The following is a 55,980-nucleotide window of genomic DNA, read 5'->3' on the forward strand; positions in this document are numbered from 1 at the left end:
GTCCGCCGCCCCCGCTGTCGCAGCGGGACGGCCTGGACCCCGTGCACCACCGCCTCGGCCCCGCCGACCCCGGGGTCGGCGCCACTGCCCTGGCGGCGCTCGCGGCCCGCTTCCCGCCCCTGCTCGATCCCGCCGCCACCCCGCTCGCTCAGCGCTTCGCCGCCGGCGAGGTGGTCGACGCCCACGGGGTGCCCTGGACGGCCGGGCAGACCGTCCGCGCCGGCGACGAGCTCTGGTTCCACCGCGAGCCGGCCCCGGAGGACGTGCCCGACATCTCCCTGTCCGTGCTCCTGCACGATGAGCACCTGCTGGTGATCGACAAGCCGCCCGGGGTGGCCACCATGCCGCGCGGCGCCCACGTGTTCGGCAGCGCCCTGGTCCGTCTGCGGCGCGCCACCGGGATCACTGCCCTGAGCCCCGTCCACCGCCTGGACCTGCCCACCCGCGGGGTGCTCGCCTTCTCCGTGATGCCGACCGAGCGCGCCGCCTACCAGCAGCTCTTCGCCCGCGGCGAGGTCGCCAAGGAGTACCGCGCCCGGGTCGTGCCCGCGCCCGGTGCGGACCTGCCCGCGGCGGTGGGGGAGCGGACCGTCCTGGCGGACCGGCTGGAGAAGACGCGCGGGGTGCACCGCACCGACGTCGTGGCCGGGGCGCCCAACGCCGTCACCGAGGTCGAGCTGCTCGCGATCGGGTCCGACGGCACCCGGCTGCTGTCCCTGCGCCCCCGTACCGGCCGCACCCACCAGCTGCGGGCCCAGCTCGCCGCCCGCGGCGCCCCGATCCTCGGCGACGAGCTGTACAGGGACGAGCCGGGCGGGACGTCGAGGGCCCCGGGGCAGGTCCCGGACATCCCTGGACAGGGCCTGCAGCTGCTCGCCCGGCGCCTCGCCTTCCACGACCCCGTCACCGGCCAGGAGCGCAGCCTCACCAGCGCCCAGGACCTGGATCACGGGCCCACGGGCCGCTGACGGCCGGTTTGGGTACCTCTGTTATCCACCAGGGGGACAAAAGCGTCCTAAACGGGTGGTCCGGGCACGTACGCTGAACGGATGACGGTTCAACCTCCCGCTCCGGCCGAGGACGATCCCGCCGCACCCGTGCCGCGTCGCACGCGCCAAGGGGCGGTGGTGATCGGCCCGACCGTCGGTGCCCGCTGGGGGCCGGGCGCGGTGCTCGGCCTGCCGCTGGTCGCCCTGCTGCTGTCCCCCTTCGCGGGGGCGGGGCTGGACCAGTGGCGCCGGATGCGGCTCGTGGACGGGCACGAGGGCTGGATCGAGGCCGCCCTCGCTCCCGGGTGGGCGCAGATCCTCCTCGGGGCCGCGCTGCTGTGGCTGCTGTTCGCGGTCTGGGCGCTGATGCCCATGCTCGCCACACGCCAGGTGGTGTTCTACGACGACCGCTCCGGGGAGCTGCGGCTGCGCAAGGGGCTGCGCACCCTGGGCACCGCCCGGCTCGAGCACGTCGTGCACGCGGTAGGGGAGGCCGAGCGGGGCAGCCTCGGCCGCATCGGCCTGGTGGAGGAGCCCGGGGGCGAACTGCGCGAGTGGATGGTGCCGGAGATCGGCTGGGACTCCGCGGCCTTCGACGGTCTGCGGACCCTGCAGGAGGACGCCGGCCTGCGCCCCGCCCCCGAGCGCCAGGAGCTGGTGGCCGAGGCCCGCCGCGCCCGCCGCGAGGCGCTGCACCGCGAGCTGGCGGCACGCGCCGGGATGCCCTGGCGGCCCGAGTACGCTGAGGACGAGGCCGCCTTCCAGCACGAGTTCGACCGGGTGCGACGTGTGCTCGGCGGCAAGGAGCCCGCCCAGGACGGCGACCCCCGGCCCTGAGCCGGCCGCCGTCGGCGGCGGGGCGAGGCGCTCGACGGCCGGAGGAGCACGGTGACCCAGGACCCCACGGAGGAGACCCCGCATCCCCACGAGGATCCGGCCGACCCCGACCGGGCCCCGGGCGCGCCCTCCACCGCCACCAGCCCCCTCGGGATCCCCGACTCGCTCACGGTGCGCTCCGAGGCCGCCGCCGCGGTGGGGGAGACCCTGCTGGCCAGCGGCATGGCCTCCTACCGCGTGAAGGTCGCGATGGCCCGCACCGCCCGCGCCCTCGGTCTGGACTCCTTCACCGCCATCGTCACCTTCACCGACATCACCGCGACCGCCACGATGGACGGCCGCTACCGCACCCGCATCACCCGCCCCGACCACGTCGGCGTCAATGTCGACCACCTCCACCGCACCGTGCGGATGGTCGAGGAGCTGCCCGCGCGCGGCACCACCGCCGCCGAGATCTACGGATGGCTGGGCTCCATCCGCGCCCGCCGCCCACTGCACAGCGGCCCGGTGGCGGTGCTCGCCGCGGCCGTCGCCTGCGCCGCCTTCGCCTTCCTCAACCAGGCCGGCCCGCTGGAGATGCTGGCCGCCGGACTCGCCGCCGGCGTCGGCCAGGCCACCCGCCGCGCCGTGCAGCGCCGCCGCTGGAACCACTTGCTGGTCACGGTGCTCGCGGCCGTCGTCACCTCCGCCTGCTACCTGCTGCTCACCCAGGTGCCCGTCGCCCTCGGCCTGATCGGGCCCGGCCACCTGGGCGGTTTCCTCGCCTCCGTGCTGTTCCTGGTGCCCGGCTTCCCGCTGATCACCGGCCTGCTCGACCTGGTGCGCGGGGACTACTCCGCCGGTCTGGCCCGCCTCACCTATGCGGCCGTGATCATCGCCGGCGCCGCCTCCGCCGTGTGGTCCGTGGGGCTGGCCGCCGGCATCGACCCGGCCCCCTCCGCATCCCTGGTGCTGCCCTTCGCGGTGGAATGGCCTCTACGAGCCCTCGCGACCTTCGCGGGCGTGCTCGGCTTCGCGATCCTGTTCAACTCGCCCTGGCGGATCGCGCTCGCCGCGGCCTCGGTGTCCGTCCTCGCCAACTCCCTGCGCTTCCTGCTCACCGAGCTCGGCGCCCCCGTGCAGCTCGCCACCCTCGGCGCCACCGCGCTGGTGGGCGTGCTCGCCTACCTGCTGGCCCGCCGCTACCGGCTGCCGCGCACCGCGATCTCCGTGCCCGCCGTGGTGATCATGATCCCCGGCTTCGCGATGTACGGCGGGCTCGCCCTGCTGAACGCCGGGGACCTCACCGGCGGGGTGATGCTGCTCCAGGAGGCCCTGCTCACCGTGCTCGCTGCCGGCATGGGCCTGGCCCTGGCCCACTTGGCCACCTCCCCGGCCTGGCGTCTGGTCGACCACCCGCACTGAGACCGCGCCGCCGACGTCGCCATCCGCCTGCACGGAGCCCGCGCCGCGGACATCGCCGTCATCGCCGCCTCGGACCGGCCGTCAGACCCGCGGGACGTGGCCGGTCCCACGTCCCGCGGCGCGCCTGCCCCCGGGGCGCCCCGACTACCATCGGGGCATGACGAGCGCGGATCCCTTCGGTTTCATCGGACTCACCTACGACGACGTGCTGCTGCTGCCGGGGGAGACCGACGTGATCCCCTCCGAGGTGGACACCACCAGCCGTCTCACCCGGGAGATCTCCCTGCGGGTGCCGCTGGCCAGCGCCGCGATGGACACCGTCACCGAGTCGCGGATGGCGATCGCGATGGCCCGCCACGGCGGCATCGGCATCCTGCACCGCAACCTCTCCATCGAGGACCAGGCCCACCAGGTCGACCTCGTCAAGCGCACCCAGACCGGCCGCATCACCAACCCCGTCACCATCGGCCCGGATGCCACCCTCGAGGAGTTCGACGCCACCTGCGGCCAGTACCGCGTCTCCGGACTGCCCGTGGTCGACGCCGACCAGCGCCTGCTGGGCATCTGCACCAACCGCGACCTGCGCTTCATCCCCGTCGCCGAGTGGACCACCACCAAGGTCGGGGAGGTGATGACCACCGAGCTGTTCACCGCCCCCGAGGACGTCTCCCCCGAGGAGGCCACCGCCCTGCTCCGCCGCAACAAGCGCGAGCGGCTGCCGCTGGTCGACGCGCAGGGCCGCCTCACCGGGCTGATCACCGTCAAGGACTTCGTGAAGTCCGAGCAGTACCCCGACGCCTCCAAGGACGGCCAGGGCCGCCTGCTGGTCGGCGCCGGCGTCGGCTTCTTCGGCGACTCCCTCGAGCGCGCCGGGGCCCTGCGGGACGCGGGCGTGGACGTGCTGGTCGTCGACACCGCCAACGGCCATGCGCGGCTGGCCCGCGAGATGATCGCCCGCATCAAGAACGACCCCTACTTCGCGGACGTCCAGGTGATCGGCGGCAATGTCGCCACCCAGGCCGGCGCGCAGGCCCTCGTCGATGCCGGAGCGGACGCCGTGAAGGTCGGCGTGGGGCCGGGCTCCATCTGCACCACCCGCGTCGTGGCCGGCGTCGGCGTGCCCCAGGTGACCGCCATCCACGAGGCCTCCAAGGCCTGCCGCCCCGCGGGCGTGCCCCTGATCGGCGACGGCGGCCTGCAGTACTCCGGCGACATCGCCAAGGCCCTCGTGGCCGGCGCCGACTCCGTGATGGTGGGCTCCCTGCTGGCCGGCACCGAGGAGTCCCCCGGCGAGGTCGTGCTGGTGGGCGGCAAGCAGTTCAAGTCCTACCGCGGCATGGGCTCTCTCGGCGCGATGGCCTCCCGCGGCAAGAAGTCCTTCTCCAAGGACCGCTACTTCCAGGCCGACGTCTCCAGCGACGACAAGATCGTGCCCGAGGGCATCGAGGGTCGCGTGGCCTACCGCGGACCGCTGGGCAGCGTCATCCACCAGCTCACCGGCGGCCTGCACCAGTCCATGTTCTACGTGGGCGCGCACACCGTCCCGGAGCTGAAGGACAAGGGCAACTTCGTGCGCATCACCCCGGCCGGCCTCAAGGAGTCCCACCCCCACGACATGGCCGCGATCATGGAGGCGCCGAACTACTCGGCCCGCTGACCCCGGCACCGGGCGACGCGCCGTCCCCGCGTCCGACCCCCGGCAGGCGTCGGTCCCGCCGGGCCTTCCACCGAACGCACTCAGGTGGCAGGTGAGGTGCGCTATGCACGCCACCTGCCACCTGGGTGCATCGGATGGACAGCCCTTCTCGGTGACTAGGCCGGCGACGGGGCTCAGTCGGAGGTGGCGGCGCCGTCGGGATCGCTGCCGTGCTCGAAGCCGAGCAGCCAGGTCACCCCGAAACGGTCCGTGACCACGCCGTCCGAGGCGCCCCAGGGGCGACGGCTCAGCGGCTCGCGCACCTCCCCGGCTTCCGCGAGCGCCGCGAACCAGGTGCGCAGCGTCGCCGGCTCCGCATGGCCGAGCAGCGACATCATCAGGCCGGTGACGTGGAGGGAGGCGTCACCTTCCGCAGCATCCGCGGCGTACAGCTGCACGGGCCCGTGCAGCAACCCGTGCGCGACGGCCTCGGCGGGGCCGTCGGTGCGGGAGAACTCGGCGTAGGTGTTCACCGCCACCTCCCCGCCGAAGACGGCTGCGTAGGCCTCGAGAGCCTCCCGGGCGGTGCCGGGGAACATCAGGTACGGGGTGGGTGCGCTCATGGCGTGAGGGTATGCCGGGCCGCCAGCCCGGTCCACCGCCCGGGCCCTGGTGCCGCGCCGACCTCGCGGGTGGCGCCCCCACCCGTGTCGCGCCTCTTCCTGCCCCGGCGCTGTCCACCAGATGGAGCGTGAGCGACAGCGCCTGCCGTATACGGAGGCGCTGTCGCTCACAATCCATCTCAAGGACAGGCCCCCGTGGGCCGGGCCTGGGCGTGCGCCGTGGCCGTGGCCCGGAGGTCTGGTGGCGGGCTCGTTGGTCAGGGGCGCGGCCTAGGGTGGGGCCATGAGCACCGCCGCCGCCCCTGCCCCCGCCGACCGCGCCGCCGGGTCCTGGATCCAGCGCCCCCTGCTGGGCTTCGACACCGAGACCACCGGAACCGACGTCGCCTCCGACCGCATCGTCACCGTGGCGCTCGTGCACTCCGTGGGGGCGGGCCGCGAGCAGGAGACCGTCGCGACCTGGCTGATCGACCCCGGCGTTCCCATGCCCGAGGGGGCGCAGGCGGTGCACGGCATCAGCGCCGAGCACGCGGCCGCCCACGGCATGGCCCCCGCCGCGGCGCTGGAGGAGGTGGCCTCGATGCTCGCCGACTCCCTCGGCCAGGACGTCCCGGTGGTGGCCTTCAACGCCTCCTTCGACCTGCAGATCCTCGAGAACGAGCTGCGCCGTCACCAGCTCCCCACCCTCGCCGAGCGGCTGGGCCACGACATCGTCCCCGTGATCGACCCGCTGGTGATCGACCGCGGCGTGGACCGCTACCGCAAGGGCAAGCGCAAGCTGGTGGACCTGCTCGAGCACTACGGGATCCAGCAGGACGGGCGTCTGCACACCGCCGACGTCGACGTCTCCAGCACCCTGGACGTGCTGCGCGCCATCGTCGACGCGCACCCCAAGGTCGGTGCCTCCAGCCTGGAGGACCTGCACCGCGAGCAGATCGCCTGGCACCGCGCCTGGGCCGAGAACTTCAACCAGTTCCTCGAGCGCAAGGGCAAGACCCCGGACGTGCCGCTGAGCCGGCCCTTCTGAGCCGGCGCCCTGCGGTGGCGTGTCGGCCCAGGTGAGGGGCCGGCGGGCGCGGCGTCTGCCCCGCCGGTAGACTGCCTCGCGTGATGAGCGAGATCGAGATCGGCCGGAACAAGCGCGGACGCCGCAGCTACAGCTTCGACGACGTCGCGGTGGTGCCCTCCCGGCGCACCCGCGACCCCGAGGACGTCTCGACCGCCTGGCAGGTGGACGCCTACCACTTCGACATCCCCATCTTCGCCGCCCCGATGGACTCCTTCATGTCCCCGGAGATGGCGATCGAGCTGGGCCGTCACGGCGGCCTCGGCGTGCTGGACCTCGAGGGCCTGTGGACCCGCTACGAGGACCCCACCGCCGCCTACGAGCGCATCGCCACCGCCTCCGAGGAGGACACCGTCGCCGTGATGCGCGAGGTGTACGCCGAGGGCGTGAAGTCCGAGCTGATCCGCGACCGCCTCCAGCAGCTCCGCGACGCCGGGGTCACCGCCGCCGGCTCGCTGTCCCCGCAGCGCACCCAGGAGCACTGGAAGACCGTGGTCGACGCCGGGGTGGACCTGTTCTTCATCCGCGGCACCACCGTCTCCGCCGAGCACGTCTCCTCCGACCGGGAGCCGCTGAACCTCAAGCGCTTCATCTACGAGCTGGACGTGCCCGTGATCGTCGGCGGCTGCGCCACCTACACCGCGGCCCTGCACCTCATGCGCACCGGCGCCGCGGGCGTGCTGGTCGGCTTCGGCGGCGGCGCCTCCCAGACCACCCGCGAGACCCTCGGCATCCAGGTGCCGCTCGCGACCGCCGTGGCCGACGTCGCCGCCGCCCGCCGCGACTACATGGACGAGTCCGGCGGCCGCTACGTGCACGTCATCGCCGACGGCGGCCTCGGCCGCTCCGGCGACCTGGTCAAGGCCATCGCCTGCGGCGCCGACGGACTGATGGTCGGCGCCGCCCTCGCCCGCGCCGAGGAGGCCCCGGGCCGCGGCCACCACTGGGGCAATGAGGCGATCCACCAGACCCTCACCCGTGGCCACCGGGTCGAGGTCGGCACCGTCGCCCCGCTGGAGCAGATCCTCTTCGGCCCCTCCATCTCGGCCGACGGCACCACCAACCTGATCGGCGCCCTGCGCCACGCGATGGCCACCACCGGCTACACGGACCTCAAGGAGCTGCAGCGCATCGAGGTCGTCACGACCTCCTGACCCGCTTCGCACGCGACCCCGGGACGCCGCCGCACGGCGCCCGGGGTCGCCGTGTGTCCACGCAGATCCGAGGGTCCCGGCGGCGCTGATCCCGGTGTCCTCGGCCCCTGCCCAGTATTCGCGTGCTCCGTGTTGCATAATTGCTCGGGGCGGCCCGGCCGTGCCGAGCGGGGAATCCGGTCGGAGACGTGCCCGGCGGCCTCTGCGGGGAGATCATGGTTCTGACACTGCGTCAGAAAAGCGAGCCCTCGGATCCCGACGCCTCCGGATCACCCGGGAGGACCGCATCATGACCGACGCCCCCGCCTTCTCCGTCCTCCTCCGCGAGGCCACCCGCACCGACCACGGCGACGCCGAGAACCGCGGCTTCATCACCCGGCTGATGGGCGGGGAGCTCGCCGAGGCCGACGACTGACGCCTGCTCGAGCAGTACCTGCCGATCTACGCCACGCTGGAGGAGCGGATGCGACAGATCGCGGCCGTCGATCCCCTCGCCGCCTCCGTGCACGATCCCCGCCTCGAGCGCTCCGCCGCGATCCGCGCCGACCTCGCCGCCCGCTTCGGCGAGGGCCACACCCCGGCACCCCCGCTGCCCGCCACCGAGCGCTACACCGCCCGGCTCGCCATCGCGGACACCCCCGCCCTCGTCGCCCACCACTACCTGCGCTACCCCGGGGACCTCTCCGGGGGCCAGGCCATCGGCGCGCTCGTCGCCCGGCACTACGGGGTGCCCGCCGAGCAGCTGAGTATGTGGGACTTCTGGGCGGTCGGCGCCCCGAAACGGGTCGAGGACCGCTATCGCGACTCCCTCGACCGGATCACGGATCCCGCCGTGCAGCAGGCGGTCATCGCTGAGGCGGTGCATGGCTTCGCCCTGGCCGCGGATCTCTTCGAGGACCCTCTCCCGCTGACGCGTACCGGAGACGCGCCGAGGCCCCGCCTCCCGCGGTGCGGGACGGCCGGGGCCTCGGGGACGGGGCGAATGCGCGGCGCGCGGACCGGGATCAGGAGCGCACGCGGGCGATGACCCCCCAGACCAGCAGGATGAAGGACAGCGTGCCGAGCCCGATGGGGATCAGCAGCCCGGCCCCCATGCCGAGTGCCGTGCCCGCCATGCCGTAGTCCAGGACCGCGACCGAGGTGGTGCCGGTGCATTCCACGGTGATCTCCTGCGCTCCGTAGGCGGAGACGTCGTGGATCTCGACGTACTCGACACCGTCGATGTCGCCGAGGCTGATGTCGTCGTCGGCGGTGTCGTCCACCTGGATGTCCTGGCCGTCGATCTCACAGGACGCACCGGCGACCTCGTCGGCCGGGACGCCCACGCCGTGCAGGGAGAAGGACGACGCGCTGAAGGTGCCGCTGTCGGAGCCGATCACCTGCGGGGTGGTGGAGGCGACGGAGATTCCGGCGACAAGGATCCCGACGACCAGGGGCATCACGAACAGCCCGATGAAGTTCAGCACCATGCCGATCGACCCGACAATGATGCGCTTGATCCCGCGGCGCTTGCGCGGCGGAGCCGGGTGGCCGCCTCCCGGGCCGGGGTAGCCGCCGCCGGCGGCGGGGTAGCCCTGCGGGCTCGCGTAGCCGGGCTGCGAGGACGGGTAGCCCTGTTGCGGGGACTGGTACGGGCTGGGGTAGGACATGGTGTCTCCTTCGTCGGCCGGCCGTCGGAACGGTCCGGTCCGAGGGGTGGCCCGCGGGGGAGGGCCGAGGTGCGGATGGGCGGTGATCCCCCGATCGCCGCGTGCCGCCGAGACTACCCAGCCATGCCTGCCGCCACGAGCGCCGCGCATGGGGAAGACTCCCCTCATGCACCACGGGATCCACCTCCGCCGCGGCGACATCACCCTGCGTCCCCTGCGCCGCGAGGACGCCCCGGCGCTGCGCGCGATCGTCGACGAGGAGGGCTGGGCCGGCATGTCCCAGCCGCTGCCCGCCGACGACGAGGCGATGGCAGCCCACCTCGACACCCTCATCGACCACCCCGCCATGTTCGCCTTCGCCGTCGAGCAGGGCGGGGAGCTGATCGGCCGCAGCGTCTACTCCGAGCACGTGCCCGGGGTGCGCGTCGACATCGGGAACACCATCTACGCCCGCTCCGTGTGGGGCGGCGTCGTGAACCCCACCTGCAAGCTGCTGCTCATCGGCCATGCGTTCGAGGAGCTCGGCGTGCAGCGGGTCGCCCTGCGCTGCGACCACCGCAACACCCGCTCCCACCGCGCGATCGCCCGCCTCGGCGCGCGCTACGAGGGCACCCTGCGCTCCCTGCGCCCCGCCGCAGACGGCACCCTCGCCGACATCGACTACTTCTCGATCCTCGCCGAGGAGTGGCCCCGCGTGCGCGCCGGGCTCGAGGCGCGCCTGCCCTCCTGACCCCGGCAGACGAACGGCCGCCGCCCCCGGGTGGGGACAGCGGCCGTCGGGGACCGGCGGAGTCAGGCCTGGGCGCGGGCCAGCTCCAGGGACTGCTGGGCGATGGCCAGCTCCTCGTCGGTGGGCACGATGAGGATCCGTACGGCCGAGTCCGCGGCGGCGATGTCGCGCGGCTCCTTGGAGCGCTCGGTGTTCTTCGCCGGGTCCAGCACGATGCCGAAGCCCTCGAGGCCGGCCAGCACCCGCTCGCGCACCTCGGGCACGTTCTCCCCGATGCCCGCGGTGAAGGTGATGACGTCCAGGCCGCCGAGGGCGAAGGCGTAGGCGCCGACGTACTTGCGCAGCCGGTGCACGTACACCTGCATCGCCAGCTCCGCCTCCGAGTCGCCCTGCTCGATGGCCCGGGTGATGTCGCGGAAGTCGCTCATCCCGCACAGGCCCTGCATGCCGGACTGCTTGTTCAGCACGGTGTCGATCTCGTCGATGCTCCAGCCGGCGCTGCGCGACAGGTGCGCGTACACGCTGGGGTCGATGTCGCCGGTGCGGGTGCCCATCACCAGGCCCTCCAGTGGGGTCAGGCCCATCGAGGTGTCCACCGGCTCGCCGCCCTTGACGGCCGAGGCGGAGGCGCCGTTGCCCAGGTGCAGCACGATCTGCCTGAGGTCCGCGGTGTCCCGCCCCTCGGCGGCCTTCAGTGCGGTGACCTGCTCGGAGACGTAGCGGTGGCTGGTGCCGTGGGCGCCGTAGCGGCGGATGCGGTACTCGGAGGCGATCTGCTTGTTCAGCGCGTAGGTGCGGGACGCCTCCGGCAGGCGGGTGAAGAAGGCGGTGTCGAACACCGCCACATGCGGAATGTCCGGCAGCATCTCGCGGGCGGCGTCGATGCCGTCGACGGCGGCCGGGTTGTGCAGCGGCGCCAGCGAGCCCAGGTCGGAGATCTGGTCGCGCACCCAGGAGTCGATGAGCTGCGGCTCGGCGAAGCGGGCGCCGCCCTGCACCACGCGGTGCCCGACGGCCACCACGTTCGCGTCGGCCAGCGCGAGGCCGACCTCCTCGAACAGGTCGGTGACCACGCGCATCGCGGCGACGTGGTCCGGCACCGGGCCGCTGAAGGGGGCGTAGGCGTCGCCGGCGGAGATGCGGGCGGTGCCGGTCTCCTGGCCGATGCGCTCGACGATCCCGGAGGCGAAGACCTCCTCGGAGACCGGGTCCAGCAGCTGGAACTTCAGCGAGGAGGAGCCGGAGTTGACCACCAGCACGGTGGAGGCGTCCGCGGCGGGGGCGGGGGCGCCCAGCTCGGCGCCGTCGGCGGGTCCGGAGACGGGGGAGGTGCTCATGCCTGGTCCTTCGTGGTCGGGGCGGAGGCCTCGGCGTCGGCGGCCTGGGCCTGGATCGCGGTGATGACGACGGTGTTGATGATGTCCTCGACCAGCGCCCCGCGGGAGAGGTCGTTGACGGGCTTGTTCAGGCCCTGCAGCACCGGGCCGATGGCGATCGCCCCGGCGGAGCGCTGCACGGCCTTGTAGGTGTTGTTGCCGGTGTTCAGGTCGGGGAAGACGAACACGGTGGCGCGTCCGGCGACGGCGGAGTCGGGCAGCTTGGTCTTGGCGACCGACACGTCCACCGCGGCGTCGTACTGGATCGGGCCCTCGACGCTGAGCTCGGGGTTCTCGCTGCGCACCCGCTCGGTGGCCTCGCGGACCTTGTCCACGTCGGCGCCGGTGCCGGAGCTGCCGGTGGAGTAGGACAGCATCGCCACCCGCGGGTCGATGCCGAACTGCTCGGCGGTCTGCGCGGACTGGGCGGCGATGTCGGCGAGCTGGTCCGCGGTCGGGTCGGGGTTCACGGCACAGTCGCCGTAGACCAGCACCCGGTCCTGCAGCGCCATCAGGAACACGGAGGAGACGATCTGCGCGCCCGGCTTGGTCTTGATGATCTCGAAGCTGGGGCGGATGGTGTGGGCGGTGGAGTGCACGGCGCCCGAGACCATGCCGTCGGCCTCCCCGAGCTGCACCATCATGGTGCCGAAGTAGGAGACGTCCTGGATACTCTCCCGCGCCTGCTCGATCGTCACGCCCTTCTTGGCGCGCAGCCGGGCGTACTCCTCGGCGAAGCGCTCGACCAGCTCCGGGTCGTGCGGGGAGACGATGCGGGCCTCGGAGATGTCGTGGCCGAGCTGGGAGGCCTTCGACCGGATCGCGTTCTCCTCGCCCAGCAGGATCAGGTCGGCGACGCCGCGGGCCAGGATCGCCTCGGCGGCGGCGATGATCCGCGGCTCGTCGCCCTCGGGCAGCACGATGCGCTTCTTCTCGCCGCGGGCGCGGGCCAGCAGCTCGAACTCGAACATCATCGGGGTGACCACGTCGGAGCGGGAGACCTCGAAGGCCTCGAGCACGGCCGCGGTGGGCAGGTGCTCGGCGACGGCGCGACGAGCGGCGTCCAGCTTCTGCGGGCTGTCCACGTTCAGACGGCCGCCGGTGCCGGCCACCTGGACGGCGGTGTCGAAGGTGGGCAGCTCGGTGGCGATCACCGGGAGGTCCTGCTGCAGGCCCTCCACCAGGCGGGTCACCGAATCGGGGATCTCGTAGCCGCCGGTGAGGATGATCGAGGACAGCGCCGGGAAGGTGCCGGACTGCTGGGCCATCACCAGGCCGGGCAGCAGATCGTAGCGGTCGCCGGGGGCGACCACGGTGCAGTTCTCGGTGAGCCGCTCCAGCACGTTGGGCAGGCTCATCGCCGCCACCAGGGTGCCCAGTGCCACGCGGTCCAGCCACTCGGGGTTGCCCTGCAGCAGGGTGCCGTCCACGGCGTCCTTGAGCTGCTGCACGCTCGGGGCCATGATCACCGGGTTCTCCGGGATCGCGGCCACCAGGGTGTCCGGCACCTTCGCGGTGACGGCCTCCCGGGCCACCTCGAGCTGCTCCGGGTCGGCCCGGTTGACGACCACGGCGATGGGGGTGGCGTGGTGCCCGGAGAACTCGGAGACCGCCACCGCCGCCAGGGAGCCGATCTGCTCGGGACTGCGACCCATGCCGGAGAGCACGATGACGACGGGCGCGCCCAGGTTCGCGGCGACCTCCGCGTTGAAGGAGAGTTCGGTGGGGTTGGCCAGGTCGTCGTAGTCCGAGCCGAGCACCACCAGCAGCGAGTAGCGCTCGGCGAGCTCGCGATGGCGCCGCAGGATCCGCTCCTGGGCGGCCTCGGGGTCGGCGAGCATCTGCTCGTAATCCACCCCGATCGCGTCCTCGTAGCTCTGGTCGACGGCGGGGTGGCTGGTCAGCAGGCGCACCGCCTCGTCGGCGGCGCCGCCGGAGCGCACCACGGGGCGGAACACGCCCACGCGATCGGAGCTCGAGGCCAGCGCCTCCAGCAGCCCGAAGGCCACCATCGACTTGCCGGTCTTCCCCTCGGGGCTGGCGATATACACACTCTGGGTCACGGTTCACACTGTACGGGCGCGGCACCGGGGAGGGGAGGCCCACCGTCCCGCGGATCGCCCGGCGGACGTGCGAGGACGTGCCCCGATCCCGGGCCCCGGTGAGAGGCGCACCACCCGGTCGGCGGGGGAGCACGGTCCGCGCCCAGGCGGCGCTCCTACCATGGGGCCCATGCTCCGCGTCGCCCTCCGTCCCCGGTTCCTGGGGCTGCTCGCCCTGATGGTGCTGGCGACCGTGGTGTGCGGCCTGCTGGCCACCTGGCAGTGGGAGCGGGCGCACCGGGCGCTCTCCGAGGACACCTCGGTGGCCGAGGAGCTCGGCCCCGTGCAGGACGTCATCGGCCTGGCCGACCCCGTCACCAACGAGCTGGTCGGTGGGATCGTCACCGCCTCCGGCAGCTTCGACGCCGAGCGGCAGATCCTGGTGGGCGGGCGCCACATCGACGGCACCGACGCGGTGATCGTCGTGACCGCGCTCGAGGTCACCACCTCCGAGGGGGAGCAGGCGATCCTGCCCGTCGCCCGCGGCTGGGTGCCCGCCGAGCAGGTCACCGGCGCCGACGGCGAGCTCGACCCCGCCCTAGCCCCGGCCCCGCCGAGCGGCGAGGTCGAGATCAGCGGCCGGCTGGAGGCCAGCGAGGCCGCCACCGACGGCATCTTCGAGGGTGTCGCCTCCGAGATCGCCACCCCGCTGCTGGTCAACGCCTGGGGCGACCCGATGTACGCCGGGTACGTCGCCCAGACCTCCGCGGCCGAGGGGCTGTCCCCGATGCCGGTCGCCGAGTCGGCCTTCCAGCGTGGCCTGGACTGGCAGAACATCGGCTACGCCGCCCAGTGGATCGTCTTCGGCGTCTTCTTCCTCTACCTGTGGGGGCGCACCGTGCGCACCGCCCACCTCGACGAGCTCGCCGCCCAGCGCGAGGAGCTCGAGCGCTCCCTGGCCTCCGCCGGGGAGCACCCCGATCAGCGACCCGACCCCGGCGTCCCCGCGGACGCCGCCCCGACCCAGGAGGACGCCGATGCCGGCACCCCGACCCCTCGATGAGGTGCAGGTGCGCACCTCCTTCGCCCGCTTCCGGGTGGCCTCGATCGTCGAGGGCATCGCCCTGCTGGTGCTGGTGTGCATCATGGTGATGCGCTACGTCGTCTTCGGCGGCGACGCCTGGTTGACCTCCACCTCCCACACCTGGGAGCAGATCTCCTCCGTGTGGTCCCCGATCCACGGCCTGATCTACATGGTCTACGTGATCCTCGCCTTCGACCTGTGGCTGAAGATGCGTTGGGGCCTGCCGCGGATGCTGCTGCTGATGTTCTTCGGCGTGATCCCGGTGCTCTCCTTCTTCGGGGAGCGCTGGACCCACGGCCGCGTCGAGGACGAGCTGCGCCGCCGCCCCACCCTGCAGGACGAGGCCGAGGGACCCGCCGCGGGGGCCGCCGGCGCCTGACCCCGGTTCGCGGCCGCCGGCGCCCGAGCCCCGCTCAGGGCTGCGGGCGGCTGAACCGGTCCTGGCGCGGCCCGCGAGTGAAGCGCCCCATGTCGCCCGCGTCCGGGCAGGCCGCAGGGGCCGCGTCCCCGTAGACTCGCCCGCGTGAGTGATACCGACCAGCGCCCCGTCCTCGTCGTCGACTTCGGCGCCCAGTACGCCCAGCTCATCGCCCGCCGCGTCCGCGAGGCTCGGGTCTACTCCGAGATCGTGCCGCACTCGATGCCGGTGGAGCAGATCCTCGCCAAGCAGCCCCGGGCGATCATCCTCTCCGGCGGCCCCTCCTCGGTGTACGCCGAGGGCGCGCCCCGCCTGGACGCCGCCCTGCTCGATGCCGGCGTGCCCGTGCTCGGGCTCTGCTACGGCTTCCAGTCGATGGCCGCGGCGCTGGACGGCACCGTCGCCCCCACCGGGGTGCGCGAGTACGGCGCCACCCGCCTCGAGGCCATCGACTCCGCCTCCGAGCTGCTGCGCGAACAGGACCTCGACCAGAACGTGTGGATGAGCCACGGCGACTCCGTGACCGCCGCCCCCACCGGCTTCCGCGTGGTCGCGACCTCCTCCGGCTCCCCGGTGGCCGCCTTCGAGCACCCCGAGAAGCAGCTCTACGGCGTGCAGTGGCACCCCGAGGTGGGCCACTCCGACCGTGGCCAGGAGGTGCTGGAGAACTTCCTGCACCGCGGCGCGGGCATCGAGCCCACGTGGACCACCGGCAACGTCATCGAGGAGCAGGTGGCGCGGATCCGCGAGCAGGTCGGCGAGGGCACCGCGATCTGCGGCCTCTCCGGCGGCGTGGACTCCGCGGTGGCCGCCGCCCTCGTGCAGCGCGCCATCGGCGACCGCCTCACCTGCGTGTACGTCGACCACGGGCTGATGCGCCAGGACGAGTCCGCACAGATCGAGCAGGCCTTCGGCGCCTCCACCGGCGGCGCGAAGCTGGTCATGGTCGATGCCGAGGAGCAGTTCCTCAGCGCGCTCGCCGGGGTGACCGATCCCGAGCAGAAGCGCAAGATCATCGGCCGCGAGTTCATCCGCTCCTTCGAGAACGCCCAGGCGGAGATCCTCCGCGAGCGCGGCGTCGTCGAGGGCGAGGGGGACGCCGCCCACGGCGAGGCCACGGCATTCCTCGTGCAGGGCACCCTGTACCCCGATGTCGTGGAGTCCGGCGGCGGCGAGGGCGCGGCCAACATCAAGAGCCACCACAACGTGGGCGGACTGCCCGAGGACCTCTCCTTCGAGCTGGTCGAGCCGCTGCGCACCCTGTTCAAGGACGAGGTGCGGGCCGTGGGCTCCGAGCTGGGACTGCCCGACGAGATCGTCTGGCGCCAGCCCTTCCCGGGGCCGGGCCTGGGCATCCGCATCATCGGCGAGGCCACCAAGGAGCGCCTGGACATCCTTCGCCGCGCCGACGCGATCGCCCGCGCCGAGATGACCGCCGCCGGCCTGGACCGCGAGATCTGGCAGTGCCCCGTGGTGCTGCTGGCGGACGTGCGCAGCGTGGGCGTGCAGGGCGACGGCCGCACCTACGGCCACCCCGTGATCCTGCGCCCCGTGACCAGCGACGACGCGATGACCGCGGACTGGGCCAAGGTGCCCTACGAGGTGCTGGGACGCATCTCCACCCGCATCACCAACGAGGTGCCGGAGATCAACCGGGTCGCCCTCGACGTCACCTCCAAGCCCCCGGGCACCATCGAGTGGGAGTGACCCGCCGCGCGCCCCGCGCCGCCCGTCCCTCCCGCTGAGCCGGGCCCCGCGCCCGGCCCGCCCCGCGGCCTCCGCCTCGCCCCGCGCGAGCCGGGGGCCGCGGTGCGTCCGGGGGTGCCGGGGCCGGGCGGGCTCAGGCGGGCGGGGGCTCGAGCAGACGCGAGGGGTGGGCGGTCACGGTGCGCTGCCAGGACTCGGTGCGCTCGAACGGCTCCCAGCCCATCGCGGCGTAGAGGCCGTCCGCGCCGGTGGGGGAGGCGGCGTCCACCTCCAGCTCCACGCGGGTGCGGCCGCGCTCGGCGGCATCGCGGATCGCGGCGCGCAGCAGGGACTTGGCGATGCCGTGGCCGCGGGCCGAGCGGTGCACCCCGAGGTACTCCAGGTAGGTGCCCTCGCCGCGCGCCGGGTCGTGGGCGAGGCCCGCGGCGTCCGCGCGGGCGGGGATCGGGGCGGCCACCAGGCCCCCGGCGGGCAGCCAGCGGCCCTCCCGCTCGATCTCGGCGATCCACCAGTGGTCCCAGCGGGCCTGCTCGGGGTTCTCGATCAGGCGCTGCACGAACTCGGGGAAGGACTCGCGGTAGGAGCCCCAGTGATCGGCGAAGGATTCCTCCAGCATGCGGTGCACGGTGCGCACGTCCTGCGCGACGGGCAGGCCCGAGGGGTGGCGGTGCACCGGCCGCACCCGGGTGCCGGGGCGGGGCTCCGGCAGCTCGGCGGCCTCGCCCAGGGTGACGGGTCTGCGCATGTGCAGCCAGTCCCGCACCTGGGTGAAGCCGTCCGCGGTGAGCAGGCGGCGACGGTCGGCGTCCAGGGCGTTGGCGCTCGCGTCGAGCTGGGTGGTCTGAACGCCGCGGTGGCGGGCGAAGGAGCCGGCGACCTCCTCGGCCCAGCCCAGCAGGGACGCCACCAGCTCGTCGCGGGCCGGCAGGTCCGGGGCGGCCACCCACTCCACGTCGCTGCGGCCGGTCGCACGGTCCTCCACGGACACCCAGGCCACGGGTGCTTCGGGGGAGGGGCCCTCCGCCCCGGCGGGCACCACCACCAGCTGGCGGCGGGACCAGGACTTCAGGCCCACCAGACGCGAGCGCACCCCGGCCGCCTCGACGGAGGCGTCCGGGGTGTGGCTGCGGTCGTCGGCCTCGAGCAGGGCCACCACGGCGGGCACGTCCTGCTCCAGCGGCAGCCGGGTGCTCAGGCTCCCCTCGTGCGCGGAGGGAAGGCGGGGCGGCACATGGTCGGTGAGGATCACTCCGTCATCGTGCCACGCCGCGCCCGCTCCCCTCCGGCTCGTCCTCGGAATCGTCCACGGCGGGGAACTGCCCGGTGTGGGTGCCGGACATCGACCCGGCCGCGCCCATCACCGAGTGCAGGGGGCCCGTGGAGGTGCCCACCAGCTCCCGCTCGCGGCGCTGCTCTGCGGGCGTCGGGGCGGCGGTGTCCGGCTCCGCGTCCTGGTCGGTACCCGTGCCGGCGGTGCCCGCGATGTCGGTGCCGGTGGCGGTGGCGTCCTCGGCGGGCGCCAGGGTGTCCCGCAGCGGCACCTGCTTGATGAACAGCGACAGCAGCAGGGCGAGGGCCACGAAGGGCACCGCGGTCAGGAACACCACGTGCATCGCCTCGCCCATGCCCATCCGGATCGGCTCGACGAGGAACTCGGGGAGCTGGGCCAGGGCCGCCGGGTCCAGCACCGCGGCCTGGAGACCCGAGGCGTCCAGCTCCCCGCCGGAGGAGTCCAGGGCGGCGAGCTGGTCGGCGGGCAGCTGCTGCAGCTGGCGTTCGATGGCGGTGGCCATCTGCGCGGTCATCACGGTGCCCAGCAGGGCGGTGCCCACGGTGGAGCCGATGTTCCGGAAGAACTGCACGGCGGCGGTGGCGATCCCCAGCTCGCGCTGACCCACCGCGTTCTGCACGATCAGCGTGTAGACCTGCACTGACAGGCCCAGGCCGAGGCCGATCACGACCATCGCCAGGGTGAGGTGCCACTGCGAGTCGCCGTACTGCATGCGGGCCAGCAGCAGGTAGCCGGCCACCAGGACCGCGCCGCCGGCGAGCAGGAAGGGCTTGTACTTCCCGGTGCGGGTGATGAGCATGCCCACCAGGATCGAGGTGAGGATCATGGCCACGGACAGCGGGATCAGGATGGCCCCGGAGTTGGTGGCGGAGACGCCCAGCACGCCCTGCGCGTAGACGGGGATGTAGATGATCGCGCCGAACATGGCGACCGCGATGGCGAAGGAGGCCAGCACGGACAGGGCCACGATGGGCCGGCCCAGCAGGTGCAGCGGCAGCAGCGGCTCCTCGACGCGGATCTCGATCACCACGAACACGGCCAGGAACACGGCCGCCACGGCGAACATGCCGAGGATGACGGGGGAGGACCAGGCGTAGGAGTTGCCGCCCCAGGTGATGGCCAGCAGGCCGATCACGAGGCCCGGGGTGAGGGTGAGGATGCCCGCGAAGTCGATCCGGCCCTGCTGCTCACCGCGGGGCAGGTTCAGGAAGCGCCAGATGAAGGCGAAGGCGGCCACGCCGATGGGCAGGGTCAGGTAGAACAGCCAGCGCCAGCCCAGGTTGTCGGTGACGGTGCCGCCGATGAGCGGGCCGATCACGCTGGTCACGCTGAATACGGCGCCCATCAGGCCCTGGTACTTGCCGCGCTGCCGCGGCGGGATGATGTCGCCGATGATGGTCTGCGACAGCGGCATCAGGGTGCCCATGCCCAGGCCCTGCACGGCGCGGGCGAAGACCAGGAACCAGAAGCCCTGGGCGAGGCCGGCGAGGATCGAGCCGAGCATGAACACGGCCAGGCCCCCGAGGTAGAACCAGCGGCGGCCGTAGAGGTCGGAGAGCTTGCCGACGATCGGCACGGCGACGGCGGAGACCAGCATCGCGGCGGTGGCGATCCAGCTGTAGTGCTCCACCCCGCCCAGCTCGGCGACGATGCGCGGCATCGCGGGGCCGACGATGGTCTGGGACAGGGAGGCGACGAACATGCCGAGCATGAGCCCGACGAAGACGAGCGTGCCCTGGCGGTCGAGGCCGGCGAAGGAGGCGGGCTCCGCAGCGGCCGGGTGCGGTGCCCGGGTGGTGGATGCAGTCATGAGGTCCTCGGGAGTGAGCGGTGGGGGAGCGGCCGCAGCACCCCGTCGGGCTGTGACTCGGCAACGATACAGAACTGTTGCATTGACTGCACTATTGCATCGAGTGCAGATTTTGTGATGTGTCGGACCTAGGATGGCGGTGTGACTTCCGCGCAGACGACCGATGACCATGACCCCGCGGGCTCGGAGGAGCTCGGCCTGCGGGAGCTGAAGAAGCGCCAGACCCGCATGGCGATGCACCGCGCCGCCCTCGAGCTGGTGGTCGAGCACGGACTCTCGGCGGTCACGGCGCAGATGATCGCCGAGCGCGCCGGGGTCTCCACCCGCACCTTCTTCAACCACTGGGTGACCAAGGAGTCCGCGATCCTGGGGATCAACGGCGGGGAGGGTGCACAGGCGATCGCCTCCTTGCGGGAGAAGCTCCTGGTCATGCCGGCGCGTGAGGCGATGCGCTCGATGATGCGCGAAGCGATTGCGAACGTCCCCGTCGACCGTGGTCTGCGCGAGCTGAAGAAACAGGTCATGGAGCAGGAGCCGAGCCTGCACCTGGTCTCCAGCGGAAACCTCCAGGAGATGCAGACCGAGCTGGCCGAGGAGGTCGCCGAGGCGCTCGAGGGCGAGTTCGCCCGCGATCATGCGGTGATCCTGGTGCAGGTGAGCTTCGCCCTGACCCGCAGTGCGTTCGCGATCTCCATGCGGCGCGGCATCGACCCGGTCCGCGCCTTCGACCAGGTGCTCACTCTCTACGACGGGTCGGACACCGAGATCTGAGCCGGAGGCCCCGCGCGAGCCCGGGCTGTGGTGGGCAGGCTCAGCGGAGCAGGCGGCCGAGTCCGCCGGTCCAGCCGCGCCCATCCTCGAGGCGCTCGGCGACCCCGCGCTCGAGGCGTGAGGAGCGGGGGAGCGAGGCGACGTCGACCGGGGGCCGGCGGCCGAACACGAAGAAGAGCGCTCCATCGTCCATCCGGGAGCGCTCGAGCATCTCCCAGCGCGCGGCGAAGCGGGCGAGGTTCGAGTCCTCTCCCGTGATCTCGGCGAGCTGGTCGCTCAGCAGCCACGAGTCGCAGATGAACTCATGGCCGAACGCGGGCTCCTCCGCGCCGCGCCCCGCGCCGAGCTCGGGGTAGTGCTCCGTGAAGTACGCGGTCGCGGCGTCGAAGGAGGCGTCGACCTCCGCGGGATCCAGCGGACCGCGCGCCGGGATGTGGGTGCCGAGCACCCAGCGGCGGGGGTCGCCGGCCGACGGCGCAGGGCCTTCGGCCGGAGAGACCGGGCCGTCCACCGGCCCGCGCGGCCCCTCGGCCAAGGGAGCCGATCCGTCGGCCGACGGCGTCGAGCCGGTGCCCGCGAGCAGGGCGGCCCTCTGGCGGTGCAGGTCGAACTGGAGGCGCCCGAGGTGCACCAGCCGACCCGCCCAGTTCATGCTCACCCAGTTCAGCTGGTGGAGGCCCAGGCGCCCCGTGCCGGCGCGGTGGACCCGCATCTGCTGGCCGAGATCGGCGAGCACCTCCCAGGACTGCGCTCGGGTGAGGCCGCGGGCGGTGTGCCAGGCGCGCACCGTCGAGGTGGAGACGAGCAGCGCGAGGATCGCGACCAGACCCTCCCCGGGAGCGAGACGCCGCTGGAGCGCGTCGTGGCGGTCCTTCACGGCGGCGAGGTCGACCTCGGGCACCTCGAGTCCGGCGGCGGCGCGCAGACGGTTCGCGATCGCGGTCACCTCGGCGAGCACCTCCTCGTCGGCCGCGGCGGCGTCGAGCAGGGGGAGCAGGTCCGAGGCGTCCTGGTCGGTGATCCCGAGGTTCTCGAGCAGGGCGGTGCGGGAGGGGGCGGTGAGCATGACGTGCACGTCCGCGGCGGCGAGCTCGTCCTCGGCGCGGATCCCGGCCGGCGAGGGTGGCTTCATGTGATCACGGTAACGGGTGAGCCGACTCCTCCCGCTACGATCGGTGCGTCCCGACCACGAGTGTGCCGGTGCGCCGGCGAGGAGGCCACGATGACCAGCCCGCAGCAGGATCCCGGCACGCCCGAGATACAGGACGCCGCCGCGCCCGATACGCAGGACGCCCCGGCCGCGCCGCCCGCGAGCTCGGAGGAGGCCGAGGCGATCCGCACCGCCTACGACTTCGAGGGCGCGCGCATCCACCTCGGCGCGATGCTCGACGGGGACGAGCCCGACCCGAACGTGCCGGTGAATCTCGCGGTCTCGATGCTGAACCGCCACGGCCTGATCGCGGGCGCGACCGGCACCGGCAAGACCCGCACCCTCCAGGTCATCGCCGAGCAGGCCGCCCACGCAGGCGCCGCCGTGTTCGTCGCCGACATGAAGGGCGACCTCTCCGGCATCGCCGTGCCCGGCACCGCCTCCGACAAGCTCACCGCGCGCGCGGTGGCCCGCGGCCAGGAGTGGGTCTCCCGCGCGGCGCCCACGGAGTTCTTCACCCTCGGCGGGCAGGGTGAGGGCGTCCCGATCCGCACCACCGTCAGCGACTTCGGGCCGGTGCTGATGGCGAAGGTGCTCGAGCTGAACCCCACCCAGGAGTCCTCGCTCGGGCTGATCTTCCACTACGCGGACTCCCAGGGCCTGGCTTTGCTGGACCTCGAGGACCTGCGCGCTCTGATCAAGTTCCTCACCTCCGACGAGGGCAAGGACGAGCTCAAGGGCATCGGCGGGATCTCGAGCGCGACCGCCGGCGTGATCCTGCGCAGCCTCACCGCCTTCGAGGCCTCCGGCGCGGACGTCTTCTTCGGCGAGCCCGCCTTCGACACCCAGCAGCTGCTGCGCACGACGGACGGCGCGGGCATGATCTCCTGCCTCGAGCTGCCCGGGGTCGCCTCCCGACCGGCGCTGTTCTCCACCTTCATGATGTGGATGCTGGCCGAGCTGTACCAGGAGCTGCCCGAGGTGGGCGATGCCGAGGTGCCGAAGCTGGTGTTCTTCTTCGACGAGGCGCACCTGCTGTTCAAGGACGCCTCCAAGGCGTTCCTGGACCAGGTGGTCCAGACCGTGCGCCTGATCCGCTCCAAGGGCGTGGGCATCTTCTTCATCACCCAGACCCCGAAGGACATCCCCGGCGACGTCCTCGCCCAGCTCGGCAACCGGGTCCAGCACGCGCTGCGCGCCTTCACCCCGGACGACGCGAAGGCGCTCAAGGCCACCGCCAAGACCTTTCCCACCTCCGAGCACGACCTCGAGGAGGTCATCCCCGCGCTCGGCACCGGGGAGGCGATCGTGACCGTGATGAGCGAGGACGGCGCCCCGACGCCGGTCGCGATCACCGCGGTGCGCGCCCCGGAGAGCTCGATGGAGCCCGCCGGCGAGCAGGTCATCAAGGAGTCCGCCGCGGCCTCGCCGCTGATGAAGGAGTACGGCCAGGTGGTGGACAACGAGTCCGCCTACGAGATCCTGCAGCAGCGTGCGGAGAAGGACGCCGCCGCCCAGGATGCCGCCGACGCCGAGAAGGACGCCGGTGCGAAGGGGGGCGGCTCCGATGCGGAGGCCGCCCCGAAGAAGTCCTCAAGCAGGAAGAAGGACGAGGGGCTCCTGGGCAACCCCGCCGTGAAGTCCTTCCTGCGCTCGGCAGGAACGGTGCTCGGTCGCGAGATCAGCCGCTCACTGTTCGGGACCCGCAAGCGCCGCTGACCTCCCAATAAAAGTGGGGCCATAGCCTGTCCAGGATAAACCAGGATTAGTCCAACTCTTATATGGAGATAGCTCTTGCGCTCAAGGAACAAGTTCCGTTTTAGGCGATAGTGCACTTACGCGATAGTGCCTCATGGTGCGGTTGTTTATCCGTGTCAGATCATGCTCAAATAGCACCAAATTTGTGCCGCCGGGGTTCAAGGCCGAGGGGTAGCGCACGCCGTGGTAACCCAAAGACTTGATGTACTCACATAGAAACTGCGTGGGAAGATAGGAATACTGCTGATCGACATATCCGCTAGAACGCCGCACAGGTAGCGAGAGCTCATATGAGAGCTTCCTAAGCAAGTGTACTGCGAGGATTGATCTGCTCGGGGAATCGGCCGTACAAAATTGCACACCATCGACAAAAGACAGGTCAACGATATGTAGATCCGCGATCGTCTTAAACTCTGCGATTGCGACTTCGTCGGCTATCGAGGCCCTCACCTCGCCGATGCAAGTGTCCTTGGAGTCGCCCAAGTAGAGATACGAGATGCCGTCGGGATTGGCGCGGCCCGCCGCCGCCTTCCCTGCCGGAGGTGCCGCCATTTCCTTGGCGCGCCGCCGCACCCCGGGGAGAGCTAATCGACCACGGTACAGCTTCTGGCCGGACTTAATAACGTTCTCCTGGTTCTCGATCGCATCTCTGATCAGCTCAAGGTCCAGGACTCGTGTCGCAAAGAATCTATTTCGAGTGCGTAATTCGTCTTTCAAAGTTTGCCACATGTCGAGTGCTTCGTTCGAAGTCAAAAGATCGACCTTGGTTGAGGGCTCGATCCGTCTGTCTGGAAAGCAGTCGGCCACCAGAGTGGACGCAATGTTTGCATCCGGAAAACCCCAGTCGCGAACAAGGACGTCCCCAACGGGGTCACCTTCCAAGGTCGCACGGTACATGCTCAGCAACTCCTCCAGTCGTGACGCGAGGCTGCTGGATTTGACAGTTGGATGCTCACCGTGGGAAAGGCAGGGGAGAGAAGTCGTCGGAGACTCGTCCCCTTCGAGGGCTCCCCACCAGTCAGATGGAAGACATTTCTCGCAAAGCTGCATGTCTAGTCTGCCTGTTCGGCTTGAGCGATCGCACTGTTCATCACAATCATGTGATTGAGCATCGAAATCTTTTTTACCGTACCGAGCCCGGGAAATCTACTACTCGCCACAAGATCTCTCATAGCACGCGCCGCAGGGTTGTTGTTATCGACGTCGCTCAATGACTCGACGAGTTTCGAGGCGGCAATGAGGAACTTCCCGGGAACATCGCCAGCTCGACTGGACTCCCCGGACGTGAAATGGCGGATCCAAACTTCACCATTGTCGTTGAGGTAGGTCCAATGGATCGCGACTACTCGCGGAAGGAAGCCGCCTTCGTTAAAGCCTTCTCCGACTGTGAGATAGTCGGCGACACCTTCATAACCATCTAGCTCGGCGTAGAGGTGGGAAGACGTGAACAACTCGGGACCATCGGTGACGTAGTCAAGATTTCTCGATCGCGGTCGGAAGTTATCGTTAAGGAGCACTGCTGTCGCGGTTCGATTGAAGCGTCGATAGCGTCCCGCCGAAACGGCTGGTGGTAGCAGAAGTGCGACGTTGTTCGAATCCTCTATAAACGTCTCCAGCTCCCGAGAATTGCCGAGCTCGCGCTCAAAGAGTAGGAGGGTCGACTCGGAACTTTCAAGGCACGTCCTATAATCTGATAGTGTGCGCGGAATCGCCTCGGTGGAACTTAGAATGGCCCCAAAATTGATCTCTGATTCAGCTAGTTGCTCAACTACTGGATACTTGCCAATCTGCGTGTCGTCTTGAAAGTCTCCAACGTGTGGGTTGAATATAATCGAGTGATCGATCCCGGATTGATTTAAAGCTATGCTTGTTGTCCGCAGTCGCGACGAGGTGCGAGATCTGACTGGCTCAATCACAGGATGTATGGAGCACGGTGAAGATTGAAAGAAGCCGGCCAACTCCCGAAGCGCAATAAGCTCGTACTGCTTCCCTCTTAAGACCGGGTAGTATTTAATCATCCCGCTTCCTCCTTGAGCCAAACATGTATTCTCGCCAGTTGCGCTGAATTAGGATTGATGGACACTAGTATTGGATGGATGTAGTATAGGTCAGGTTCGAGCCTGATGGGGGGCCTCCTGCGTAGTGCTTGCACGGCGCGGAGGTAAAATTCTTTGGGCTTCACCTCTGCGGCGGCCTCCACGGCAATCCTGTACTGCAGGGTGTTCGGTTCTTGCAGCAACGTCGGGGCGATGTCACGCAGAGCGTATGCTCGTTCATCGGCTCTCAATAGGTTCAGAATCTCGGGGGACTCTAGCCTTTGCCACCTTGCGGTTGGTTGGCGCAGAAGGCGGAGGCCCCCGCGAGGGCCAATCGTGTATACGCCGACGGGTGTAGACGGTGTTCGGGCGAGGAACTGGCTCGCATTCGGTGGAGTCGTGACGAGCGACGCGTATGGTGACACGAGATAGGCATTCCAGAGCTGATTAGGTAGCCTGCTAGTGTTATCGCGATCGGATTTAATTTCAAAAGTCTCAAGGTGTCCGCCGATACGAACTAGGTCTGCAATGCTTGAACGGAGATGGAGCTCTGTCAGAAAGCGTACCTCACCGTTATGAGAGCGTTGTGCAAAGCGCGAGATCAATGCTTGTCGATACGTGTAATCGGGCCGGCGGCTGCGGAGCATCCATCCGTGGATGGTGCGGAGTAACTCTGCTCTCGAATGGTGGTCTAGCCCTATTTCGAGCTCGGCGCGCCGTAGGGCATCATCGAGCTCTTTCGAGGACCCGTTTCGTGCCACTTCACGCCATAGTCTGGTCGAGAAGGCAATTCGTGACAGGTCTGCCAGTCGCTCATTGCTATTGGTGTCGTGACTCACTTCGGGCTCGAATTCTTCGCGCGGGCTATTTATATGGTTAAGAAGCTCTCTGTTCGCCTGGCACTATTAATTCTCGGCGCGCCCCGGTTTATTTCCGCGGTTATGGGTACGTTAATGTCGGCGAAAGAGTGTAGGGGGCTTGCGATTTCTACAATCGCAAGCCCCCCGCGGTTTCTGAGGAAGTCGGAGGCTAAATCACTTCTTGCCCTGGTTGGCGACGGCCTCGGCCGCGGCCTTCGCGGCGACCGGGTCGAGGTAGCGGCCGCCCTTCTCGACGGGCTGGAAGGACTCGTCCAGCTCGTACACCAGCGGCTGGCCGGTGGGGATGTTCAGGCTGGAGATCTCCTCGTCGGAGATGCCGTCGAGGTACTTCACCAGCGCGCGCAGCGAGTTGCCGTGGGCGGCGATCAGCACGGTCTTGCCGTCGACCAGGTCGGGCTTGATGCCCTCCTCCCAGTACGGCAGGAAGCGCTCGACGACGTCCTTGAGGCACTCGGACTTGGGCAGCTGGTCGCCGAGGGCGGCGTACCGGGGGTCCTGGTCCTGGCTGAACTCGCTGCCGAACTCGATCTCGGGCGGCGGGGTGTCGTAGGAGCGGCGCCAGGCCATGAACTGGTCCTCGCCGTACTTCTCGCGGATCTCTGCCTTGTTCATGCCCTGCAGGGCGCCGTAGTGGCGCTCGTTCAGGCGCCAGTCGCGGTGCACCGGGATCCAGTGGCGGTCCGCGGCGTCCAACGCGAGGTTCGCGGTCATGATGGCGCGGCGCTGCAGGGAGGTGTGGACGACGTCGGGGAGGACCCCGGACTCCTTGAGCAGGGCGCCGCCGGCGGCAGCCTCCTCGCGTCCCTTCTCGGTGAGGGCCACGTCGACCCAGCCGGTGAACAGGTTCTTCGCGTTCCAGTCGCTCTCGCCGTGGCGGAGCAGCACGAGTGTGTAGGTCATGGGGTCAGCCTACGGGGTCCGCCCGGGGGTGCCCAGGACGTCCGCCTCCGCACCCCCGGGGCCGGGGAGGCTGCCGGGGGAGGCTCAGGCCTCGACCAGCACCGTGAAGGGGCCGTCGTTGACCAGGGACACCCGCATCCGCGCCCCGAAGCGGCCGGTGGCGACCTCGACCCCGCGGGCGCGCACCGCCTGCACCAGCTCGTCGATCAGCGGCTCGGCGACGGGACCGGGCGCGGCGCCGCTCCAGGAGGGACGACGGCCCTTGCGGGTCGCGCCGTACAGGGTGAACTGGGAGACGATCAGCACCCCGGCGCCGGCCTCCAGCACGGAGCGCTCGCCGTCCAGGATCCGCAGCTCACAGATCTTCCGGGCCAGGGTCGCGACCTGTTCGGGCCCGTCCTCGTGGGTGACGCCGACCAGGGCCAGCAGACCCTCCCCGGTGACCTCGCCGACGGTCTCGGCGTGCTGCTCGTCCTCGACCTCGACGCGGGCGCCGTCGATGCGCTGGATGACGGCCCTCATGCGGGCAGCGTCGGCACGGGCCGGTCCTGCGTGGGGGTGTCCTCCCCGGCGGTCGCGGTGGCGCCGGTGTACTCCAGCGTGGAGGGGGAGTCCCCGGCGGAGGGGACCGGGGCGCTGCGGCCCGAGCTCGCCGAGGCGGCCGAGCCCGGGGCCGGGGGCAGCGGGGCGGAGGCGTGGTGGCGGCGGGACTCGGCGGCGCGGGCGTGCTCCACCCACTGCTCGGCCACCCGCACGATCGCCTCGGTGGCGGCCTCCCAGGCCGGCTCCTGCTGCCGGTGCGGGCCGGTGGCCAGCGACAGCACCACCCCGGCGCAGCGCAGACCCAACTCGGTGGGGTCCACCCGGTCGGCGAATGCCTGGTGCCAGTCCTCGATGGCCTGCTCGACCCGCTGCTGCATCTCGCGGTCGATGCGGCCCACGTTGCCGTAGTCCGCGAGCACGCTGAGGTGGGCGAGCAGGCAGGCCAGGTCGTCGGCGCGGCGCCCCGGGCCGACCGTGTCGATGTCCAGCAGGCCCACCACGCGGCCCTCGGCCACGAACACCTGGGCCTCGTAGAAGTCGCCGTGCACGACGTCGTGGGGGCGCATGTCCATCCGCTGCTCGAGCGCCGCCAGGCCCTCGCGGATCGAGCGCACCAGCGCATCCAGGCGCGGGGCCAGGGAGGGCACGGAGGAGGAGACGATGCCGGCGTAGAACTCCACCGAGTCGGTCCACGGGGGCCTCAGCGGCAGCGAGTACATGGAGGCGGGCATCCGGTCGAGCAGCGCCACCAGGTCCTGCGCGGTGCAGGACTCGCGGCCCTCGTCGACGACGGCCCGGGCCAGCGGCCGGCCCGGCAGCTCGCGGAGCACCACCAGGCCCTCGTGGTGGGCGATCACCTCTGGCACCGGCACCCCGGCGGCCAGCAGCCGCTGGTGGCGGTCGACGATCTCGGCGCTGCGATGCGGCTGCATCACCTTGAGGTAGACGGCGTGCTCGCCCTGGCTGGCGCGCAGCACGGCGCGGCGGCCGGGACGGTAGGAGACCACGTCGATCGCGATCGGCACCGAGGGGTCCGGACCCAGGCGCACCCCGAGCCCGCCGAGCGTGCGGCCCACCACGTCGGGGTAACAGACCTGCGGCAGCATCGGCAGCCAGGGGTCGTGGGGGTAGCGCCAGACCCGCACGTTGATGTCGCCATCGGTCATCATCAGGGTCTGGTCGGCGACGTAGAGGTCCTTCTCGCGCTCGCCGATGTGGGCGCTCGCGCCGAACAGCTCCTCGCGGGCGGCGGCCTCGGGCCCGTCCAGCTCCGGCCAGGTCACCATCGTGCGGTACAGCGCCTTGGTGCTGCGGCCGGGGCGGTGGTCGACGTGGTCCAGCTGCCAGCTCTGCAGCACCCCGCCGGAGTTGCTGACCGCCGAGCGGAGCAGGCCTCCGGCGCCGGGGCCGGTGAGCAGCTCCGAGCCGTCCTGGGTTCGTGCCATGTGTGGGTGCCGCCAAGGGGTGGAGGGGTCGAGGAACCGATCGTCAGGCGCGGTGCCTACGATGCGTGCATGGCTGATCGTACCGACAACCCCACCCGCACCAACCTGCTCGGCATCCCCGAGACCCTCCTGGGCGAGGACTTCGTCGACGTCGAGGTCTCCGCGGAGCTCGCCGACGGCGACCCGCGCGAGGTCGCGACCCGTCATCCCGACTCGCCGCTGGCCTGGGCGACGCTCGCCCAGGAGGCCCTCGAGGACGACGACGTGGTCAGCGCCTACGCCTTCGCCCGCACCGGCTACCACCGGGGCCTGGACGCCCTGCGCCGGGCCGGCTGGCGGGGCCAGGGGCCGATCCCCGCCTCCCACGCCCCCAACCGCGGCTTCCTGCGCGCCCTGGCGATGCTGGGGGAGACCTCCCGTCGCATCGGCGACGAGGCCGAGGCCGAGCGGGTGCAGGACTTCCTGCGCGAGGCCGACCCCAGCCTGCTGGGCTGATCGCGCCGGGCGGGACGGGGCGCCCCGCGGGCCCCGGCCCCGCCCAGATCGCCCCGATCCGGGCTTGGTAGGATCGCCGCGCCTCACCGTCCCTTCCCGTACCGCGTCACCGCCCCCGCCCGCAGTCCCCGAGGAGTCGCCATGCCCGCCGTCGTGATCGTGGGAGCCCAGTGGGGCGACGAGGGCAAGGGCAAGGCCACCGACCTGCTCGGGGAGCGCGTCGACTACGTCGTCAAGCCCAACGGCGGCAACAACGCCGGCCACACCGTGGTCGTGCACGGCGAGAAGTTCGAACTGAAGCTGCTGCCCGCCGGCATCCTCTCCCCGCGCGTCACCCCGGTGATCGGCAACGGCGTGGTGGTGAACCTCGAGGCCCTCTTCGAGGAGATCGCGGCCCTCTCCAGCCGCGGCGTGGACACCGACCGGCTGCGCATCAGCGCCAACGCCCACGTGGTCGCCCCGTACCACCAGACCCTCGACAAGGTCACCGAGCGCTTCCTGGGCAAGCGCGCCATCGGCACCACCGGCCGCGGCATCGGCCCGGCCTACATGGACAAGGTGGGCCGCCTCGGCATCCGGGTGCAGGACCTCTTCGACGAGTCGATCCTGGCGCAGAAGGTGGAGGGCGCCCTGCGGCAGAAGAACGAGCTGCTGGTCAAGCTCTACAACCGCCGCGCGGTCGAGGTCGAGGAGATCACCGAGACGCTGCTGTCCTACGCGGAACGGCTGCGCCCGATGGTGGTCGACACCACCGAGCTGCTGAACACCGCCCTGGACCGCGACGAGGTGGTGCTGATGGAGGGCGGCCAGGCCACCTACCTGGACGTCGACCACGGCACCTACCCCTTCGTGACCAGCTCCAACCCGACCGCCGGCGGTGCCTGCGTGGGCGCCGGCATCGGCCCCACCCGCATCGACCGGGTGATCGGCATCGTGAAGGCCTACACCACCCGTGTGGGTGCCGGGCCCTTCCCGACGGAGCTCTTCGACAAGTGGGGCGAGTTCCTGCAGACCACCGGCCACGAGGTGGGCGTGAACACGGGCCGGCCGCGCCGCTGCGGCTGGTACGACGCGCTGATGATCCGCCACGCGGTGCGCATCAACGGCTTCACCGACATCGTGCTGACCAAGCTCGACGTGCTCACCGGCATCGCCGAGGTGCCGATCTGCACCGGCTATGAGGTGGACGGCGTGCTGCACCACGAGATGCCGATGACGCAGACCGACGTCCACCACGCGACCCCGGTCTACGAGACCCTGCCCGGCTGGGACGAGGACATCTCCACCTGTCGCACCCTCGAGGAGCTGCCGGAGAACGCGCAGGCCTACGTGCGGCGCCTCGAGGAGCTGGCCGGCTGCCGCATCAGCGCCATCGGCGTGGGCCCGGACCGCGACGACACCATCGCGGTGCACGACCTGCTGCCGGGGGCGAGCCGCTGAGGTGGTGACCCGTCGCACCGATCCGCAGGCGGGGATCGAGGCCCTCGGCGCCTGGGCCCGCGACCCCGCGGCCGCCCGCCGCGCCGTGCTCGCCCCGGCCGTGCGCCACACCCTGGAGCTGTTCGCCGAGGAGTACCCGGGCGGCGCCGTCGAACTGCGCGTCCCGCCCTACGCGGCCGTGCAGGCCATCGCCGGCACCCGCCACACCCGCGGCACCCCGCCCGCCGTCGTCGAGACCGACGCCACCACCTGGTTGGCACTCGTCACCGGAGCCATGAGCTGGGACGAGGCCCGCGCGGCCGGGGCCGTCACCGCCAGCGGGGAGCGCAGCGACCTCTCGGAGCTGCTGCCCCTGCCCGGCCCGCGCCGCGCCGCCCGCACCGCCCGCGAGGAGGGCACGGCATGAGCGAGCGCACCCCCGTGACCGTCGAGGTCACCGTCGCCGACGTGGCCGGGCTCGAGGTGGCCGCCCGCGCGGGCGCCCACCGCATCGAGCTGTGCACCGCCCCCGAGCGGGGCGGCGCCAGCGCCGACGCCGAGCTGGTGGCCGCCGCCCGGCATCGCCTGGACGCCCTGCTCACCGAGCAGCGCGCCCGCCCCGGCCTCGAGCTGCACGCCCTGATCCGCGTCGGCGCCACCGCCGAGGTGGACCCCACCGACCCCGCCCCCTTCCGCTACGAGGGGCCCGCCGTCTCCGAGATGGCCGCGCAGGCCGCCGCCGCGGTGCACGCCGGGGCGCACGGCATCGTCATCGGCGCCCTGAACGAGCACGGCGGGCTCGACGTGCCCGCCCTGGAGAGCATCCGCGACGCCGCCCTGCAGGCCGGGCAGGAGGAGCTGCGTGGGGTGGGCCTGACCGCCCATCGCGCCGTGGACGCCCTGCCCGACCGGGACGCCCGCGTCGAGGCCGTGCAGCAGCTGCTCGGCCTCGGCTTCCATCGGGTGCTGAGCTCCGGCGGCGCCCTGCGCGCCCTCGACGGCGCCGCGGACCTCGCCGCGATGGTCGAGGCATCCGAGGAGCTGATCGAGATCTGCGCCGGCGCCGGGGTGCGCCCCGCCCACCTGGCCGAGCTGGTGCGCGCCACCGGCGTCCCGGCCGTCCACCTGTCCGCCCGCCGCGCCGCCGCCTCGCCCCGCGAGGCCGCTGCCCCCGACACCGCGACCGACCCGGCGATCGTCGTCGCCGCCGTCGACGCCGCAGGAGCACTGTGACCACCTCCCAGCCCTCCCCGTCCGCCCCTGACAGTGCGGACGCCCCGACGAGCCCCGCCTCCCCGGCCGAGGCCCCCGCGGAGTCCACCGCGGTGTACGTGCGTCGCCGGCGCACCCCGAGCCTGCTCACCTGGGTGCTGCTCGCGCTGGTCGTGCCCGTCGTCATCGGATTCCTCGGCGCCCCGCTGCTGGGCATCACCGACGCCGGCTCGATGCTGAACCTCGGCCTGCTGGCCGGGCTGTTCATCGGCGTGCCGCTCGCGGCACTGGCCTGCCTCGTCGAGGCGATCGCGCAGCGTCGCCGCTGAGCGAGGGAGCCGCGTCACCTCCGGACGGCTCCCCGCTCCGGCTGTGTCATGATGGGGCCGTGGCACGTGGCGACGGCAACCTCTCCCACGACCTCCTCCCCGGCGAGAAGGGTCCGCAGGACTCCTGCGGCGTCTTCGGCGTCTTCGCCCCGGGGGAAGAGGTCGCGAAGCTCTCCTACTACGGGCTCTACGCCCTCCAGCACCGCGGTCAGGAATCGGCCGGCATCGCGACCAGCGACGGCTCCCAGATCCTGGTCTACAAGGACATGGGCCTGGTCTCCCAGGTCTTCGACGAGGCGAGCCTCGAGGCCCTGCAGGGGCACATCGCGATCGGGCACGCTCGCTACTCGACGACCGGCGGCTCCGTCTGGTCCAACGCGCAGCCCACCCTCGGCCCCCGGCCCGACGGCACGGTCGCCCTGGCCCACAACGGCAACCTGGTCAACACCGCCGAGCTGCTGGAGCTGCTCACGGAGCGCCAGGGCGAGACCACCCGCGGCGAGATCGCCCGCGGTAACACCACCGACACCGCCCTGGTCACCGCCCTGCTGAACACCGAGGGCAGCCTCGAGGACGCCCTCGCCGAGGTGATGCCCCACCTGCGCGGCGCCTACTGCTTCACGATCATGGACGAGACCACGCTGTACGCGGCGCGCGACCCCCAGGGCATCCGACCGCTGGTCCTCGGCCGCCTCGAGCGCGGCTGGGTGGTGGCCTCCGAGACCGCCGCCCTGGACATCTGCGGCGCCAGCTTCGTCCGCGAGGTCGCCCCCGGCGAGATGATCACCATCGACGAGCAGGGGCTGCGGTCCCGCCAGGTGATGGAGCCGCGCCCCAAGGGCTGCGTCTTCGAGTACGTCTACCTCGCCCGCCCCGACACCCACATCAACGGGCGCAGCGTCAACGAGTCCCGCATCGAGATGGGCCGGCAGCTCGCCCGCGAGCACCCCGTCGAGGCGGACCTGGTGATCCCCACCCCGGAGTCCGGCACCCCCGCCGCGATCGGCTACGCCCAGGAGTCCGGCATCGACTACGGCCAGGGCATGGTGAAGAACGCCTACGTCGGCCGCACCTTCATCCAGCCCAGCCAGACCATCCGGCAGCTCGGCATCCGCCTCAAGCTCAACCCCCTGCGCGAGGTCATCGAGGGCAAGCGCCTGGTCGTCATCGACGACTCCATCGTGCGCGGCAACACCCAGCGGGCCGTGGTGCGAATGCTCCGCGAGGCCGGCGCCGCCGAGGTGCACGTGCGGATCTCCTCCCCGCCCGTGCGCTGGCCCTGCTTCTACGGCATCGACTTCGCCTCCCGGGCGGAGCTGATCGCCAACGGCCTGGACACGGAGGAGATCGCCCGCTCCATCGGCGCCGACTCCCTGGGCTACATCTCCCAGGAGGGCATGGTCGCCGCCACCGCGCAGGAGCCCTCCACCCTCTGCACGGCCTGCTTCACCGGCACCTACCCGGTGTCCCTGCCCGATCCGACCGCCCGCGACCAGGGCATCCTCCCGGTCACCCTCGAGGAGCTCTCCGTGAAGGAACCCGCATGAGCACCCCCGCCCCCCGTGGAGTCACCTATGCCGAGGCCGGGGTCGACACGGCCGCCGGAGACAAGGCCGTGGAGCTGATGAAGGAGGCCGTCGCCGCGACCCACGGCCCCGAGGTGCTCGGCGGCATCGGCGCCTTCGCCGGCCTCGTCGACGTCAGCGCGCTGAAGGACTACCGTCGCCCGCTGCTGGCCTCCTCCACCGACGGCGTGGGCACCAAGATCGCCCTGGCCCGCGAGCTGGACGTGCACGACACCATCGGCCAGGACCTGGTCGCGATGGTGGTGGACGACATCGTCGTGGTCGGCGCCCGGCCGCTCGCGATGACCGACTACATCGCCTGCGGGCGGGTGGTGCCCGAGCGCATCGCCGACATCGTCCGCGGCATCGCCGAGGGCTGCCGCATCGCCGGCTGCGCCCTGGTGGGCGGGGAGACCGCCGAGCACCCGGGCCTGATGGCCCCCGAGGACTACGACGTGGCCGGCGCCGCCGTCGGCGTGGTCGAGGCCGAGGACATGCTGGGCCCGGAGCGGGTCCGCGTCGGCGACGTGCTGATCGGGATGGCCGCCTCCGGCCTGCACTCCAACGGCTTCTCCCTGGTCCGCGCCGTGGTCGACCGCGCCGGGCTGGGCCTGGACACGATGATCGAGGCCTTCGGTCGCACCCTCGGCGAGGAGCTGCTGGAGCCGACCCGCATCTACGCCGGGGACGTCGCCGCGCTGCTCGAGGACGAGGCCGCCGGCGGCGGGGTCCACGCCCTCAGCCATGTCACCGGCGGGGGACTGGCCGCGAACCTGGCCCGGGTGCTGCCCGCCGGCCTCGGCGCCGTGGTGGACCGCTCCTCCTGGACCCCGGCACCCGTCTTCGCCGCCGTCGCCGAGTGGGGCGACGTCCCGCAGCTCGACCTCGACGGCACCCTGAACATGGGCATCGGCATGATCGCCGTGGTCCACCCCGAGCAGGCCGAGGCGACCCTGTCCCTGCTGGCCGCTCGGGACCTGCCCGCCACCGTGATCGGCGAGGTCCTCCCGGAGCAGGCACTTCCCGCGGGGGAGGGACGACTGGAGCATCGGGTGAGCGGCGCCAAGGGCGTCGAGGGCGGCACCGTGCTCATGACCTCCCAGCATCACGGCTGGTCCTGAGGTCGGTCGGGGCAGGTCCGGACATGGGGGCGCACGCAGAGAACCAGGGCCGTCCCGTCGGGGCGGCCCTGGTCAGCGGGATCTCGGTGGCGTGGGGACGCCGACCTGCTCAGCGGTACCGGGCGGAGGGGGCGTCCTCATCGGCCCAGTCCTCGCGGTCCTCGTCCCAGTCGCCGCCCTCGGCCTCCTTGTGCTGCAGCTCCCGCTGCAGCGCGGAGAGGTCCGTGGGCGGGCTGTAGTACTTGAGGTCCCGTGCCACCTTGGTCTGCTTGGCTTTCTGTCGGCCACGACCCATGGATCTGACCCCCTGTGCGTCGGCTGGCGGGCGCTCGAACGGGCCCGGACGATGGCAATGTTTCGGAACCACAGAATACACGGGCGTGATCCGCTCCGGCGAACGGCCCCGGGGAGACCTGGGTAACGCTCGCTGTGCGGGGGGTGCGCGAACCCATGTCTCGACATGCCCGGACTATCCGCTAATTGCAGGTCACAGGACTCTGAGTATTCACGTGATGCTCCGGAAACCTATTAGGATGGGGGCTCTGAGCGGTCCGCCGGATCTTTCGGCCAGCGCCGCTCTCTCTCCCCGCTTCATCCTCACCGGAAGGTCGCTCACACGCCATGAACGGTTCCACGGAACACCACCACCACAGCCACGGCGAGGATCGCGCCGCGCAGCTGCTGACCCCTGCCGAGGTCGCCCAGATGTTCCATGTCGATCCCAAGACCGTGACCCGGTGGGCTCAGGCCGGCAAGCTCTCCTACATGCGGACCCTCGGCGGCCACCGCCGCTACCACCGTCACGAGGTCGACGAGCTGCTGCGCGAGAGCACCGGGGGCGAGTGACCCCGGACCCCCTCTTCGGCCGCGGGTACACCGCGCACCGCCTCCATCTGGGGGCCGACGAGGAGGGGGAGCTGATCGCGACCCTGGTCCACCGCATCCATCGCCGCGGTGACCGGGAGGCGGCTCCCGGCAGTCCGCCGCTGCTGGTGCTGCACGGCTGGTCCGACTACGTCCTGGACCGGGCCCTGCTCGACCACCTGGGGGAGGGTGGGCACGACGTCTGGGCCCTGGACCTGCGCAAGTACGGCCGCAGCCTGCGGGACGGGCAGACGCCCACCGCGATCGATCACCTCAGCCGCTACGACCACGAGATCGGCCTCGCCCTGCGCATCATCGGGCGGGGCCGATCTCCTGTGGTGATCGCGCATTCCATGGGCGGGCTGATCGCCTCCCTCTACGCCCAGCGGCACCCTCGCGCGTTCGCGGGCCTGGCCCTGAACTCGCCCTGGCTGGAGATGCACGGCGGGCGCTGGACCCGGCTGCTCGGTGACCCGCTGGTGCGGGCCGTCGCGCCCCGGCTGCAGCACCGGGCGATCCTGCCGACGGCCGCCCCGCACGTCGCCCGCACCACCCACCGCGACTACGGCGGACGCTACGACTACGAGCTGGCGCTGAAGCCGGCCGAGGGGCACGGCTTCCCCGCCTCCACCCTGCTCGCCGTGCTCGACGGGCAGCGTCGGCTGGCACGATCCGGGCCGATCACCCTGCCGGTGCTGGTGCTGCACGCCGCCCGCTCCCGCTTCGGCCTGCGCTTCTCCGAGCGGATGCGCCGCGCGGACGGGGTGCTGGACGTGCGCGCCATCTCCGCCGCGGCCCGCCGGCTGGGGCCGCGGGTGCGGGTCGAGCCGATCGAGGGCGCCCGCCACGAGGTGTTCCTCTCGGACGCCGACGCGCGCTCCCGTGCGGTGCGCCTGTTGGACGCCTGGTTCGCCGAGAGCTTCTGAGCCCCCGGGGAGCGGCCGGTCAGCCGCGACGGCGCCCGGGCAGCAGGGCTGCGATCCCGCCGCCCAGCAGCGGCACCACCCAGGTGGTGATCCCCAGCAGCAGCACCGCGGTCGCCGCCGGGCCGGCCCCCACCCCGAGCCCCACCAGGGCCGCGGCCCCTACCGTCTCGGCGATGCCGGCACCGCCCGGGGTGAGCGGCAGCAGCGCCGCCACCCGCCCCAGGGCGAACACGGCGACAGTCAGCAGCAGCGGCAGCTCGGCGCCCACGGCCTGCAGCGCCAGCACCAGGGCGAGCCACTGAGCGGTGCGCGCCGCGGCGGTCGGCAGCAGCAGCCCGAGCGGACGGGTGCGCAGCAGGCGCACCAGGTGGTCGCGCTCGGTGAGCACCGCCTCCGCCAGGGCGGGGCGCGCCGCCCCGTCGTCCGCCCGGTCGTCGGTGGCCGGGCCCGTCTCCTGCCGACCGGGCGGGGCGGGCAGCGGCACGATCGCGGCGAACTGATCCAGCAACCCGGCCAGCACCGAGCGGCGAAGGAGCACCGCCATGCCGCCCACGGCGAGGGCGCCCAGGACGATCACGGCCAGCGCCGCACCGATCCCGCCGGGCAGCGGCACCGCGGTGACCCCACCGAGGGAGGCGACGGCGTAGGCGGTCAGGCCCAGCAGCGGCACCAGCAGCGAGGCCACCGCGAGCTCCACCAGGGAGCCGGCGACGATGCCGGTGAGGATCACCCGCAGCGGCAGACCGGAGCGGCGCAGCAGGTAGCCCAGCAGCAGCGGACCGAACAGCCCGCCGCCGGGCACCGCGGTCGCGGCGGCCGAGCCGACGGCGTGGGCGCGCAGGGTGTCGCCGTAGGGGGCGCCGCGCAGCGCGGTGCGCAGGGTCAGCGCCTCCAGGGCGACGGCGAGCACGCCGAGGACGACCACGCTCGGCACGGCCCAGGCCGGCAACGCGGACAGGGAGGTCAGGATCTCGGACCAGCCGGCACCCGTCACCCAGGGCAGCCCCCAGGCCACCAGGGCCGCGACCAGCAGCACGGAGAGGACGGCCAGCACGATCCGCCCGGTGCCCAGGCGCGGTCGGTGCTCGAGGTCCGCCTCCGCCGCGATCCATGGCAGGGCCCCGGTTGCATCGTCGGCGGGGCGGGGCGTGGCGCCGCCGGGGGAGGACGCGGGGGCGGGCATGCGGTGATTCTCGCACGCAGGTGGTCCGAGGTCCTGCGAGGGCGCCGGTAGCCTGGGGATATGTCCTTCCTGATCTCTCTGTTCGTGGTCCTCCACATGCTCTGCTGGGCCGTGGCGCTCGGCACCTGGGTGGCCGCCGCCCGCACCCGCACCCCCAACCCGGGCATGGCCCACGCCGCCGCCGGCGCCCTCGTCTTCGGCCTGGTGCTGATGGTCCTGGTCTCGATCGGCGGGGACCCGGACCACGTGAAGCTCGGCATCAAGTTCCTGCTGGCCGCCGTGGCCACGGCCTTCGCGTTCGTGGCCCGCAACCGCGGCCCCGAGACCCCCTCTGCGATCTGGTTCGGCATCCCCGTCGCGATCGTCGCGAACATCGTGGTGGCCGTCTTCGTCTGAGCGACGGCACCAGCTCCCCGGAGCCGACTCGGAGACGCTCCCGCGGCCCGATCGGGCACGGATCACGGGGCCCGGCGATCACGGATCGTCGGGCCTCGCCCCTATCCTGGAGGGGCCATGAGCTCACTCTTCGACGACCTCTCCCTGCCCGACTCCTTCCGCCGCCTGGAGGGCGTGCGGGTGAGCGCCGACGCCTCGCCGCCGGCCGGGAAGGGGGAGCCCGCGGACCCGGGCTTCGACGGCCCCGCCGACCCGGCTGCCAAGGCGTCCGCACAGGACGATGACGGCGCCGCCCCCTGGGGTGAGGAGCCGCCGCCGGAGGAGGACGAGCTGCCGCCCGAGGACGACGGGCACCCCGAGGCCGGGGAGACCTCGCCCTTCGAAGGCGACCCCGTCCCCGCCGCGCCGTCGGCCGCCGCCTCCCACTGGGGCGGGGGCGGACCCGCCGTGCGGCCCGCGAGCGCGGAGCGCCTCGCCGAGCTGGTCGACGGGCTGAACCCCCCGCAGCGCGAGGCCGTCGAGCACCGCGGCGGCCCGCTGCTGATCGTCGCGGGCGCCGGCTCCGGCAAGACCCGGGTGCTGACCCGCCGCATCGCCCACCTGCTGGCCTCCGGCCAGGCCCTGCCGGGGGAGATCCTCGCGATCACCTTCACCAACAAGGCCGCCGCCGAGATGCGCGAGCGTGTCGAGGAGCTGGTCGGCCCCGCCTCCCGTGCCATGTGGGTCTCCACCTTCCACAGCGCCTGCGTGCGGATCCTGCGCCGGGACGCCCCCGCGGCCGGGCTCAAGAGCTCCTTCACCATCTACGACAGCGCCGACTCCCTGCGGCTGATCACCACGATCGCCAAGGACCTGGAGCTGGACACGAAGAAGAACGCACCCCGCGCGATCGCCTCGCGCATCTCCTCCCTGAAGAACGAGCTGGTCGACCCCATCGACTACGCCGACCAGGCCGAGAGCGCGAAGAACCCCTTCGAGAAGACCCTCGCCCGCATCTACACGGCCTACGCGGAGCGGCTGCGGCAGGCCAACGCCGTGGACTTCGACGACCTCATCGGGCTGACCGTGACGATGCTGCGCGAGAACCCGGCCATCCGCGAGGGCTACCGGCGGCGCTTCCGCCACCTCATGGTCGACGAGTACCAGGACACCAACCCTGCGCAGTACGCGCTGGTGCGGGAGCTGGTGGGGGACGACCCGGCCGCCGACCTCACCGTGGTGGGCGACTCCGACCAGTCGATCTACGCCTTCCGCGGCGCGACCATCCGCAACATCGTCGAGTTCGAGCAGGACTTCCCCTCGGCCCGCACCATCGTGCTGGAGCAGAACTACCGCTCCACCCAGAACATCCTCGGCGCCGCCAACGCGCTGATCGCCGGGAACGAGGGACGCCGCCGCAAGAACCTGTGGACCGACCAGGGCAGCGGCGAGCAGATCACCCTGTACGTGGCCGACGACGAGGCCTCTGAGGCCCGCTACATCGGCCGCCAGATCGACGCCCTGGTCGACGCCGGCCGGCAGGCCGGGGACGTGGCGATCTTCTACCGCGCCAACGCCCAGTCCCGCGCCCTGGAGGACCAGCTGATCCGGGTGGGCCTGCCGTACCGGGTGGTGGGCGGCACCCGCTTCTACGAGCGCCGCGAGGTGAAGGACGCCCTGGCCTACCTGCAGGTGCTCGCCAACCCCGAGGACGAGATCAACCTGCGGCGCATCCTCAACGTGCCCAAGCGCGGCATCGGCGACCGCGCCGAGGCGGCCGTCGCGATGCTCGCCGAGCGGGAGCGGATCGGCTTCGGCGAGGCCCTGCGCCGCGCCGAGGAGGCCCCCGGCATCGCCACCCGCTCCCTGAACGCCGTGCGCGGCTTCGTGGCGATGATCGACGACCTGCGCGAGCTGACCGATCGCGGCGACGGCCCCGCAGAGGTGCTCGAGACGATCCTGCAGCGCACCGGCTACGAGGCGGAGCTGCAGGGCAGTGACGACCCGCAGGACGAGTCGCGGCTGGAGAACCTCGCCGAGCTGATCAGCGTGGCCGCCGAGTTCGAGGCCCAGCAGGAGGCCGCCGCGGCCGCCGCCAGCGAGGCGGAGGACGACGAGGATGCCGCCGGCGACACCGATGACCGGGCAGGTCAGGAGCGCCGCGCCCCCACGGCCGGGGGCCGCGCCGGCAGCAATCTGCCCGGGGTGGACGACCCCGAGGGCACCGTGCTGGACCAGTTCCTGGAGAAGGTCTCGCTGGTCGCCGACGCCGACCAGGTGCCCGGCGGGGAGGACCAGTTCGTCACCCTGATGACGCTCCACACCGCCAAGGGCCTCGAGTTCCCGGTGGTGTTCCTGACCGGTATGGAGGACGGCACCTTCCCCCACCAGCGCACCCTGTCGGACCCGCAGGAGCTGGAGGAGGAGCGGCGCCTCGCCTACGTGGGCATTACCCGCGCCCGCGAGAAGCTGTACCTGACGCGCTCGCAGATGCGCGCCACCTGGGGCGCCCCGCAGTTCATGCCCGCCAGCCGTTTCCTCGACGAGCTGCCCGAGGACACCCTGGACGTGGCCCGCGCCGGCTCCTCCCTCAGCGGGGTCGGCTACGGCGGCGGCTACGGCTCCGCCGGCAGCTACGGCGGGGGCTACGGCGGCTCGAGCCGCTCCGGCGGGGGCCGCGGCCCCTCCTTCAGCGGCGGCACCGGCGGCGGACGCCGGGACGTCAGCCGGCCCAGCTTCGGCTCCGGCCGCACCCCGACGCCCACCTCGAACCTGCCGCAGCTCGCGGTGGGGGACCGCGTCACCCACGACTCCTTCGGCATGGGGACCGTCTCCGAGGTGGCCGGCCAGGGCGACAAGACGCAGGTGGAGGTGCAGTTCAAGGCACCCCACGGCACCAAGCGCCTGCTGCTGCGCTACGCCCCGATCACGAGGCTCTGAGCGCCCCTCCCCTCACGCGGTGATGCGGATGAGGGCGCGGGCGCCGCGTTCCATGTCGGCGAAGGAGTGGTTCACCGCGGTGTAGGTGCCGGGCTCGTCGAAGACCAGCTCCACGAAGCCGCCCTGGGCGGCGGCGAGGTCGAGGGCCTGGGAACCGCCCCCGGACTCCTCCTCCGGGGTGAGCAGGTAGCTGCCCTCCTTGTAAACGGTGTCGAAGACGCCGCCCACCACGTGGAAGGAGATGCCGCGGGACGGGCCCGCGGCGAGGACCCAGATCCGCACCCGCTCGCCGACGCGGGCCTGCAGCGGCTCGGTGACGTACTGGCTGGCGTGACCGTTGAACACCGTGAAGTCCGGGCGGCCCGCCGCGATCTTCGCGGAGGAGATCGCATGGGCCGTGTCCTCCTCTGTCGAGGGCACCAGATAGTGGTCCGACTGCACCAGCACCCAGTCGTGGTCCACCTCCGCGATGCCCGCGGGCGGCACGATCAGCGCGCCGAGCATGCCCGAGGCGAGGTGCACCGACATCGGCATCGTCGAGCAGTGGTACAGCCACACCCCGGCGTGATCCGTGGTGATCGCGTACTCCAGGCTGTCCCCGGGCTGGATGGTGCGCATCGCCTCATCGGGCGAGACGCGGCCGGCGTGCAGGTCCAGGGAGTGCCCCATCGAGCCCTCGTTGCGCAGGTCCACGGTGAGCCGGGCCCCCAGCTCCGAGCGGATCACCGGGCCCACCACCTGCCCGCCGAAGGTCATCGCCGCCATGTCGACGCCCGGGGCGAGCTCCCGTTCGGCTTCGCTGATCACCAGTTCGAGGCGCTGCTCCGGACCGGTCGCGGCGGGCAGCGCCGCATCCCGGGCCTCGATGCCGGGCTCGGACTGCAGGTCGGCCGTGACGGGGGTGAGGTCGTCCAGCTCCGTGGTGGGAGAGGTGCCGGAGCCGTCCGTCGCGGATCCGCCGAGCGTGCTCACCCGCAGGGTCATGCCCATTGCGCGATGCCCGACGATCGAGCACCAGCCGTCGAGGTCCTGGGTGATCACCCCGGCCTGGACCGTGGTGGACCCGCCGGGGCGCAGTCGCCCGGAGGCGACGCCATTGGCGAGCACCAGGTCGTGCGCGTCGTAGGGGTCGTCGTTCGTGAGCTCGATGACCAGGGCGTCCCCGGCGGACACCTCCAGCACGTCCGGGGTGAAGCGCATGTCCGCCATCGAGACGGCGAGGGTGGTGGTCTCGCCGGTCTCCGTCACCGCGGCACCGATCCCGCCACTCCTCGCGGAGGCGGAGCCGGAGGCCCGGTCCAGGGAGGAGGCCGCGGCGGTCAGCCCCAGCACGGAAGCCGCCCCCAGCACCGCCCCGCCGAGGCGACGACGCCCCAGCACGGTGGGATCCGAGACCGCTGAGGTCTCCGGGGCAGGCGTCGCGGGCTCCCGGGTGGCCGCCGCTGACGGCTCCGGCTCCGCCGTGGACCCCGTCCCCGCTGCGGACCCCGGCTGCGGCTGCGGGGCTGCGCCGGGACGGCCGATGCCCGGCATACCCAGGCCCTCGGGGCGCCGCAGTCGGCGCTGCTCCCGCACGGCCAACACCATCGTCACCGGCATCGACAGCAGCGCCAGCATGCACAGCGCCGAGAGGACCACCCGCGCCGCCGAGCCGATCCCGGAGCCCTCCAGCGTACCGAGGCTGAGGGCCGCCACCACGGCGTCCCCGCCGTCGCTGCCCATGCCCGCCGCGACCGTCAGCCCCAGCGCCAGGTTCAGCACCACCACCCGGGTCAGGGCGGCCGCGGACATGCGGGCCAGGCCCGCGCGCACCGCCCGCGGGCCGCCGCCCATCGTGGTGGGCAGCAGGTGGCTCATCGCGCCGAACAGCACCTGCACCAGGAAACCCGCCACCAGCGGCACCGTGAGCAGCTGCAGATCCGCGGCGAGCACCGTCGCCGCCCAGACCTCGTCCGCCGAACGCCACCACATCACCAGCAGCGCCGTCACGGTGCCCACGAACCACAGCAGGCCGGCGCCGATGGACAACACCGGGAACAGCGGCAGCGGATCCCGGTGCACGGCCCGGGCCGAGCGTCCCGCCGTCCGTCCCAGGTCCACCGCCAGCACGAGCAGGCACACCAGGTAGGCCGCCAGGAACATCGCGCCCATCAGGACCGATCCCAGCGTGGCCGCGGCGGCGGCGCCGACCACGGCGACCACCATGACGCGCAGCAGGCCCGGGGCCCGACGGGCCGCTCCCTCGTCCAGCCGGGTGCGCAGCACCGTCGGCCAGAGAGTCTGCAGGGTGGACAGAACCGTGAGACCCACGAAGCCCAACACGTTCACCAGCTGATGGGCGAGCAGCAGCCGACCCTGCCAGGGTTCCCCGAGATCAAGCGAGAGCAGCGCCCCCAGCAGCGCGCCCACCGGCAGCAAGCAGGCCGCCGCCGCCGCGTAGGTGCGCACGGTGGCCTCGAAACGGCTGGGCAGCGCGACCCGGAGCTGCGCGAGCAGTCCCAGGGCATACCAGAGCAGGGCCGCCCCCACCATCGTCGCCCCCACCATCACCGCGATCGGCCATCCCGCCACCACGCCGGCGCAGGTGACGATGATGCCGAGGGTCAGCAGGTGCATGCGCCGCACCTGGCGGCGGCGGTCCACCTCGCCGAGCCGCACCTTCAGCAGGGCCTCGGTGAACTGCTGGCCCCACACCATGATCGAGGTGGTCACCAGGCCGAGCGTCACCATGTGCACCAGCAGCCAGCGGGACTGTGGGATCCAGGGATGCGCCACGATCACCACCAGCAGGGCGATCATCCACCCGGTGACGGGCCGGGACACCCGGCGATGCCAGGAGGAGCGGGAGGGGCGGGCCGGAGCGGGGGAGGTTCCGGTCGGGGACGCAGGGGAGGGGCTCACCCATCGAGGCTAGGAATGCCTCGCTCACCTGCACGGGGACCCAGGTCCCCGCCGGGCCTGCGTGAGCGGCCGGGCGCGAGGGGGCTCAGCCCTGCGGCGGGGGAGCGGCGGCCTGCTGGCGGGCCTTGCGCATCTGCCCGAACACCCCGGCGGCGAAGGAGATGATCACGATGACCAGCACGATCGCGAGCATCACGGTGAAGGGGATCATGATCCCCGCGGTGTGCAGCACCAGCCAGATCACCAGGATCGAGCCGCCGATCAGCAGGGCGTCCCGCAGGGCCCGCAGGATCCGACCGCCGAGGTCGGCCCGCTGGGCCTGCCCCTGGGCGGTGCGCAGGCGGCGATGGGCGACGGTCGCGTAGGCGGCGGCGTCCTTCCGCCAGTCGCCGCCCGAACCCGCCGTGGTGGAGGGACGCGTGCCCGAGGACGTGCCGCCGGTGCTGGAGCGGGCGGAGGCGGTGGTGGCCTGCTCGTGGGCGGTGGTGCCGGTCGTGCGGGGTCCGGTGTCGCGTGACTCGGTGCTGCGGGGTCGCTCGGTCCGCTCCGGGCGTCCCTGGCCGCCCGCGGCCTTGCCGGCGGCGCGGGCGCAGTCGCTCGCCTTCTCGCCGAGGTCCCGGGCGGAGCGCTGGGCGGCCTCGGCCGCGCCGGGCGCCTGCTTGCGGGCGGTGTTGCGGGCCGCCTTCGCGTAGGTCTTCCAATCGGGCACGGGGACCTCCTCAGCGGCCGTCGTCCTCGCGCCAGCGGATGTCCCCGCCGCCGGGGGCGGGGTCGCGGCGCGGGCTCCCGGAGCGGGCGCGACGGTCGTTGTAGTAGCTCAGGCCCACGTTCAGGGCCAGGGTGACGGCGACGCTCAGCACGAATCCGCTGACCGTGGAGCGCACGCCCAGCAGCCGCAGCACGATGAAGATCGCGAGGATCGCGACCACGCTGAAGCCGAGGTGCGCTCGGATGCGGGCCAGCAGGCTCTGGGGCGGCCGGTTCATGGGCCCCAGCGTACCGAGCCGGGCTGAGGGAGTCCCGGGCGGGACGGTGCCCCCGTGTGATCGGGCTTACCCCCGGTCCGCCCATCCGGAGAAGGTCCCGGGAAGGGGCTAGGGTGGTCACGTTCACAGGGGCGGCCCGGATGCCGAGATCGGACCCACGGCCGCCCGCTGCCGACTGGAGAGGAATCGAACCCCGTGGACCTGTACGAGTACCAGGCCCGCGATCTCTTCGAGAAGCACGGTGTGCCCGTGCTCGGAGGAGTCGTCGCGGAAGACCCCGCCGCCGCCAAGGCCGCTGCCCAGCAGCTCGGCACCCCGGTGGTTGTGGTCAAGGCCCAGGTGAAGACCGGCGGCCGAGGCAAGGCCGGAGGCGTCAAGATCGCCAAGTCCCCCGAGGAGGCGGAGGCCAAGGCCGCCGAGATCCTCGGCATGGACATCAAGGGGCACACCGTGCACCAGGTGATGATCGCCGCCGGAGCCGACATCGCCGAGGAGTTCTACTTCTCGCTGCTGCTGGACCGCGCCAACCGCACCTACCTGGCGATGTGCTCCGTCGAGGGCGGCGTCGAGATCGAGCAGCTCGCCGTCGAGCGCCCCGAGGCCCTGGCACGCGTGGCCGTGGACCCGACGGTCGGCATCGATGAGGCCAAGGCCGCCGAGATCGTCGAGGCCGCGCGCTTCGACGCCGAGACCGGCGCGAAGGTCGCCCCCGTGCTGCAGAAGCTGTGGGACGTCTACCGCGAGGAGGACGCCACCCTGGTGGAGGTCAACCCGCTGGTGAAGACCGGCGAGGGCGAGATCATCGCGCTCGACGGCAAGGTCACCCTCGACGAGAACGCCGGGTTCCGTCACGAGGACCACGCCGCCCTGGTCGACTCCCGCACCGAGGACCCGCTGGAGGCCAAGGCCAAGGAGTTCGACCTCAACTACGTCAAGCTCGACGGCGAGGTCGGCATCATCGGCAACGGCGCGGGCCTGGTCATGTCCACTCTCGACGTGGTCGCCTACGCCGGCGAGGAGCACGGCGTGAAGCCCGCCAACTTCCTGGACATCGGCGGCGGCGCCTCCGCCGAGGTGATGGCCAACGGCCTCGACGTGATCCTCGGCGACGAGCAGGTCTCCGCCGTGTTCGTCAACGTCTTCGGCGGTATCACCGCCTGCGACGCGGTCGCCAACGGCATCGTCGGCGCGCTGCAGAAGCTCGGCGACCAGGCCACCAAGCCGCTCGTCGTGCGCCTCGACGGCAACAAGGTCGAGGAGGGTCGGAAGATCCTCGCCGACTTCGCCCACCCCCTCGTCACCCAGGCCGACACCATGGACGGCGGCGCCGCGAAGGTCGCCGCGGCCGCCGCAGGAAAGTGAGAACGCACCCCCATGTCCATCTTTCTCGATGAGAACTCCAAGGTCATCGTCCAGGGCATGACGGGCTCGGAGGGCATGAAGCACTCCCAGCGCATGCTCGACTCGGGCACCGCCGTCGTCGGCGGCGTGAACCCGCGCAAGGCCGGGCAGTCCGTCTCCTTCGAGGGCGGCCACGAGGTGCCCGTCTTCGGCTCCGTCGCCGAGGCGATGGAGGCCACCGGGGCGAACGTCTCCGTCGTCTTCGTGCCGCCGGCCTTCGCCAAGTCCGCCGCGATCGAGGCGATCGACGCCGAGATCCCGCTGCTGGTCGTCATCACCGAGGGCATCCCGGTCAGGGACTCCGCCGAGTTCTTCACCTACGCCCGGTCGAAGGGCACCACCCGCGTGATCGGCCCGAACTGCCCGGGCCTGATCAGCCCCGGGAAGTCCAACGCCGGCATCACCCCGGCGAACATCACCGGTCCCGGGAAGCTCGGCCTGGTCTCCAAGTCCGGCACCCTGACCTACCAGATGATGTACGAGCTGGCCGACATCGGCTTCACCACCGCCATCGGCATCGGCGGCGACCCGGTCATCGGCACCACCCACATCGACGCCCTCGAGGCTTTCGAGAACGACCCCGACACGGTCGGCGTGGTGATGATCGGCGAGATCGGCGGCGACGCCGAGGAGCGCGCCGCCGCGTACATCAAGGACAACATGTCCAAGCCGGTCGTCGGCTACGTCGCGGGCTTCACCGCCCCCGAGGGCAAGACCATGGGCCACGCCGGCGCCATCGTCTCCGGCTCCGCGGGCACCGCGCAGGCCAAGAAGGAGGCCCTCGAGGCCGCCGGGGTGAAGGTCGGCAAGACCCCTACCGAGACGGCCGAGCTGATGCGCGAGATCGTCAAGGGCCTCGCCTGATCACGACCCCGCGCTGAGCGGGGACGGCATCGACCGGCCCTGATGGTCGTCACCGGACGCCCCGGACCCCCGACGGGTCCGGGGCGTCCGGCGTCCCGGCCGTCTCCTCCCCAGGGAGGAGACGGCCGCCGTCCCTCCCCGGGGAGCAGGCTCGACCGAGGCCGATCCGGGCCCTGGCGACCCCGGCCGGGACGTTCGTCCGCCCCGCCCACTAGGATGGACGGTGCCGTCAGCGGACGGCACCTGCAGCCCCGGAACCGGAGGAGAACCAGTGAGCGGCGACCTCATCGACACCACCGAGATGTATCTGAAGACGGTGTTCGAGCTGCACGAGACCGGCACCGCGCCGATGCGGGCCCGGATCGCGGACCGCCTGGGCCACTCCGGACCGACCGTCTCCCAGACCGTCGCCCGGATGGAGCGTGACGGCCTGCTGCACCTCGACGAGCACCGCCAGATCCAGCTCACCGAGGCCGGCCGCGAGATGGCGATGGACGTGATGCGCAAGCACCGCCTCGCCGAGCGCCACCTGCTGGACGTGATCGGCCTCGAGTACGCCCTGGTCCACGAGGAGGCCTGCCGCTGGGAGCACGTGATGAGCCTCGAGGTGGAGCGCCGCATCGCCGAGCGCCTCGAGCCGCCCTACGTCGACCCCTACGGCAACCCGATCCCCGGACTCGCCCAGCTCGGCATCGACGAGACCGCGCTCACCCCCGAAGGTCAAGGAATCTCCCAGCGGGGCCAGGAGCTCGGGGCCGCCGTGCCCGAGGGCTCCGCCCAGCGGCTGCGCCTGCTGCGGATCGGCGAGGTGCTGCAGTCCGACCCGCAGATGCTGCGCGATCTCGCAGATCACGGCATCGTCCCGGGCGTCGTGCTCGAGGCGGACCGCGTCGGCGACTCCTACCTGCTGCGCGCCGAGGGCCGCGAGCAGATCGCCCTGCCCGGCGACGTGGCTGGTCAGCTGCATGTGACCTCCGCGACAGCCGAGTAAAGCCTCCGTCAAGGTCTCCTCCAGAGGGCCCCACCCGCGGGCGTCGCGGGCGGCTCGGCCCCTAGTCTCGAGGGCGTGCCGCGGCGACCTGGTCCGGCATGCCCCCCGGAATCCCCCATGGCGCACCGGACAGGGCTGCGAGGTGACGCGCGCAGGGCCACGGCCCCGGGGGTACGGGAGCTGACGTGTCGAACACCGTGAAGAACACCCACCGCCGCGCCATGCGGCCGGTGACCCCTGCCGTCCGCGCCGGCCGCCTGGCCGCCGGCGCCGCCATGACCGCCGGCATCGTACTGGGCGGCGCCGCCGCCGCGACCGCCGAGCCGCAGGCCGAGCCCCAGGCCGACGGGTCCGCCGCGGCCGAGGCCGCCGCCCCCGCCGCGGTCACCCTGCCCACCGCGGGCTCCGAGGACGAGGAGTCCGAGAGCGCCGCCCCCGCCGTCTCCTTCGACGCGGCCCCCGCCTCGACCCTCTCCGTGACCCCCGCGCCGGAGCCCGAGCCCGCGCCGGAGCCGGAGACCACCGAGGAGGAGGCCGAGGAGGACACCTCCTCGGAGCAGTCCACCGAGACCCGCGAGGACGAGGGCACCTCCCGCGACACCGAGCGCGAGAGCACCGAGGAGGAGGACGCCTCCGAGGAGTCCACCGACGACTCCGAGGAGTCCACGGTGGAGGAGTCCACCGACAGCTCCGAGGAGTCCACCGAGGAGGAGAGCACCGAGTCCTCCAGCGAGGACGAGGACAGCTCCGAGGAGGAGTCCTCCGACGTGCCGGCCGCCGACAGCTCCATCCTGGCCACCGCCCGCTCCGGCATCGGCGTCCCCTACGTCTACGGCGGCTCCAGCACCTCGGGCTGGGACTGCTCCGGCTTCGTCGCCTGGGTCTACGCCCAGCACGGCGTCTCCATGCCCCACACCGCCGCCGGCCAGGCCGCGATGGGCACCCAGATCCCCCGCTCCGAGGCCCAGCCGGGCGACCTGGTCTACAAGCCGGGCCACATCGGCATCTACGCCGGCAACGGCAAGTTCGTCGACGCGGGCAACAGCCGCGTGGACACCTCCGAGCGCAACATCTACTCCGGCGACTGGACCTTCTACCGGATCTGAGTCGGAGCCGCATCCCGATCCCCCGCCGCGAGGACCCCGCACCCCTGGGTGCGGGGTCCTCGTGCATCCGGCACCGGGACGGGGCCCGGGCCTTCTTCCGGCGGTACCGTGGGGCGGTGACCTCCCTGCGTGACCTCCTCGCCGTGATCCTGCTGCTGGGCGCCCTGGTGCTCGGCGGGCTCTGGCTGCCCGCCACCTGGCTCCAGCACCACGTCGTGGACCGCGAGGGCTTCCTCTCCATCGCCGAGCCGCTGGGGGAGGACGCCGCCTTCCAGCGCAGCCTCACCGACGGCGCCGTCGAGCAGGTGCTCGGCAGCGACCGCGTGCCCGACTGGGCGGCCGAACGGCTCACCCCGCTCGCCGAGGACCAGCTCGCCGAGCTCACCGGCACGGGCACCTACGCGAGCATGTGGGCCGAGGCGATGGGGCAGACGCACGACGCCCTGTTCACCCCCGGCGCCTCCGACGTCGACGTCGACTTCGCGCCCGTGATCGACGGGGCCCTGAGCGAGGCGGAGGAGATCCTCCCCATCGACCTCCCGCGCCCCGAGGACGCCACCGTCACCGTCGCCACCATCCCCGACGTGCCGCTCGTGCACCGGGCCGGGGTGCTCGACCCCTGGGGGCAGCGGCTCGGGCCGGTCGCCCTGGTGATGGCCGTGCTCGCCGTCGTGATCGCCGCCCACCGCCGCACCATGACCCTGCTGGCCGGGCTCAGCGCCCTCGGCGCCGGAGGCATCACCCTGCTCATCGCCACCCGCATCACCGACATCGTCCCGGATTCGGTGGACCAGGCGGCCTTCCTCGGCCCCATCGTGCAGGTCTTCGAGCAGCGCCTGACGACGGACGTCACCGGTCAGGGGATCATCCTGATGGGTGCCGGTGCACTCGTGGCCGCCGTGGGCCTGGCCCTGATGGGGCTGCACCGCCGCCCCGTCGTCTGAGCGACCGCCGGCCACCGGTCCGGGGGCCGGACTCAGACCAGGCCCAGGCGCTCCGCGGCCAGCACCAGGCCGCCCTCGGCCGGGCCCGGCACCACCAGGTCCGCGGCCTCGGCCACCACGGCGGGGGCACCCTGGATCGCGACCGCGGTGCCCGCGGCCCGCAGCATCCCGAGATCGTTCATCCCGTCGCCCACCGCGATGGTGTCCGCGACGGTCAGGCCCAGGTGCTCGGCCACCTGCCGCAGTCCGTCGGCCTTGTCGATGCTGCGCAGGTGCAGCTCGCCGGAGCTGCCGTCGCCGCGGGACATCGAGTTGGGCAGCGCCCCGACCTGATCGCCGATCCGGGCGGCCACCTCGTCCACCGGGATCGGGGACTGCCACAGCGAGATCTTCGCGAAGGAGCAGGCCGTGAGGTCCTCGGGCACCACGGCGGCGCGGGCCAGGGCCCAGCTGCCGCCGCCCACCGAGCCGGCCGGGCCGGGCACGGCCTCGCGGGCGCGGGCGCGCAGCCAGTCCGCCATCGGCTGCGGGCAGTAGATCGCCTCGGGAGCCTCCAGCACGAAGGGCGCGCCCAGGTCCAGCAGCACCTCGGCGGCGTGACGGGCCAGCTCAGCGGGGAAGAGGTCGTCCCGCAGCAGCTCCCCGTCGACGGTGACGTGCGCCCCGGCGGAGCAGACCGCGCCGTCCAGCAGCTCCAGCACCGCGTCCTCGACGATCGAGGCGGGGCGTCCCGTGCTCAGCAGCACCGTGTGGCCGGCGGCGCGGATCCGCGCGAGCACCTCCACGTGCGCGGCGGGCACCACCCCGTGGTCCGCCAGGGTGCCGTCGAAATCCAGGAACACGACCCGCCGCTGCGACACCGGGGAACCTCGCCTCACTCGGGGATGCGGCGCCGGACGGCACCGAGGACCACCCTAGGCGACGATCGCCCTCGCCCCGGCGGCCACGACCCGTCTGCGACGATGGGCGCATGAGCCCGGCCCCGTCCCCCGAGATCACCCTGGTGGTCCTCGCCCCCGAGCACGCCGCGGAGCTCGCCGCCCTGGAGGAGTGCAACCGGGAACACCTGCGCATCGGCGCCCCCGAGCGGGAGCCCGCATGGTTCACCGAGGCCGGGCAGCGCGCCGCCATCGCCGCCCTGCGCACCGAGCGGGAGGAGGGCCGCGCGCTGCCGATGGTGATCATGCGGGAGGAGCCCGCGGGGCGCCGCATCGTCGGTCGGATCTCCGTCAACGGCATCACCCGCGGCGCCGCGCAGTCCGCCTCGCTCGGCTACTGGGTGGATCGCGACGAGTCCGGCCAGGGCATCGCCACCGCCGCCGTGAAGCTCGCGGTCGCCGCGGCGTTCGGCGGCCTCGGCCTGCACCGGCTGCAGGCCGAGGTGCAGGTGGGCAACGACGCCTCCGCAGCCGTGCTGCAGCGCTGCGGCTTCACCGAGGTGGGCCTCGCCCCGCAGATGTTGCGCCTGGGCGGCGACTGGACCGACTGCCGCCTCTTCCAGCTGGTCCATCCCGCCTGGAAGGAGCCGAGCGCGGCCGGCGCCGGGCACCGGTCGGGGCTCACGCTGCACGTGGAGCTGCCGGAGCGGGAGGAGACCCTCGCCCTGTACGAGGCGGTCGGCTGGTCCGCCTACCTCGAGGACCCCGAGGCCCTGCACCGGGCGATCGCCGGCAGTGCCCGCGTCGTCTCCGCCCGCCAGGACGGAGAGCTGGTGGGGCTCGCCCGGGTGATCAGCGACGGCGCCAGCATCGCCTACCTGCAGGACGTCCTGGTCGCGCCCCGGATGCATCGTCGGGGCCTGGGTCGGAGCCTCGTCGAGGCCGTCCTCGAGCCCTACGCGGACCTGCGGCAGCAGGTGCTGCTCACCGGCGACGACCCCGGTCAGCGGGCCTTCTACGAGGCGCTCGGGATGACGGAGGTCCACGACCACCCGGCCGGGCTGCGCGCCTTCGTGCGTCTGCGCTGACCGCGCCGCTCAGGCCCGGCCGACGCCGAGGGCGGTGTGCACGGCTGTGGTGACGAGGCGGGCGGCGGTGCGGGCGGTGCGGCCGTCCGCATCCAGCGAGGGGTTCAGCTCCACGACGTCCAGCAGCGCGAGCTTCCCGCTGGCGGCGGCCGCGGTGACGGCCGCCTGCACCAGCGGCAGCGGCACCCCGTAGGCCGCGGGGGCGGATACCCCTGGGGCGACGGCGGCGGGCAGCAGGTCGAGGTCGATCGTCAGGTACAGCACGTCGAGATCGGCAGTGAAGTCCTCGACCGCGGCGCGGATGCCCTCGGCGCGGGCGGCGAGGCACTCCTCGTCGGTCATCCAGGTGACGCCGAGCTCCCGGGCGCGGGCGAACAGGGCGCCGGTGTTCGAGGGCTCCGCGATGCCGAGCACGGTGTAGCGCAGCGCGCGGCCGGCGGCGCGCTCGGCGACGGCCATCTGCGCGAAGGGGGTGCCGGAGGTGGGGCGGGGTTCCTCGCGCAGGTCGAAGTGGGCGTCCAGGTTCAGCACGCCCCAGCGGGATCCGGCGTGGCGGGAGGCCATCAGCGCCCGGTAGTTGGGCCAAGCGGTCTCGTGCCCGCCGCCCAGCACCACGGTGAGCCGGCTGCCCGGCGCGTCCAGCGCGGTGGTGGTCAGCGAGGTCGCGGCGTCCTGCCCGCCCTCGAGGTCCTCGCCCTCGGTGACGGCGTCCCCGAGATCGACGAGCGCGACCTCGCCGGTGGCGAGCGGACCGTGCAGGGCCATCGGGGCGAGCGCCCGGCGCAGCGCCGCGGGCCCCTCGGCGGCGCCCACCCGGCCGCGGTTGCGACGCACGCCCTCGTCGGAGCGGAAGCCGAGCAGACCCACGTGCTCGGCGCCCGGTGCCGGGGGAGCGGTGCGCACCCGCTGGTGCCAACGGGCGTGCTCGGCGCCCTCGCCGTCGGTGCGTCCCTGCCAGGGGTCGGTGCTCGCGCTCATCGGGTGCCTTCCGCGACTGAGGTCGGGCCGCGCGGCATGCGCGGCCCGTCCTCATCATGGCATCGGGGTGGTGGTCGCTCGGGCGCGGCGGGCGATCGCCTGTCCGGCCAGCGCGACAGTCACGCACACGGCCATCACCAGCGCCATCGGCAGGGCCGAGGTGCCGTCGCCGAGGCCCACCAGCGGGGAGACCACCGCGGCGAGGCCGAACTGCAGGGCGCCCAGCAGGGCGGAGGCGAGGCCCGTGGAGCCGGGCACCGCACCGAGGGCAAGCGCGGTCGCGTTGCCGAAGATCAGGCCCATGCTGGCCACGGCCAGGAAGATCGGCACCGTCATGGTGATCACGGGGGCGCCGCTCAGGGAGAGCGCGAGGCCGAGGGCGACGGCGATCGACGCTCCGGCCAGGCCCAGGCGGAGCAGCCGCGCCACCGGGACCGTGGAGGTCAGCGAGGCGGAGACGCCGCTGACGATCATCAGGGCCAGGGCGTTCACGCCGAAGGCGAGCCCGTACCCGAGCGAGCCGAAGCCCATCATCTCCTGGTACAGGAACGGGGAGGCGGAGATGTAGGCCATCATCGCCGCGAAGGCGAAGCCGAAGGTGATCGTGTGGCCCAGGTACGCGCGCGATCGCAGCAGGGCTCCGAGGCCCGCCGCCTGGTCGCGGGTGGCCCGCAGCTCGGACCGCCGGGAGGTGCTGAAGGACTCCTTCACCACCAGCAGCACGGCCACCAGCATCACGGCGGCCAGCACCATCACGATGGCCAGCAGGCCGCGCCAGCCGATGACGTCGGTCAGGGCCCCGCCGAGCACGGGCGCGACCACGGGGGCGACGCCGCCGACGATCATCATCAGGCTGAAGGCGCGGGCCGCGGGGGGCCCGGCGGCGAGGTCGGAGATGATCGCGCGGGCGATCACGGTGCCGGCGGCTCCGGCGAGGCCCTGCACGGCGCGCGCCGCGATCAGCACGCCGATGGTGGGGGCGAGGACGGTGGCGATGCTGGCCAGCAGGAACACGGCGGAGCCGACGAGCAGCGGGCCGCGGCGGCCCCAGCGGTCCGAGACCGGCCCGAAGACGAGCTGGCCGACGGTGAGGCCCGCCAGGAAGGCGGTGAGGGTGAGCTGCACGGCCACCGAGGAGGTGTCCAGGTCGCCGGCGATCTGGACGAAGCTCGGCAGGTAGAGGTCGGTCGCCAGCGGCGCGATGGCGCTCAGCAGCCCGAGCACGAGCAGCAGCACGAGGGGGAGCGACTCCCGGCGGGGCGCGGTGGGCGCCGCCGCGGGAGCGGTCAGGGTCGAGGAGGAACGCATGTAGTTATCAAAACATAATCATGCGGTGCCGTCGTTAGGATCGGTCTGTGACCTCGCCGACCCCGCCCCTGGACCGCTTCCTGTTCGACGACCCCGTGCTCGTCGACCTCGCGGACGAGGTGCTGGACCTCGCCCGCCGCCTGCACCGCGGCTCCGAGGGCATGGAGGGGGTGGTGCCGCTGACCGGGACCGAGGTGATGGTGCTGCGCTACATCGACCGGCACCCGGAGTCCACGCCGAGCGCCGCCGCCGAGGGCACCGGCCTGCGCCGACCCAACCTCAGCGCCGCCCTGCGCTCGCTGGAGGCCAAGGGGATGATCGAGCGCCACGGCGATGCGGCCGACTCCCGCAGCGTCCACCTGCGGCTCACCGAGCGCGCCCGCGTCAGCGCCTCCCGCATCCGCGCGCGCTGGGGCCAGGTGCTCTCCGCCCAGCTCGGCGAGCTGACCGCGGAGGAGCATGCCGTGCTGGAGCGCGCCGTCGGCATCCTCGAGCGCGGCACCCTGGGCCCGGACTCCGCCTCGTGAGCGCCCAGCCGGGCGGGCCGGCCCCGAAGGCCCCCGCGGCCGACGCCGCCCTGCGGCTGCTCACCCACCTCGCCGCCCAGCGCCGTCCCGTCGCCGCCTCCCGCCTCGCCGCCGAGCTGGGTCTGCCCCGCTCCCGGGTCTACGACCTGCTCACGACCCTGGTCGAGCACGGCTTCGTGCTGCACCTGGCCGAGGAGCGCCGCTACGCGGTGGGTCCGGCGGCCTACGAGCTCGCCGCCGGCTACGCCCGCCACGACCCGCTGGCCCGCACCGGCCGCC

Annotated in this window: 54 protein-coding genes (1 of these 54 cut by a window edge); 33 read left to right on the plus strand and 21 right to left on the minus strand. The window is 72.4% G+C overall.

Going from position 1 to position 55,980, the window contains the following annotated elements:
* The 4 genes from OM98_RS06680 to guaB all read left to right on the plus strand — a co-directional run.
* A protein-coding gene (locus OM98_RS06680; RefSeq protein WP_010533827.1) for a pseudouridine synthase crosses the window boundary here: on the plus strand, window positions 1–968 show its 3' portion. 43 nt of this gene lie to the left of the window's left edge; 968 of the gene's 1,011 nt are visible here — the last part of the coding sequence; its start codon lies off the left edge, out of view; the stop codon is at window positions 966–968.
* A 159-nt stretch (window positions 969–1,127) separates the two neighbouring features.
* Window positions 1,128–1,826 (plus strand): hypothetical protein, encoded by a 699-nt coding sequence (locus OM98_RS06685; protein ID WP_245528745.1) that lies wholly within the window; start codon window positions 1,128–1,130, stop codon window positions 1,824–1,826.
* A gap of 51 nt (window positions 1,827–1,877) precedes the next feature.
* Window positions 1,878–3,230 carry a threonine/serine exporter family protein gene (locus OM98_RS06690; protein WP_010533829.1) on the plus strand — a complete coding sequence of 451 codons (1,353 nt, stop codon included), beginning with the start codon at window positions 1,878–1,880 and terminating at the stop codon, window positions 3,228–3,230.
* A gap of 157 nt (window positions 3,231–3,387) precedes the next feature.
* A complete protein-coding gene (guaB, locus tag OM98_RS06695; protein ID WP_010533830.1) occupies window positions 3,388–4,887 on the plus strand; it encodes an IMP dehydrogenase in 1,500 nt (499 codons plus the stop codon).
* A 173-nt stretch (window positions 4,888–5,060) separates the two neighbouring features.
* On the opposite strand, the gene OM98_RS06700 is transcribed toward guaB, so the two are convergent.
* A complete protein-coding gene (locus OM98_RS06700; RefSeq protein WP_033195061.1) occupies window positions 5,061–5,489 on the minus strand; it encodes a VOC family protein in 429 nt (142 codons plus the stop codon).
* A gap of 283 nt (window positions 5,490–5,772) precedes the next feature.
* On the opposite strand from OM98_RS06700, the gene OM98_RS06705 reads away from it, so the two are divergent.
* From OM98_RS06705 to OM98_RS14520, 4 genes are all read left to right on the plus strand, one after another.
* A complete protein-coding gene (locus OM98_RS06705) occupies window positions 5,773–6,516 on the plus strand; it encodes an exonuclease domain-containing protein (RefSeq protein WP_010533832.1) in 744 nt (247 codons plus the stop codon).
* Window positions 6,517–6,599: 83 nt separating this feature from the next.
* The gene (locus tag OM98_RS06710; protein ID WP_010533833.1) at window positions 6,600–7,709 is read left to right on the plus strand and encodes a GuaB3 family IMP dehydrogenase-related protein; all 1,110 of its coding nucleotides are present in this window, start codon (window positions 6,600–6,602) and stop codon (window positions 7,707–7,709) included.
* Between the two features lie 289 nt (window positions 7,710–7,998).
* The gene (locus OM98_RS16365) at window positions 7,999–8,124 is read left to right on the plus strand and encodes a hypothetical protein (protein WP_010533834.1); all 126 of its coding nucleotides are present in this window, start codon (window positions 7,999–8,001) and stop codon (window positions 8,122–8,124) included.
* A gap of 3 nt (window positions 8,125–8,127) precedes the next feature.
* Window positions 8,128–8,736: a biliverdin-producing heme oxygenase gene (locus tag OM98_RS14520; protein WP_280990802.1), complete on the plus strand. Its 609-nt coding sequence runs from the start codon at window positions 8,128–8,130 to the stop codon at window positions 8,734–8,736.
* Here OM98_RS14520 and OM98_RS14835 read toward each other — a convergent pair.
* Window positions 8,714–9,358 carry a hypothetical protein gene (locus OM98_RS14835; RefSeq protein WP_010533836.1) on the minus strand — a complete coding sequence of 215 codons (645 nt, stop codon included), beginning with the start codon at window positions 9,356–9,358 and terminating at the stop codon, window positions 8,714–8,716. The genes OM98_RS14520 and OM98_RS14835 overlap by 23 nt on opposite strands.
* A 166-nt stretch (window positions 9,359–9,524) precedes the next feature.
* Here OM98_RS14835 and OM98_RS06725 point away from each other — a divergent pair, with 166 nt between their 5' ends.
* Window positions 9,525–10,088, plus strand: a complete 564-nt coding sequence (locus OM98_RS06725) for a GNAT family N-acetyltransferase (RefSeq protein ID WP_029362737.1) — start codon at window positions 9,525–9,527, stop codon at window positions 10,086–10,088.
* A 62-nt stretch (window positions 10,089–10,150) separates the two neighbouring features.
* Here OM98_RS06725 and OM98_RS06730 read toward each other — a convergent pair whose 3' ends face one another.
* A complete protein-coding gene (locus tag OM98_RS06730) occupies window positions 10,151–11,425 on the minus strand; it encodes an acetate kinase (RefSeq protein WP_010533838.1) in 1,275 nt (424 codons plus the stop codon).
* Window positions 11,422–13,527: a phosphate acetyltransferase gene (gene pta / locus OM98_RS06735; RefSeq protein WP_033195063.1), complete on the minus strand. Its 2,106-nt coding sequence runs from the start codon at window positions 13,525–13,527 to the stop codon at window positions 11,422–11,424. The genes OM98_RS06730 and pta overlap by 4 nt, the downstream gene beginning before the upstream one ends.
* Window positions 13,528–13,696: 169 nt before the next feature.
* Here pta and OM98_RS06740 point away from each other — a divergent pair, with 169 nt between their 5' ends.
* The 3 genes from OM98_RS06740 (at window position 13,697) to guaA (ending at window position 16,715) form a co-directional block, all read left to right on the plus strand.
* The gene (locus tag OM98_RS06740; protein ID WP_010533840.1) at window positions 13,697–14,569 is read left to right on the plus strand and encodes an SURF1 family protein; all 873 of its coding nucleotides are present in this window, start codon (window positions 13,697–13,699) and stop codon (window positions 14,567–14,569) included.
* On the plus strand, window positions 14,544–14,969 hold the full coding sequence (locus OM98_RS06745) for a DUF3817 domain-containing protein (RefSeq protein ID WP_010533841.1): 426 nt from the start codon (window positions 14,544–14,546) through the stop codon (window positions 14,967–14,969). Before OM98_RS06740 ends, OM98_RS06745 begins: the two co-directional genes overlap by 26 nt.
* Window positions 14,970–15,113: 144 nt before the next feature.
* Window positions 15,114–16,715: a glutamine-hydrolyzing GMP synthase gene (gene guaA / locus OM98_RS06750; protein ID WP_010533842.1), complete on the plus strand. Its 1,602-nt coding sequence runs from the start codon at window positions 15,114–15,116 to the stop codon at window positions 16,713–16,715.
* Window positions 16,716–16,848: 133 nt separating this feature from the next.
* On the opposite strand, the gene OM98_RS06755 is transcribed toward guaA, so the two are convergent.
* Complete coding sequence (locus OM98_RS06755; RefSeq protein ID WP_010533843.1) at window positions 16,849–17,964, minus strand: GNAT family N-acetyltransferase; 1,116 nt, start codon at window positions 17,962–17,964, stop codon at window positions 16,849–16,851.
* A 4-nt stretch (window positions 17,965–17,968) separates the two neighbouring features.
* Window positions 17,969–19,816 (minus strand): MDR family MFS transporter, encoded by a 1,848-nt coding sequence (locus OM98_RS06760; protein ID WP_010533844.1) that lies wholly within the window; start codon window positions 19,814–19,816, stop codon window positions 17,969–17,971.
* Window positions 19,817–19,957: 141 nt separating this feature from the next.
* On the opposite strand from OM98_RS06760, the gene OM98_RS06765 reads away from it, so the two are divergent.
* Window positions 19,958–20,587 carry a TetR/AcrR family transcriptional regulator gene (locus OM98_RS06765; protein ID WP_010533845.1) on the plus strand — a complete coding sequence of 210 codons (630 nt, stop codon included), beginning with the start codon at window positions 19,958–19,960 and terminating at the stop codon, window positions 20,585–20,587.
* Between the two features lie 40 nt (window positions 20,588–20,627).
* Here OM98_RS06765 and OM98_RS06770 read toward each other — a convergent pair whose 3' ends face one another.
* Window positions 20,628–21,719 (minus strand): acyltransferase domain-containing protein, encoded by a 1,092-nt coding sequence (locus OM98_RS06770; RefSeq protein ID WP_010533846.1) that lies wholly within the window; start codon window positions 21,717–21,719, stop codon window positions 20,628–20,630.
* Between the two features lie 90 nt (window positions 21,720–21,809).
* Between OM98_RS06770 and OM98_RS06775 the strand changes: the two genes are divergently transcribed.
* Window positions 21,810–23,456 carry a helicase HerA-like domain-containing protein gene (locus OM98_RS06775; RefSeq protein ID WP_010533847.1) on the plus strand — a complete coding sequence of 549 codons (1,647 nt, stop codon included), beginning with the start codon at window positions 21,810–21,812 and terminating at the stop codon, window positions 23,454–23,456.
* A gap of 81 nt (window positions 23,457–23,537) precedes the next feature.
* On the opposite strand, the gene OM98_RS15180 is transcribed toward OM98_RS06775, so the two are convergent.
* The 6 genes from OM98_RS15180 to OM98_RS06790 form a co-directional block, all read right to left on the minus strand.
* The gene (locus OM98_RS15180; protein ID WP_175285961.1) at window positions 23,538–24,392 is read right to left on the minus strand and encodes an RES family NAD+ phosphorylase; all 855 of its coding nucleotides are present in this window, start codon (window positions 24,390–24,392) and stop codon (window positions 23,538–23,540) included.
* Between the two features lie 155 nt (window positions 24,393–24,547).
* Window positions 24,548–25,513 carry a sce7725 family protein gene (locus OM98_RS15555; RefSeq protein WP_139017639.1) on the minus strand — a complete coding sequence of 322 codons (966 nt, stop codon included), beginning with the start codon at window positions 25,511–25,513 and terminating at the stop codon, window positions 24,548–24,550.
* Complete coding sequence (locus tag OM98_RS16485) at window positions 25,510–26,178, minus strand: sce7726 family protein (RefSeq protein WP_425358396.1); 669 nt, start codon at window positions 26,176–26,178, stop codon at window positions 25,510–25,512. The genes OM98_RS15555 and OM98_RS16485 overlap by 4 nt, the downstream gene beginning before the upstream one ends.
* Window positions 26,179–26,565: 387 nt before the next feature.
* Window positions 26,566–27,312, minus strand: coding sequence for a phosphoglyceromutase (locus OM98_RS06780; RefSeq protein WP_010533848.1), 747 nt, complete (start codon window positions 27,310–27,312; stop codon window positions 26,566–26,568).
* Between the two features lie 84 nt (window positions 27,313–27,396).
* A complete protein-coding gene (gene dtd / locus OM98_RS06785) occupies window positions 27,397–27,834 on the minus strand; it encodes a D-aminoacyl-tRNA deacylase (protein ID WP_010533849.1) in 438 nt (145 codons plus the stop codon).
* Window positions 27,831–29,300, minus strand: coding sequence for a phosphotransferase (locus OM98_RS06790; protein WP_010533850.1), 1,470 nt, complete (start codon window positions 29,298–29,300; stop codon window positions 27,831–27,833). The genes dtd and OM98_RS06790 overlap by 4 nt, the downstream gene beginning before the upstream one ends.
* Before the next feature lie 69 nt (window positions 29,301–29,369).
* Between OM98_RS06790 and OM98_RS06795 the strand changes: the two genes are divergently transcribed.
* The 7 genes from OM98_RS06795 to purM all read left to right on the plus strand — a co-directional run bounded on the left by OM98_RS06795 (window position 29,370) and on the right by purM (window position 35,441).
* Entirely contained in the window at window positions 29,370–29,795 is a 426-nt protein-coding gene (locus OM98_RS06795; RefSeq protein ID WP_010533851.1) for a DUF3151 domain-containing protein, read from the plus strand.
* A gap of 141 nt (window positions 29,796–29,936) precedes the next feature.
* Window positions 29,937–31,235: an adenylosuccinate synthase gene (locus OM98_RS06800; protein ID WP_010533852.1), complete on the plus strand. Its 1,299-nt coding sequence runs from the start codon at window positions 29,937–29,939 to the stop codon at window positions 31,233–31,235.
* A gap of 1 nt (window position 31,236) precedes the next feature.
* On the plus strand, window positions 31,237–31,641 hold the full coding sequence (locus tag OM98_RS06805; protein ID WP_010533853.1) for a sterol carrier family protein: 405 nt from the start codon (window positions 31,237–31,239) through the stop codon (window positions 31,639–31,641).
* The gene (locus OM98_RS06810; protein ID WP_010533854.1) at window positions 31,638–32,447 is read left to right on the plus strand and encodes a copper homeostasis protein CutC; all 810 of its coding nucleotides are present in this window, start codon (window positions 31,638–31,640) and stop codon (window positions 32,445–32,447) included. Before OM98_RS06805 ends, OM98_RS06810 begins: the two co-directional genes overlap by 4 nt.
* On the plus strand, window positions 32,444–32,755 hold the full coding sequence (locus tag OM98_RS06815; protein ID WP_010533855.1) for a hypothetical protein: 312 nt from the start codon (window positions 32,444–32,446) through the stop codon (window positions 32,753–32,755). The genes OM98_RS06810 and OM98_RS06815 overlap by 4 nt, the downstream gene beginning before the upstream one ends.
* A 59-nt stretch (window positions 32,756–32,814) precedes the next feature.
* The gene (purF, locus tag OM98_RS06820) at window positions 32,815–34,302 is read left to right on the plus strand and encodes an amidophosphoribosyltransferase (protein WP_010533856.1); all 1,488 of its coding nucleotides are present in this window, start codon (window positions 32,815–32,817) and stop codon (window positions 34,300–34,302) included.
* Entirely contained in the window at window positions 34,299–35,441 is a 1,143-nt protein-coding gene (purM, locus tag OM98_RS06825; protein WP_010533857.1) for a phosphoribosylformylglycinamidine cyclo-ligase, read from the plus strand. Before purF ends, purM begins: the two co-directional genes overlap by 4 nt.
* A 109-nt stretch (window positions 35,442–35,550) precedes the next feature.
* Here purM and OM98_RS06830 read toward each other — a convergent pair whose 3' ends face one another.
* Window positions 35,551–35,736 (minus strand): DUF3073 domain-containing protein, encoded by a 186-nt coding sequence (locus OM98_RS06830; RefSeq protein WP_029362739.1) that lies wholly within the window; start codon window positions 35,734–35,736, stop codon window positions 35,551–35,553.
* A gap of 326 nt (window positions 35,737–36,062) precedes the next feature.
* On the opposite strand from OM98_RS06830, the gene OM98_RS06835 reads away from it, so the two are divergent.
* Together OM98_RS06835 and OM98_RS06840 are read left to right on the plus strand one after the other, a co-directional pair.
* Window positions 36,063–36,287, plus strand: coding sequence for a BldC family transcriptional regulator (locus tag OM98_RS06835; protein ID WP_010533859.1), 225 nt, complete (start codon window positions 36,063–36,065; stop codon window positions 36,285–36,287).
* A complete protein-coding gene (locus OM98_RS06840) occupies window positions 36,284–37,231 on the plus strand; it encodes an alpha/beta hydrolase (RefSeq protein WP_010533860.1) in 948 nt (315 codons plus the stop codon). Before OM98_RS06835 ends, OM98_RS06840 begins: the two co-directional genes overlap by 4 nt.
* 19 nt (window positions 37,232–37,250) lie before the next feature.
* Here the strand turns inward: OM98_RS06840 and OM98_RS06845 are convergent, their stop codons facing one another.
* Complete coding sequence (locus OM98_RS06845; RefSeq protein ID WP_010533861.1) at window positions 37,251–38,414, minus strand: lysylphosphatidylglycerol synthase transmembrane domain-containing protein; 1,164 nt, start codon at window positions 38,412–38,414, stop codon at window positions 37,251–37,253.
* A gap of 60 nt (window positions 38,415–38,474) precedes the next feature.
* Between OM98_RS06845 and OM98_RS06850 the strand changes: the two genes are divergently transcribed.
* Complete coding sequence (locus OM98_RS06850; RefSeq protein ID WP_010533862.1) at window positions 38,475–38,810, plus strand: hypothetical protein; 336 nt, start codon at window positions 38,475–38,477, stop codon at window positions 38,808–38,810.
* Window positions 38,811–38,927: 117 nt separating this feature from the next.
* Window positions 38,928–41,729, plus strand: a complete 2,802-nt coding sequence (locus OM98_RS06855; protein ID WP_010533863.1) for a UvrD-helicase domain-containing protein — start codon at window positions 38,928–38,930, stop codon at window positions 41,727–41,729.
* Window positions 41,730–41,741: 12 nt separating this feature from the next.
* Here the strand turns inward: OM98_RS06855 and OM98_RS16370 are convergent, their stop codons facing one another.
* From OM98_RS16370 to OM98_RS06870, 3 genes are all read right to left on the minus strand, one after another.
* Complete coding sequence (locus OM98_RS16370) at window positions 41,742–44,630, minus strand: multicopper oxidase domain-containing protein (protein WP_029362740.1); 2,889 nt, start codon at window positions 44,628–44,630, stop codon at window positions 41,742–41,744.
* A gap of 85 nt (window positions 44,631–44,715) precedes the next feature.
* Window positions 44,716–45,339 carry a hypothetical protein gene (locus OM98_RS06865; RefSeq protein ID WP_010533865.1) on the minus strand — a complete coding sequence of 208 codons (624 nt, stop codon included), beginning with the start codon at window positions 45,337–45,339 and terminating at the stop codon, window positions 44,716–44,718.
* 10 nt (window positions 45,340–45,349) lie between these two features.
* Window positions 45,350–45,616 (minus strand): hypothetical protein, encoded by a 267-nt coding sequence (locus OM98_RS06870; RefSeq protein WP_010533866.1) that lies wholly within the window; start codon window positions 45,614–45,616, stop codon window positions 45,350–45,352.
* Between the two features lie 195 nt (window positions 45,617–45,811).
* On the opposite strand from OM98_RS06870, the gene sucC reads away from it, so the two are divergent.
* The 5 genes from sucC to OM98_RS06895 all read left to right on the plus strand — a co-directional run bounded on the left by sucC (window position 45,812) and on the right by OM98_RS06895 (window position 50,922).
* Window positions 45,812–46,978: an ADP-forming succinate--CoA ligase subunit beta gene (gene sucC, locus OM98_RS06875; protein WP_010533867.1), complete on the plus strand. Its 1,167-nt coding sequence runs from the start codon at window positions 45,812–45,814 to the stop codon at window positions 46,976–46,978.
* 12 nt (window positions 46,979–46,990) lie between these two features.
* A complete protein-coding gene (gene sucD / locus OM98_RS06880) occupies window positions 46,991–47,881 on the plus strand; it encodes a succinate--CoA ligase subunit alpha (protein WP_010533868.1) in 891 nt (296 codons plus the stop codon).
* A gap of 271 nt (window positions 47,882–48,152) precedes the next feature.
* Window positions 48,153–48,872, plus strand: a complete 720-nt coding sequence (locus OM98_RS06885; protein WP_010533869.1) for a metal-dependent transcriptional regulator — start codon at window positions 48,153–48,155, stop codon at window positions 48,870–48,872.
* Between the two features lie 185 nt (window positions 48,873–49,057).
* Window positions 49,058–49,978 carry a C40 family peptidase gene (locus tag OM98_RS06890; RefSeq protein WP_010533870.1) on the plus strand — a complete coding sequence of 307 codons (921 nt, stop codon included), beginning with the start codon at window positions 49,058–49,060 and terminating at the stop codon, window positions 49,976–49,978.
* A gap of 116 nt (window positions 49,979–50,094) precedes the next feature.
* Entirely contained in the window at window positions 50,095–50,922 is an 828-nt protein-coding gene (locus OM98_RS06895; RefSeq protein ID WP_010533871.1) for a hypothetical protein, read from the plus strand.
* A 32-nt stretch (window positions 50,923–50,954) separates the two neighbouring features.
* Here OM98_RS06895 and OM98_RS06900 read toward each other — a convergent pair whose 3' ends face one another.
* On the minus strand, window positions 50,955–51,782 hold the full coding sequence (locus OM98_RS06900) for an HAD hydrolase family protein (RefSeq protein ID WP_010533872.1): 828 nt from the start codon (window positions 51,780–51,782) through the stop codon (window positions 50,955–50,957).
* A 110-nt stretch (window positions 51,783–51,892) separates the two neighbouring features.
* Between OM98_RS06900 and OM98_RS16420 the strand changes: the two genes are divergently transcribed.
* Complete coding sequence (locus OM98_RS16420; RefSeq protein WP_010533873.1) at window positions 51,893–52,888, plus strand: GNAT family N-acetyltransferase; 996 nt, start codon at window positions 51,893–51,895, stop codon at window positions 52,886–52,888.
* 9 nt (window positions 52,889–52,897) lie between these two features.
* Here the strand turns inward: OM98_RS16420 and hutG are convergent, their stop codons facing one another.
* Complete coding sequence (hutG, locus tag OM98_RS06915; protein ID WP_010533874.1) at window positions 52,898–53,866, minus strand: formimidoylglutamase; 969 nt, start codon at window positions 53,864–53,866, stop codon at window positions 52,898–52,900.
* A 54-nt stretch (window positions 53,867–53,920) separates the two neighbouring features.
* Entirely contained in the window at window positions 53,921–55,174 is a 1,254-nt protein-coding gene (locus OM98_RS06920) for a multidrug effflux MFS transporter (protein WP_010533875.1), read from the minus strand.
* Between the two features lie 47 nt (window positions 55,175–55,221).
* Here OM98_RS06920 and OM98_RS06925 point away from each other — a divergent pair, with 47 nt between their 5' ends.
* Together OM98_RS06925 and OM98_RS06930 are read left to right on the plus strand one after the other, a co-directional pair.
* Window positions 55,222–55,701, plus strand: a complete 480-nt coding sequence (locus tag OM98_RS06925; RefSeq protein WP_010533876.1) for a MarR family winged helix-turn-helix transcriptional regulator — start codon at window positions 55,222–55,224, stop codon at window positions 55,699–55,701.
* Window positions 55,698–55,980, plus strand: a 283-nt coding sequence (locus OM98_RS06930; RefSeq protein ID WP_010533877.1) for a helix-turn-helix domain-containing protein, incomplete at its 3' end; no start/stop codon positions are given. The genes OM98_RS06925 and OM98_RS06930, both read left to right, overlap by 4 nt.

The sequence above is a fragment of the Brachybacterium squillarum M-6-3 genome (assembly GCF_000225825.1).
In the GTDB taxonomy this organism is placed as follows: domain Bacteria; phylum Actinomycetota; class Actinomycetes; order Actinomycetales; family Dermabacteraceae; genus Brachybacterium; species Brachybacterium squillarum.

Excerpts from the sequence above, each read along its gene's own strand:
- OM98_RS06770 (WP_010533846.1), bottom strand. The coding sequence starts at position 21,719 with ATGAAGCCACCCTCGCCGGCCGGGATCCGCGCCGAGGACGAGCTCGCC.
- OM98_RS06725 (WP_029362737.1), top strand. The coding sequence starts at position 9,525 with ATGCACCACGGGATCCACCTCCGCCGCGGCGACATCACCCTGCGTCCC.
- OM98_RS06845 (WP_010533861.1), bottom strand. The coding sequence starts at position 38,414 with ATGCCCGCCCCCGCGTCCTCCCCCGGCGGCGCCACGCCCCGCCCCGCC.
- OM98_RS06855 (WP_010533863.1), top strand. The coding sequence starts at position 38,928 with ATGAGCTCACTCTTCGACGACCTCTCCCTGCCCGACTCCTTCCGCCGC.
- OM98_RS06700 (WP_033195061.1), bottom strand. The coding sequence starts at position 5,489 with ATGAGCGCACCCACCCCGTACCTGATGTTCCCCGGCACCGCCCGGGAG.
- OM98_RS06745 (WP_010533841.1), top strand. The coding sequence starts at position 14,544 with ATGCCGGCACCCCGACCCCTCGATGAGGTGCAGGTGCGCACCTCCTTC.
- OM98_RS06795 (WP_010533851.1), top strand. The coding sequence starts at position 29,370 with ATGGCTGATCGTACCGACAACCCCACCCGCACCAACCTGCTCGGCATC.
- OM98_RS15180 (WP_175285961.1), bottom strand. The coding sequence starts at position 24,392 with ATGTACCGTGCGACCTTGGAAGGTGACCCCGTTGGGGACGTCCTTGTT.
- OM98_RS06830 (WP_029362739.1), bottom strand. The coding sequence starts at position 35,736 with ATGGGTCGTGGCCGACAGAAAGCCAAGCAGACCAAGGTGGCACGGGAC.
- OM98_RS16485 (WP_425358396.1), bottom strand. The coding sequence starts at position 26,178 with ATGCTCCGCAGCCGCCGGCCCGATTACACGTATCGACAAGCATTGATC.
- OM98_RS06705 (WP_010533832.1), top strand. The coding sequence starts at position 5,773 with ATGAGCACCGCCGCCGCCCCTGCCCCCGCCGACCGCGCCGCCGGGTCC.
- OM98_RS06810 (WP_010533854.1), top strand. The coding sequence starts at position 31,638 with ATGAGCGAGCGCACCCCCGTGACCGTCGAGGTCACCGTCGCCGACGTG.
- OM98_RS06730 (WP_010533838.1), bottom strand. The coding sequence starts at position 11,425 with ATGAGCACCTCCCCCGTCTCCGGACCCGCCGACGGCGCCGAGCTGGGC.
- purM (WP_010533857.1), top strand. The coding sequence starts at position 34,299 with ATGAGCACCCCCGCCCCCCGTGGAGTCACCTATGCCGAGGCCGGGGTC.
- OM98_RS06870 (WP_010533866.1), bottom strand. The coding sequence starts at position 45,616 with ATGAACCGGCCGCCCCAGAGCCTGCTGGCCCGCATCCGAGCGCACCTC.
- OM98_RS06775 (WP_010533847.1), top strand. The coding sequence starts at position 21,810 with ATGACCAGCCCGCAGCAGGATCCCGGCACGCCCGAGATACAGGACGCC.
- OM98_RS06800 (WP_010533852.1), top strand. The coding sequence starts at position 29,937 with ATGCCCGCCGTCGTGATCGTGGGAGCCCAGTGGGGCGACGAGGGCAAG.
- OM98_RS06740 (WP_010533840.1), top strand. The coding sequence starts at position 13,697 with ATGCTCCGCGTCGCCCTCCGTCCCCGGTTCCTGGGGCTGCTCGCCCTG.
- OM98_RS15555 (WP_139017639.1), bottom strand. The coding sequence starts at position 25,513 with ATGATTAAATACTACCCGGTCTTAAGAGGGAAGCAGTACGAGCTTATT.
- OM98_RS06780 (WP_010533848.1), bottom strand. The coding sequence starts at position 27,312 with ATGACCTACACACTCGTGCTGCTCCGCCACGGCGAGAGCGACTGGAAC.
- OM98_RS06760 (WP_010533844.1), bottom strand. The coding sequence starts at position 19,816 with ATGACTGCATCCACCACCCGGGCACCGCACCCGGCCGCTGCGGAGCCC.
- OM98_RS16420 (WP_010533873.1), top strand. The coding sequence starts at position 51,893 with ATGAGCCCGGCCCCGTCCCCCGAGATCACCCTGGTGGTCCTCGCCCCC.
- OM98_RS14835 (WP_010533836.1), bottom strand. The coding sequence starts at position 9,358 with ATGTCCTACCCCAGCCCGTACCAGTCCCCGCAACAGGGCTACCCGTCC.
- OM98_RS06850 (WP_010533862.1), top strand. The coding sequence starts at position 38,475 with ATGTCCTTCCTGATCTCTCTGTTCGTGGTCCTCCACATGCTCTGCTGG.
- OM98_RS06835 (WP_010533859.1), top strand. The coding sequence starts at position 36,063 with ATGAACGGTTCCACGGAACACCACCACCACAGCCACGGCGAGGATCGC.
- OM98_RS06710 (WP_010533833.1), top strand. The coding sequence starts at position 6,600 with ATGAGCGAGATCGAGATCGGCCGGAACAAGCGCGGACGCCGCAGCTAC.
- dtd (WP_010533849.1), bottom strand. The coding sequence starts at position 27,834 with ATGAGGGCCGTCATCCAGCGCATCGACGGCGCCCGCGTCGAGGTCGAG.
- OM98_RS06920 (WP_010533875.1), bottom strand. The coding sequence starts at position 55,174 with ATGCGTTCCTCCTCGACCCTGACCGCTCCCGCGGCGGCGCCCACCGCG.
- OM98_RS06790 (WP_010533850.1), bottom strand. The coding sequence starts at position 29,300 with ATGGCACGAACCCAGGACGGCTCGGAGCTGCTCACCGGCCCCGGCGCC.
- guaB (WP_010533830.1), top strand. The coding sequence starts at position 3,388 with ATGACGAGCGCGGATCCCTTCGGTTTCATCGGACTCACCTACGACGAC.
- hutG (WP_010533874.1), bottom strand. The coding sequence starts at position 53,866 with ATGAGCGCGAGCACCGACCCCTGGCAGGGACGCACCGACGGCGAGGGC.
- OM98_RS16365 (WP_010533834.1), top strand. The coding sequence starts at position 7,999 with ATGACCGACGCCCCCGCCTTCTCCGTCCTCCTCCGCGAGGCCACCCGC.
- sucD (WP_010533868.1), top strand. The coding sequence starts at position 46,991 with ATGTCCATCTTTCTCGATGAGAACTCCAAGGTCATCGTCCAGGGCATG.